This window comes from Streptomyces sp. AC602_WCS936, from assembly GCF_019049125.1.
Taxonomy (GTDB): domain Bacteria; phylum Actinomycetota; class Actinomycetes; order Streptomycetales; family Streptomycetaceae; genus Streptomyces.
In genome coordinates, this window is sequence record NZ_JAGMUF010000031.1 from 1 (window position 1) to 57,671 (window position 57,671).

The 57,671-nt window shown below is 72.3% G+C and carries 48 protein-coding genes and 1 pseudogene (1 of these 49 running past the window's edge); 29 read left to right on the forward strand and 20 right to left on the reverse strand.

What is annotated here, in order from left to right; translation table 11 throughout:
- Window positions 1–33 precede the first annotated feature (33 nt).
- The 6 genes from KUM03_RS12495 to KUM03_RS38280 all read left to right on the forward strand — a co-directional run bounded on the left by KUM03_RS12495 (window position 34) and on the right by KUM03_RS38280 (window position 4,347).
- Window positions 34–831 (forward strand): pyrimidine reductase family protein, encoded by a 798-nt coding sequence (locus KUM03_RS12495; RefSeq protein ID WP_217247110.1) that lies wholly within the window; start codon window positions 34–36, stop codon window positions 829–831.
- Between the two features lie 216 nt (window positions 832–1,047).
- Window positions 1,048–1,521, forward strand: a complete 474-nt coding sequence (locus tag KUM03_RS12500; protein WP_217247111.1) for an indole-3-glycerol phosphate synthase — start codon at window positions 1,048–1,050, stop codon at window positions 1,519–1,521.
- Between the two features lie 103 nt (window positions 1,522–1,624).
- Complete coding sequence (gene murC, locus KUM03_RS12505) at window positions 1,625–3,022, forward strand: UDP-N-acetylmuramate--L-alanine ligase (RefSeq protein ID WP_217247112.1); 1,398 nt, start codon at window positions 1,625–1,627, stop codon at window positions 3,020–3,022.
- A gap of 14 nt (window positions 3,023–3,036) precedes the next feature.
- Window positions 3,037–3,444, forward strand: coding sequence for a peptide-methionine (R)-S-oxide reductase MsrB (gene msrB, locus KUM03_RS12510; protein WP_217247113.1), 408 nt, complete (start codon window positions 3,037–3,039; stop codon window positions 3,442–3,444).
- Window positions 3,445–3,631: 187 nt separating this feature from the next.
- A complete protein-coding gene (locus KUM03_RS12515) occupies window positions 3,632–4,018 on the forward strand; it encodes a type II toxin-antitoxin system RelE/ParE family toxin (RefSeq protein WP_217247114.1) in 387 nt (128 codons plus the stop codon).
- 23 nt (window positions 4,019–4,041) lie between these two features.
- Entirely contained in the window at window positions 4,042–4,347 is a 306-nt protein-coding gene (locus KUM03_RS38280) for a helix-turn-helix transcriptional regulator (RefSeq protein WP_308406309.1), read from the forward strand.
- A gap of 109 nt (window positions 4,348–4,456) precedes the next feature.
- On the opposite strand, the gene KUM03_RS12525 is transcribed toward KUM03_RS38280, so the two are convergent.
- The 4 genes from KUM03_RS12525 to KUM03_RS12540 form a co-directional block, all read right to left on the reverse strand.
- Window positions 4,457–5,359, reverse strand: coding sequence for a hypothetical protein (locus KUM03_RS12525; protein WP_217247116.1), 903 nt, complete (start codon window positions 5,357–5,359; stop codon window positions 4,457–4,459).
- Complete coding sequence (locus KUM03_RS12530) at window positions 5,356–9,687, reverse strand: AAA family ATPase (protein WP_217247117.1); 4,332 nt, start codon at window positions 9,685–9,687, stop codon at window positions 5,356–5,358. The genes KUM03_RS12525 and KUM03_RS12530 overlap by 4 nt, the downstream gene beginning before the upstream one ends.
- Before the next feature lie 385 nt (window positions 9,688–10,072).
- Window positions 10,073–11,524 (reverse strand): cell wall metabolism sensor histidine kinase WalK, encoded by a 1,452-nt coding sequence (locus KUM03_RS12535; protein WP_217247208.1) that lies wholly within the window; start codon window positions 11,522–11,524, stop codon window positions 10,073–10,075.
- 14 nt (window positions 11,525–11,538) lie between these two features.
- Window positions 11,539–12,282 carry a response regulator transcription factor gene (locus KUM03_RS12540; RefSeq protein WP_217247118.1) on the reverse strand — a complete coding sequence of 248 codons (744 nt, stop codon included), beginning with the start codon at window positions 12,280–12,282 and terminating at the stop codon, window positions 11,539–11,541.
- 99 nt (window positions 12,283–12,381) lie between these two features.
- Between KUM03_RS12540 and KUM03_RS12545 the strand changes: the two are divergent.
- The 5 genes and pseudogenes from KUM03_RS12545 to KUM03_RS12565 all read left to right on the forward strand — a co-directional run.
- Window positions 12,382–12,698 (forward strand): annotated as a pseudogene (locus KUM03_RS12545) (FAD:protein FMN transferase); the annotation flags it as partial.
- 117 nt (window positions 12,699–12,815) lie between these two features.
- Complete coding sequence (locus KUM03_RS12550) at window positions 12,816–13,973, forward strand: ABC transporter ATP-binding protein (protein WP_217247119.1); 1,158 nt, start codon at window positions 12,816–12,818, stop codon at window positions 13,971–13,973.
- Window positions 13,970–14,677: an ABC transporter permease gene (locus tag KUM03_RS12555; protein ID WP_217247120.1), complete on the forward strand. Its 708-nt coding sequence runs from the start codon at window positions 13,970–13,972 to the stop codon at window positions 14,675–14,677. The genes KUM03_RS12550 and KUM03_RS12555 overlap by 4 nt, the downstream gene beginning before the upstream one ends.
- Window positions 14,674–15,339, forward strand: a complete 666-nt coding sequence (locus tag KUM03_RS12560) for an ABC transporter permease (protein ID WP_217247121.1) — start codon at window positions 14,674–14,676, stop codon at window positions 15,337–15,339. Before KUM03_RS12555 ends, KUM03_RS12560 begins: the two co-directional genes overlap by 4 nt.
- Window positions 15,340–15,430: 91 nt before the next feature.
- Window positions 15,431–16,390, forward strand: coding sequence for an ABC transporter substrate-binding protein (locus KUM03_RS12565; protein WP_217247122.1), 960 nt, complete (start codon window positions 15,431–15,433; stop codon window positions 16,388–16,390).
- Window positions 16,391–16,405: 15 nt separating this feature from the next.
- Here the strand turns inward: KUM03_RS12565 and KUM03_RS12570 are convergent, their stop codons facing one another.
- The 5 genes from KUM03_RS12570 to KUM03_RS12590 form a co-directional block, all read right to left on the reverse strand.
- A complete protein-coding gene (locus tag KUM03_RS12570) occupies window positions 16,406–17,020 on the reverse strand; it encodes an ATP/GTP-binding protein (RefSeq protein ID WP_217247123.1) in 615 nt (204 codons plus the stop codon).
- Window positions 17,007–17,366, reverse strand: a complete 360-nt coding sequence (locus KUM03_RS12575) for a DUF742 domain-containing protein (RefSeq protein WP_217247124.1) — start codon at window positions 17,364–17,366, stop codon at window positions 17,007–17,009. The genes KUM03_RS12570 and KUM03_RS12575 overlap by 14 nt, the downstream gene beginning before the upstream one ends.
- A 1-nt stretch (window position 17,367) precedes the next feature.
- Complete coding sequence (locus KUM03_RS12580; RefSeq protein ID WP_217247125.1) at window positions 17,368–17,787, reverse strand: roadblock/LC7 domain-containing protein; 420 nt, start codon at window positions 17,785–17,787, stop codon at window positions 17,368–17,370.
- Window positions 17,784–20,192, reverse strand: coding sequence for a nitrate- and nitrite sensing domain-containing protein (locus tag KUM03_RS12585; protein ID WP_217247126.1), 2,409 nt, complete (start codon window positions 20,190–20,192; stop codon window positions 17,784–17,786). Before KUM03_RS12585 ends, KUM03_RS12580 begins: the two co-directional genes overlap by 4 nt.
- 65 nt (window positions 20,193–20,257) lie before the next feature.
- Window positions 20,258–21,271 carry a substrate-binding domain-containing protein gene (locus tag KUM03_RS12590; RefSeq protein ID WP_217247127.1) on the reverse strand — a complete coding sequence of 338 codons (1,014 nt, stop codon included), beginning with the start codon at window positions 21,269–21,271 and terminating at the stop codon, window positions 20,258–20,260.
- Between the two features lie 450 nt (window positions 21,272–21,721).
- Here KUM03_RS12590 and KUM03_RS12595 point away from each other — a divergent pair, with 450 nt between their 5' ends.
- From KUM03_RS12595 to KUM03_RS12610, 4 genes are all read left to right on the forward strand, one after another.
- Entirely contained in the window at window positions 21,722–22,369 is a 648-nt protein-coding gene (locus tag KUM03_RS12595; RefSeq protein WP_217247128.1) for a ScbR family autoregulator-binding transcription factor, read from the forward strand.
- A gap of 94 nt (window positions 22,370–22,463) precedes the next feature.
- On the forward strand, window positions 22,464–23,675 hold the full coding sequence (locus KUM03_RS12600; RefSeq protein WP_217247129.1) for a damage-control phosphatase ARMT1 family protein: 1,212 nt from the start codon (window positions 22,464–22,466) through the stop codon (window positions 23,673–23,675).
- A gap of 101 nt (window positions 23,676–23,776) precedes the next feature.
- Complete coding sequence (gene cyc2, locus KUM03_RS12605; protein WP_217247130.1) at window positions 23,777–25,957, forward strand: germacradienol/geosmin synthase Cyc2; 2,181 nt, start codon at window positions 23,777–23,779, stop codon at window positions 25,955–25,957.
- 75 nt (window positions 25,958–26,032) lie between these two features.
- Window positions 26,033–26,635: a PDZ domain-containing protein gene (locus KUM03_RS12610; RefSeq protein WP_217247131.1), complete on the forward strand. Its 603-nt coding sequence runs from the start codon at window positions 26,033–26,035 to the stop codon at window positions 26,633–26,635.
- Between the two features lie 10 nt (window positions 26,636–26,645).
- Here the strand turns inward: KUM03_RS12610 and KUM03_RS12615 are convergent, their stop codons facing one another.
- The gene (locus tag KUM03_RS12615) at window positions 26,646–27,401 is read right to left on the reverse strand and encodes a metallophosphoesterase (protein ID WP_217247132.1); all 756 of its coding nucleotides are present in this window, start codon (window positions 27,399–27,401) and stop codon (window positions 26,646–26,648) included.
- A 185-nt stretch (window positions 27,402–27,586) separates the two neighbouring features.
- On the opposite strand from KUM03_RS12615, the gene KUM03_RS12620 reads away from it, so the two are divergent.
- Window positions 27,587–28,717 (forward strand): aminopeptidase P family protein, encoded by a 1,131-nt coding sequence (locus KUM03_RS12620; RefSeq protein ID WP_217247133.1) that lies wholly within the window; start codon window positions 27,587–27,589, stop codon window positions 28,715–28,717.
- Between the two features lie 55 nt (window positions 28,718–28,772).
- Window positions 28,773–29,720 carry an aminoglycoside phosphotransferase family protein gene (locus KUM03_RS12625; RefSeq protein WP_217247134.1) on the forward strand — a complete coding sequence of 316 codons (948 nt, stop codon included), beginning with the start codon at window positions 28,773–28,775 and terminating at the stop codon, window positions 29,718–29,720.
- 599 nt (window positions 29,721–30,319) lie between these two features.
- Here the strand turns inward: KUM03_RS12625 and treZ are convergent.
- A complete protein-coding gene (gene treZ, locus KUM03_RS12630; protein WP_217247135.1) occupies window positions 30,320–32,065 on the reverse strand; it encodes a malto-oligosyltrehalose trehalohydrolase in 1,746 nt (581 codons plus the stop codon).
- Window positions 32,066–32,260: 195 nt separating this feature from the next.
- On the opposite strand from treZ, the gene KUM03_RS12635 reads away from it, so the two are divergent.
- From KUM03_RS12635 to KUM03_RS12645, 3 genes are all read left to right on the forward strand, one after another.
- Complete coding sequence (locus tag KUM03_RS12635; protein WP_217247136.1) at window positions 32,261–32,812, forward strand: DUF1707 and FHA domain-containing protein; 552 nt, start codon at window positions 32,261–32,263, stop codon at window positions 32,810–32,812.
- A 213-nt stretch (window positions 32,813–33,025) separates the two neighbouring features.
- Window positions 33,026–34,354 (forward strand): M14 family zinc carboxypeptidase, encoded by a 1,329-nt coding sequence (locus tag KUM03_RS12640; RefSeq protein WP_217247137.1) that lies wholly within the window; start codon window positions 33,026–33,028, stop codon window positions 34,352–34,354.
- Entirely contained in the window at window positions 34,351–34,812 is a 462-nt protein-coding gene (locus KUM03_RS12645) for an SSI family serine proteinase inhibitor (protein ID WP_217247138.1), read from the forward strand. Before KUM03_RS12640 ends, KUM03_RS12645 begins: the two co-directional genes overlap by 4 nt.
- Before the next feature lie 53 nt (window positions 34,813–34,865).
- Here the strand turns inward: KUM03_RS12645 and lpdA are convergent, their stop codons facing one another.
- Complete coding sequence (lpdA, locus tag KUM03_RS12650) at window positions 34,866–36,269, reverse strand: dihydrolipoyl dehydrogenase (protein WP_217247139.1); 1,404 nt, start codon at window positions 36,267–36,269, stop codon at window positions 34,866–34,868.
- A gap of 112 nt (window positions 36,270–36,381) precedes the next feature.
- Between lpdA and KUM03_RS12655 the strand changes: the two genes are divergently transcribed.
- Window positions 36,382–37,329: a LysR family transcriptional regulator gene (locus KUM03_RS12655; protein WP_217247140.1), complete on the forward strand. Its 948-nt coding sequence runs from the start codon at window positions 36,382–36,384 to the stop codon at window positions 37,327–37,329.
- Window positions 37,330–37,750: 421 nt separating this feature from the next.
- Here KUM03_RS12655 and treY read toward each other — a convergent pair whose 3' ends face one another.
- Together treY and glgX are read right to left on the reverse strand one after the other, a co-directional pair.
- Entirely contained in the window at window positions 37,751–40,159 is a 2,409-nt protein-coding gene (gene treY / locus KUM03_RS12660) for a malto-oligosyltrehalose synthase (protein WP_217247141.1), read from the reverse strand.
- A gap of 83 nt (window positions 40,160–40,242) precedes the next feature.
- Entirely contained in the window at window positions 40,243–42,351 is a 2,109-nt protein-coding gene (gene glgX / locus KUM03_RS12665) for a glycogen debranching protein GlgX (protein WP_217247142.1), read from the reverse strand.
- 378 nt (window positions 42,352–42,729) lie between these two features.
- Here glgX and KUM03_RS12670 point away from each other — a divergent pair, with 378 nt between their 5' ends.
- Window positions 42,730–43,980, forward strand: a complete 1,251-nt coding sequence (locus tag KUM03_RS12670) for an SAV2148 family HEPN domain-containing protein (RefSeq protein ID WP_217247143.1) — start codon at window positions 42,730–42,732, stop codon at window positions 43,978–43,980.
- Window positions 43,981–44,096: 116 nt separating this feature from the next.
- Window positions 44,097–44,819: a 3'-5' exonuclease gene (locus tag KUM03_RS12675; protein ID WP_217247144.1), complete on the forward strand. Its 723-nt coding sequence runs from the start codon at window positions 44,097–44,099 to the stop codon at window positions 44,817–44,819.
- 227 nt (window positions 44,820–45,046) lie between these two features.
- Here the strand turns inward: KUM03_RS12675 and KUM03_RS12680 are convergent, their stop codons facing one another.
- On the reverse strand, window positions 45,047–45,910 hold the full coding sequence (locus KUM03_RS12680; protein ID WP_217247145.1) for a phosphotransferase enzyme family protein: 864 nt from the start codon (window positions 45,908–45,910) through the stop codon (window positions 45,047–45,049).
- Window positions 45,911–46,062: 152 nt separating this feature from the next.
- On the opposite strand from KUM03_RS12680, the gene KUM03_RS12685 reads away from it, so the two are divergent.
- From KUM03_RS12685 to KUM03_RS12705, 5 genes are all read left to right on the forward strand, one after another.
- Window positions 46,063–47,022, forward strand: coding sequence for a carbohydrate ABC transporter permease (locus KUM03_RS12685; protein WP_217247146.1), 960 nt, complete (start codon window positions 46,063–46,065; stop codon window positions 47,020–47,022).
- Window positions 47,019–47,852: a carbohydrate ABC transporter permease gene (locus KUM03_RS12690; RefSeq protein ID WP_217247147.1), complete on the forward strand. Its 834-nt coding sequence runs from the start codon at window positions 47,019–47,021 to the stop codon at window positions 47,850–47,852. The genes KUM03_RS12685 and KUM03_RS12690 overlap by 4 nt, the downstream gene beginning before the upstream one ends.
- Window positions 47,852–49,141, forward strand: a complete 1,290-nt coding sequence (locus tag KUM03_RS12695; RefSeq protein WP_217247148.1) for an ABC transporter substrate-binding protein — start codon at window positions 47,852–47,854, stop codon at window positions 49,139–49,141. The genes KUM03_RS12690 and KUM03_RS12695 overlap by 1 nt, the downstream gene beginning before the upstream one ends.
- 287 nt (window positions 49,142–49,428) lie before the next feature.
- Window positions 49,429–50,211, forward strand: a complete 783-nt coding sequence (gene erm(O) / locus KUM03_RS12700; RefSeq protein WP_217247149.1) for a 23S rRNA (adenine(2058)-N(6))-methyltransferase Erm(O) — start codon at window positions 49,429–49,431, stop codon at window positions 50,209–50,211.
- On the forward strand, window positions 50,208–51,461 hold the full coding sequence (locus KUM03_RS12705; RefSeq protein WP_217247150.1) for a glycosyltransferase: 1,254 nt from the start codon (window positions 50,208–50,210) through the stop codon (window positions 51,459–51,461). The genes erm(O) and KUM03_RS12705 overlap by 4 nt, the downstream gene beginning before the upstream one ends.
- An 88-nt stretch (window positions 51,462–51,549) precedes the next feature.
- Here KUM03_RS12705 and KUM03_RS12710 read toward each other — a convergent pair whose 3' ends face one another.
- Window positions 51,550–53,811, reverse strand: a complete 2,262-nt coding sequence (locus tag KUM03_RS12710) for an MMPL family transporter (protein WP_217247151.1) — start codon at window positions 53,809–53,811, stop codon at window positions 51,550–51,552.
- A gap of 318 nt (window positions 53,812–54,129) precedes the next feature.
- Here KUM03_RS12710 and KUM03_RS12715 point away from each other — a divergent pair, with 318 nt between their 5' ends.
- Window positions 54,130–54,678, forward strand: a complete 549-nt coding sequence (locus KUM03_RS12715; protein ID WP_217247152.1) for a DUF1697 domain-containing protein — start codon at window positions 54,130–54,132, stop codon at window positions 54,676–54,678.
- 15 nt (window positions 54,679–54,693) lie between these two features.
- On the opposite strand, the gene KUM03_RS12720 is transcribed toward KUM03_RS12715, so the two are convergent.
- The 4 genes in view from KUM03_RS12720 to KUM03_RS12735 are tightly spaced (at most 36 nt apart) and all read right to left on the reverse strand, a layout consistent with a single transcriptional unit that may run on beyond the window.
- Window positions 54,694–55,437 (reverse strand): sirohydrochlorin chelatase, encoded by a 744-nt coding sequence (locus KUM03_RS12720; protein ID WP_217247153.1) that lies wholly within the window; start codon window positions 55,435–55,437, stop codon window positions 54,694–54,696.
- Between the two features lie 8 nt (window positions 55,438–55,445).
- Window positions 55,446–56,342 (reverse strand): ABC transporter permease, encoded by an 897-nt coding sequence (locus KUM03_RS12725; protein WP_217247154.1) that lies wholly within the window; start codon window positions 56,340–56,342, stop codon window positions 55,446–55,448.
- Window positions 56,329–57,123 (reverse strand): ABC transporter ATP-binding protein, encoded by a 795-nt coding sequence (locus KUM03_RS12730; protein ID WP_217247155.1) that lies wholly within the window; start codon window positions 57,121–57,123, stop codon window positions 56,329–56,331. Before KUM03_RS12730 ends, KUM03_RS12725 begins: the two co-directional genes overlap by 14 nt.
- Window positions 57,124–57,159: 36 nt before the next feature.
- Window positions 57,160–57,671 carry the 3' end of an aliphatic sulfonate ABC transporter substrate-binding protein gene (locus KUM03_RS12735; protein WP_217247156.1) on the reverse strand. It continues 592 nt past the right edge of the window, so the window shows 512 of its 1,104 coding nt (coding positions 593–1,104); the start codon falls outside the window, past its right edge; its stop codon occupies window positions 57,160–57,162.

Genomic DNA, 57,671 nt, shown 5'->3' on the forward strand with positions numbered 1-57,671 from the left:
TTCGGGAACCCCGCGCGTGGAACACTGCACCGCATGCGACGCCTGTTCCCTGCCCCTGTGACCGATCCGACATCCGGCCCCGCGCCCGACGGGACCGAGCGGGAGTGGAGCCTGTCCGAGCTGGCCGCCGCCTACGCCTATCCCGAGCCGGACGGGCGGACGGGTACGGGCGCCTGGCTGCGGGCGAACATGGTCTCCACCCTCGACGGCGCGGCCCAGCACGACGGCCGCTCCCAGCCCATCTCCGGCGCTGCCGACATGCGTATCTTCGGCACCCTGCGCGCACTGGCGGACGTCGTGATCGCCGGCGCCGAGACCGTACGCCAGGAGGGGTACCGTCCCGCTCGCTCGCGCGCCGACTTCGCGGAGCTGCGCCAGGCGGCCGGCCAGGGCCCCGTGCCGGCCGTCGCCGTGGTCAGCGCGAGCCTGGAGCTGGACTTCTCGCTGCCGCTGTACACCTCACCGCTGGTGCCGACCCTGATCCTGACCGGCGCCGCCGCGGCCCCGGACCGGATCGCGGCCGCCGAGAGGGCCGGTGCCCGCGTGGTGATCGCCGGTGACGGCGTCGGCGTGGACCCGGCCCGCGCCGTCGACGCGCTGGTCGCGCTCGGGCACACCCGGCTGCTGACCGAGGGCGGTCCGCGGCTGCTCGGACAGTTCGTCACGGCCGGGGTCCTCGACGAGCTGTGCCTGACCGTCTCGCCGACGCTCACCGCCGGTGACGCGCAGCGGATCGCGGGCGGGCCCTCGGTCGAGGTGCCGCGGCGGTTCGTCCTGGAGTCCCTGTTGGAGGAGGAAGGTTTCCTCTTCAGCCGGTACCGGCGCGACTAGGACGTACCTCCCTCCGGCGGGCGGCGGCGGCCGGACATCGGTTCGGTCGTTACCGCGCTTCCGGGAATCGGCGGAATCTCCCGTTCCGTTTAGTCCGCGACGGGCACACTGAATCCGGCAGTACCCGTGCGATCACGGGGCAGGATGGTTTCCGCAGGGTCTGGTACGGCCTACGGAGGGTGGGCCCGCGGGCCCTCGGAGGAGAAGGGGCGCCTGGTGTTCACAAGCGTTTTGATGATCGAGAAGGCCATGACCTCCGCCGACGTGGAGTTCGTCACCACGCTGCACGGGGACGAGGAGGTCGCCTTCCACGTGCTGCTCCAGCCGCGCGGCGATCAGGCGGACCGGCTGCTGAGAGCCATCGACGACGTCGCGCTCGGCGAACTCGACGACGCCGTCCGGGAGGGCGAGACCCCGGAGGGCGAGGAGGCGCAGAGCGTCGGGCAGCGGGCCCTGGAGGTGTCCCTCACCGCCCTGCGCGCGTCCGGCGCCCGGGCGGAGGGCCGCCTGATCGAGGACCATCCGCTGGACGAGCTCAAGTCCCTGGTCCTGGAGACCGGAGCGGACGAGGTGATCGTCCTGACCGACCCGCACTACGTGGAGGAGTTCTTCCACCGGGACTGGGCCTCGCGGGCCCGCCACAAGGTCGGCGTGCCGGTCCTGAAACTGTTCTCCCACAGCAAGGCATAGGCTTGGGCCGCGCTCCCGCGGAGAAGGAGGGGGCGCGCCCACTAGCAGACCGCCCACGGACACCCGTCACGGACACCCGTCGCACCTCTGGGGAGAACAGCGCATGGCACCCGGCCTTCCTACCGCCATGGACCGACCGCACTTCATCGGCATCGGCGGCGCCGGAATGTCGGGCATCGCCAAGATCCTCGCCCAGCGGGGCGCCGCGGTGGCGGGCAGCGACGCCAAGGAGTCCGCGACCGCCGAGGCGCTGCGCGCGCTGGGCGCGACCGTGCACATCGGGCACGCGGCCGGGCACCTCGCCGACGACGCGACCTGCGTGGTCGTCTCCTCGGCGATCCGCGAGGACAACCCCGAGCTGGCCCGCGCCGCCGAACTGGGCATCCCGGTCGTCCACCGTTCCGACGCCCTCGCCGCCCTGATGAACGGCGCGCGCCCGCTCGCCGTCGCCGGCACCCACGGCAAGACCACCACCACCTCGATGCTGGCGGTCTCCCTGTCCGAGCTGGGCCTGAACCCGTCGTACGCGATCGGCGGCGACCTGGACGCCCCCGGCTCCAACGCCCTGCACGGCGACGGCGAGATCTTCGTCGCGGAGGCGGACGAAAGCGACCGCAGCTTCCACAAGTACGCCCCCGAGGTCGCCATCGTCCTCAACGTGGAACTGGATCACCACGCCAACTACGCCTCGATGGACGAGATCTACGAGTCCTTCGAGACGTTCGCCGGCAGGATCGTCCCCGGCGGCACCCTGGTGATCGCCGCCGACCACGAGGGCTCCCGGGAGCTGACCCGACGCCTGTCCGGCAAGGTGCGGACGGTGACGTACGGCGAGTCCGAGGACGCCGACGTGCGCATCCTGTCGGTCGTCCCGCAGGGCCTCAAGAGCGAGGTCACCGTCGTCCTGGACGGCACCGAGCTGACCTTCACCGTCTCAGTCCCCGGCCGCCACTACGCCCACAACGCCGTCGCCGCCCTCGCGGCGGGCGCGGCCCTCGGCGTCCCCGCCGCCGAGCTGGCCCCCGCGCTGGCCGCCTACACGGGCGTCAAGCGGCGCCTCCAGCTCAAGGGCGAGGCGGCCGGAGTCCAGGTCGTCGACTCCTACGCGCACCACCCCACCGAGATGACGGCCGACCTGGAGGCCATGCGCGCCGCCGTCGGCGACGCCCGCATCCTCGTCCTCTTCCAGCCGCACCTGTTCTCCCGCACCCAGGAGCTGGGCAAGGAGATGGGCCAGGCGCTGGCGCTGGCGGACGCCTCGGTCGTCCTCGACATCTACCCGGCGCGCGAGGACCCGATCCCGGGCGTCACCAGTGAGCTGATCATCGAGGCGGCCCGCGCCGCGGGCGCCGACGTCACGCCGGTGCACGACAAGGCCGAGTCGCCCGCGGTGGTCGCGGGAATGGCGAAGGCCGGTGATCTCGTTCTCACCATGGGCGCGGGCGATGTCACCGACCTCGGACCGCGCATCCTGGACGAGCTGTCGAGCAAGGCGAAGTAAGGGGCTGAGGACTCATGTCGTACGACGTCGAGAAGCCGGACGAGCAGTGGCGCGCGGAGCTGGCACCGGCCGAGTACGCCGTGCTGCGCCAGGCCGGCACCGAACCCGCCTTCACCGGTGAGTACACCGACACCAAGACCGAGGGCGTCTACTCCTGCCGCGCCTGCGGCGCCGACCTGTTCACCTCGCAGACCAAGTTCGAGTCGCACTGCGGCTGGCCGTCCTTCTTCGACCCGAAGGACACCGACGCGGTCGAGCTGATCGAGGACCGTTCGCACGGCATGGTCCGCACGGAGGTGCGGTGCGCCCGGTGCGGTTCGCACCTCGGGCACGTGTTCAAGGGCGAGGGCTACCCGACCCCGACGGACCAGCGGTACTGCATCAACAGCATCTCGCTGCGGCTGGCGCCGGTGGAGGACTGAGTCGTTCTCTCTACCGCCCGGCCTCGGCCGCACGTTGGCTGGGGCCCGGCGTGTCGCAGGTCAGTCCGCAGCGCTCGCGTAGTCGAGGATCCGCCCGTCAACCGTGCCGGCGCTTGGTTTCACTCTTTGAGCTGGCGATATAAGGATTTCCTTTTAGAGTTCGACGGCGTACGCTGAGATGCAGAGCATGAACTGGGAGATCAATCTTCATCCAGAGGTGGAGTTGTGGCTGCTGAAGCTTGCGGATGAAGACCCGGCTAGCGCCGATCTAGTTGAAGCGGCAATCGACATACTGGCCGAGTGCGGCCCGGCACTCGGACGGCCGCTCGTGGACCGTATTCACGCCAGCCGCATCCACAAGCTCAAGGAACTGCGTCCGGCGAGCGCGAGCCGTACGGAGGTGCGCATTCTGTTTGTGTTTGATCCCGAGCGTGAGGCGATCCTTCTCGTGGCGGGAGACAAGGCCGGTCGTTGGAGCCAGTGGTATGTCGATGCGATCCCGCTTGCCGAGGCTCGCTACGACGAGTACCTGGCTGATGTGCGAGGCGCGGGAAAGGACGGGGATGTCCGGTGAGCGGTCACAGTAGCTGGGCTGCGGTGAAGCGGCAGGTGCGCGAGGCCCGTCCCGAGGTCTCAGATGTGGAATGGGAGGATCGAAAGCAGGCGGCGCGGACCGCGACCGAAGCCTACATTCTCGGACATCACCTTCGTGAGATCCGTGAGGAGCAAGGCCTCACCCAGGCGCAGGTCGCTGCGTCGGTCGGTATCTCCCAGGCCCGGGTGTCGCAGATCGAGCGGGGCGAGATCCACAACCTGGAGACGATGCGCACGTATGCCGCGGCGCTGGGCGCTCGTATCACAGTGTCGATCGAGTACGGCGACCGGACCATCGGCGCCGCTTAGCAGTGCGGTACGGGCTCATGATCTGCCGACAGTTCCGTCGGTGCTCCGTCGTCTGCAGTGACTGCGTCGGGGTGTTGCCTGATGGAGTCTTCGCCAGATGGACCAGCGATCAGTTGGCGTCGGATCCGCGAATACCGGTGTCTTGGACGAGGTACGGCGCCAGCGCCGCGGCCACAACAGAGGACCGCAGATAGGGGGTCACTCGGTGGAAGTCGAAGGGGGCGATGCTGGCCGAGAGATCGAGATCGACCATAGGGAAGCGCCGCTTGAAGGGACGGGGGACGGCGACGATGTCCCCGTGATCGGACAGGTTGATCCACCGGTGCACCCCTGGAGGCCGTTCACCGGCGCCGGCAAGCGGAGCTGGTGACAGGCGATCGAAGACTCCGTGGCGGAGTGCGAGGGGGGAGCCGAGTGTCAGGAGCAGGTCGATCTCGAGTTCCGGGTGGGCATGGAGGGCCTCGTAGGCCACGACGCTTCCGAGAGAGTGGGCGATGACCACCCGAGCGCCCGTCGAGGAGATGACGCCTGCGACCTCCTCTCGCGCCGCAACGCGGGCAGCGTCGTCTGGCCCGCCGAGATAGCGCGCGACGTCGCGGAAGAACGTGGCGATGAACGCGCGGGTCAGACGGCCGTCGAGGCTCAGACGCTCGGAGATCGTGGAGGCGAGTTGCCGGAGCGGAACGGCCAGGCGTCCCTGAGCCGTTGCTGGTGGCGGGAGTCTCAGGCTCAAGGAGTCGTCCAGCAATTCTGCCCAGTGAGTGATGTCCTCGACCACGTGGGGATGCTCGCGCTCCAGCTGGTCGAAGTCCTCGGCACCTTGCGCGACGGGCCTGCCGAGGTGCAGGTGGTGGGCGTAGTAGGCGTACGTGACAGGGACGTGCTCGGCGGCTGTGCCCAGACCGATGGCGAGGTCCTTGGCCCAGACGGCTGAGCGAGCGGTGACGACATCGGCAGGTGAGAGGGCGGACCGGTAGTGGCCCACACCGTGTACGGCCACAAAGGCGGTCATCGGATGTTTGTTCCTGGGTCGGGAGTCGGAATCGGGCGTACCTGGACCTGGTCGCGCGGTGAAATGTGGATGATGTCCGGGCCCACTCCGATGTACAGGGCGCCGTCGGGGGCGATGGCGATGGCGAACACGGTGTCGGGGAACCAGAAGACATCGGCCTGCCTCCCGTCTCGCAGGTCCCACAGCCGCAGGGACCGGTCGAGACCGCCGGTGTAGAGGTGCGGGTGTCCGTCGACCAGGACCGGGAGTGCGGCGAAGACGGCACGAGTGTGGCCGGTCAGCGTGAATGTCCGGGCAGTGTCGAGTGCGGTTACGCGAACCTCGCCACGGTCGTCACCGCTGACAGCGTACGGCTGCCCGCCGAGGTCGACGGCGGCGACGGTGTGGACGGCGACAGGGTGTCTGGTGACGAGCTGCGGCAGGGGCGGGCCCAGCACGCGTGCGGACCGGACGTGGCCGGAGTGGTATCCGGCCAGGACGCGGGTGGCGGAGGCTGCCAGACAGGTAGCGGATACGGGAACAGGGACTGTCATTCCTCCCCATTCTTTGATGGTCCTGGTTTCGGACGGCGCGAGCAGGACGCGCTCAGGTTCGCCTCTCCACGCAGGGTCCGTCACGTCGACGTCAGGCCAGCGGGACATCCGGTACAGGTGATCGGCGGTGGCTATCGCGACCTCACCTCTGTTGGAGGCATAGACGATGTGCCGGGCGCCCTCGATGGTGATGGTGACGATCGCGGCGGCACCTGAGCCGTCGCCCAGATCGCGTCGTTCCAGATGCTTCTCAGTCGTGTTCGTGTCCCACAGGGCGACCCCGTCGTGTGCGCACGAGGCGACGATCCGAGGATGTTCGCCGCCCTCCAGGACTGCGATGCCGGTGGCTTGGTCCGGCAGCGGAAAGTCTGCGTGGTGCAGCAGCGTGATCCGCTGCCCGACCGCACCGTCCGCGGTCCACAGTGCCATGCTTCCGTCCTCGCTGCACGAGACCAGACGGCCGTCGGGGAGCACCGTCAGACAACTGATGGAGTGAGTGTGCCCGGGGTGGCGTTGCGGCACCTCCTCTCCAGATGCGTCCGAGACGCGGACGGTACCGCCGTTACTGGCAGTGAGGATTCGAGTCCGATGCGGTTCGGACACGACCGCGACTCGGGTGATCGCAGTGGTGTGGCTGACGATCTGCCGTGCACTGCTGCCGTCCAGCGGATTCAGCTGTGCGACACCGTCCTCGCCGGCACTGAGGAGGTACATGGACCCATCCAGCAAGGCGGTGGCGAGATCGGAGACGGCGTCGGCATGAGGACTCTTCTCGTTGAGGAGTTCCAGGAACTCGTCGCCGATCCAGACGGTTCCGTCTCGATCGCCCGCGACCGGCTCCGGACCGTGCCCCAGATCGAGGTAGCGGTAGCACGACAGCCGCTCCCAGTTGGTGTGCGGCAGTTCGACCTCCTCGCCACGGACGGTCAGGACCTTGACCCAATTGTCGTAGCAGGCCACGACACAGTCGCCCCTGCCGTCGACGGAGACGCGGGACAGGTGCCACACATGGCCATTGACAGCGGACAGGTGTGTGGCGGCGAGCGGAGCCCCGGTGGCGAGTTCCCAGTAGCGGATCACCCGGTCCTCACCCGCGCTGGCCACTGAGGGGACACCCTCGTAGCGCACGCCCACCATCGACCAGATCGGACCCGTATGGGCCGGGGCGGTCCACAGGAGATGTCCTGTGGCCAGGTCCCATCCCCGCAGCTCGCCGCTGTCGCAACCAGTCACTGCCAGATGGCGGCCGTCCGCTGTCCCGGCCACCACGCCTCCCACTGGAGCACCGTGGTCCCCGAGCTCGAGCGTTGTCGTTGCGGAGTCGAGGTCCCACAGCCGCGCCGTTCCGTCCTGACCAGCTGTCAACGCGTGGGGGCGGCCGGACATCTCGAGGGTTGTCAGGTCCCAGATCCTGCCGCGGTGCCCGGTCAGTGTGGTCAAGAGGTTGGTGTGCAGTGGCCGGCCGGCGGTCCAAGCGATGTGACGGCCGGTGTCCTGCGTGAGGTCTGCCGCGAGCTGCCATTTCTGGTGCCGTGCCGCGTCGACAGCCAGGATGTCGCGCCGCTGCCCGGGCGGACCGTCGTGGTGGGCTCCGTACGACGTCAGATAGACCGCTCCGTGAGGGCCGTGTTCACTGTGGTAGAGCTCCTGGGCCAGCGGGGCCGGGTCCGCGTGAACCAGGTATTCGCTGTCCTTGAGGAGTTCGTCGAGCCTGCCGGCGAGCGCGGCGTGGCGCGCCCCGTGCCGCAGCAGATACGGCTCGGCGGTCGCCCACCGGCGGTGGCCGGAGCCGCTCGTTCCCACCGTCGAGAGCAGGCGTTCCCAGACCGTGAGCGCGTCCAGGACAGGATGTTCGCGGAGCCGGTCGGTGAGCCCTTGATGGAAGAGCCGATAGAGCGGAGCGCCTTGACGATCGACGTTGCGCCGTATGTAGAAACGCGCGGTCCGGAGCAGATCAGCGGTTGGTGCCTGGTCCTCCCCGGCCGGAGCCGGACAGGGGTTCGCGACCTGGGCGAGAAGGTCCTCTGGCATTCCCGCGCCCTCTGCCCATGCCAGCGCGGCCAGTAGCTCGTGCAGGCCCGGTCGGGGATCAAGACGGAGATGTAGGTCGAGGACCGCATCAAGCGTACGGGGCACGTCACTGCCCAGGTGCTCGGCCTGCTCGGTCGTCGCCGGCGGTGACATCTGTTCCTGGAGGAGCCTTAGATAGAGCCCGGCGACAAGGAACTCGCCCCACTCGCGTGACCCGCTCAACAAGGCTTCGGCCAGCGCACCGCCCAAGCTTTCGGCTGCCGCGAGTGAGCACCACGGCGATACGCCGGGAAGCAGCGGGCGCAGCACCCGCAGTACGAACTGTGCCAGGTCTTTGCGGAGTCGCTGGGGCGACACCTTGTCCAGGTCGATCAGCCCATCGCACGCCCGGGCCGCCTCGATGAGCGGCCGTGGGGCCGCTTCCGGACGGGTCGCGACGAGCATCCTGCACAGCGGTCCCCCGTCCGACCGCCGAATGGATGCCAATGGCAGCAGCACGGCGCTGACCAGGTCGGCCGGGTGCTCGGCTTCGTCCACCGCGTCCATGACGAGATAGGGGGGTACGGGCTTGGCCCGCAGTGACGTGACCAGTCGGTCCGTTGTCCACGTCGTTGCGTCGCCGGGAGAACCGAGCTCCCACTGGGTGGCGAGCGAGGTGAGGATCTCCGGGACACCGCGCCGTCGCGCGTGCACGATCGCGAGCTCGTCGGTGGTCTCGTGAATGTCGCCGCCCGATGGCCGCCACAACTGCTCGGTGGTCTCATGCAGCGCCGGATGCGCGGCGCACACGAAGGTGCCGATCAGCGCGGATTTGCCGACCCCTGGTACGCCGGTGACCACGCGCAATGAGGGCCCGTGGCCGTCCAACCAGTGCGCCAGTTGGCGGAGTTCGTCGGTTCGTCCAGTGAAGGACGGAGAACCGAGGTCGCCGAAGGCGCTGCCGGCACCATGTGCCCGGATCACGAAGTGGCGGGCGTCGGCCACTTCATCGAGGAGGGTGAACACAGCAGAATCCACACCGGTGAGCCAGTGAGTGTCGGCCGGTTCGTATCGAGGGTTGGCGAAGAACCTCAGATGCGACAGGTCTGCACCGAGCGCGGCCAGTGGCCGCTCGACGGATTGCGGATAGAGGGATGTGCTCCGCGATTCCACATGGAGAGCCACTTCGCGGCAGAACCGGGAGATCGGGATATACGGCACCGATGTGTCGAGCTTCAGGGCACCGGAGGCGAAGCCACGGAGCACCTCGTCGACGGCGGCGCTCAGTCGGCCGTCATAGGCGTCCTGCTCAGAGTGGCAGGCGGCGAGTACCCAGACACGGCGATGCTCCGGCCGGACCAGCGACCGCAGGTGCTCGGTCACCACGGCGCCGGAATGGCACAGATCGAGGATTAGCAGAACGGCCGGATCGGCGTTGCCGTCCGTGTCTTGGTTCTCCGCCATGTTGACCCAACGGGCCAGTTCCTCGGTGAGGTGGCCGTCCCCGCCCACCACCTGGATGCCGTGACCGTTGCGGGTCGGTGCTCCGTGCGTGAGGAGATGAATGACGGTGAAGTCGGCCTCGCTGCTGACGGCCCGAGTCAGGGCGTCGCCCAGCGCGTCGGCAGTGGACGCGGGGTCGTGATCGGGCTCCAGGAGGACATAGGCGTAATCCTTCTCCAGTGTCCTACTCACCCGTCGCGCGTGTGGTGCCGCGTAGGTGAGTTGTTGCCACTGCGGGAGTGAGTCGTCGGCGGGGTCCGCGGCGGGTCCTTCGATGCCCACGACCAACGCCTGACGCCGCATGTCGTATCCCCCCACCCTTGCGAAATCCCCTGGGTTTCCGATGCATTGTGCCAGTCGACGGCCGTTCCGAGCCGGGCTTCAGTAACGGCGGGTCATGTCGGCGAGCGGGTCAGAGCGGATTGAGCCCTGTTGAACGGCCGGCAGACGAGCCGCTCGAAGGGCTGGCTGCCGATGGTTCGCTTGGACTGGTCCGGCCGTCACGTGAACCCTCGTCATGCGCATCACGCGCTACCGATATTGGTGAAGGCGCGGAACCAGTCTTGAGAAGGCGCAGGCTGAGCGAGCAGGTATGAACGTCGTGGCGTACCTGGTGCACGCGGCGACGCGGCAGAGGCGACGAGCGATGCCATAGAGGAGCAGTTCGTTATCCGACCTCGACCGACCAGCCGGCGGCGGCCGGGAGCGTCACGGTGAACACCGTCGTGCCCGGCTCGCCGCCGAGCCCGATGGTGCCGCCGTGCGCCCGCACCAGCGACCCGGCGACGGCGAGCCCGAGCCCGCTGCCGCCCCGGTCGCGGCTGCGGGCCTTGTCGACGCGGTAGAAGCGGTCGAAGATCCGTTCCCGGTCGGCGGCCGGGACGCCCGGCCCCGTGTCCGCGACGGCCACCGTCACGCGGTCGTCCGCCGCCGCGACCGTGACCGCCACCTTCGTGCCCGGCGGGGTGTGCACGGCCGCGTTGGTCAGCAGGTTGTCGAGCACCTGCCGGATGCGTTGCGGGTCCATGCGCAGCTTCACCGCCGCCGGTCCGGCCGTCACCGTCAGCGGATGCTCCGGGTGACCGGCGCGGAAGGCGTCGGCCGCCTGCCGCACCAGCTCCGTCAGGTCCGCGTCCTCCCACCGCAGCGGCGCCTCCACCTCGGCCGCGTCCAGCCGGGCGAGCAGCAGCAGGTCGTCGAGGAGCACGCCCATCCGGGCCGCCTCTGCGCGCAGCCGGGCCAGGTGCCGCTCCCGTTCCCCGGGCTCGTTGGCCGCCGCGTACTGGAACAGGTCGGCGTAGCCCCGCACCGACATCAGCGGGGTGCGCAGCTCGTGCGAGGCGTCCGCGACGAACCGGCGCAGCCGCTGCTCGGCCTCGGCCCGTACCGCGAGCGCGTCGTCGATGTGCTCCAGCATCGTGTTGAACGCCGTCCGCAGCTCCGCCACCTCCTGCCCGCCGTCCCGCCCGTCCACCCTGAGCGGCAGCCGGGCGGCGGACTCGCTCAGGTCGTGCGAGGCGATGCCGTGCGCCGTGCTCGCCATGTCGCTCAGCGGCTTCAGCCCGCGCCGCAGCATCCGCCGCCCGGACACCACCAGCGCCAGCAGCACCAGACCGAAGGCGATCACCTGCACCGTGATCAGCTGCTCCACGGTGTCCTCGACGTCCCCCATGGGAGCGGCGCTCACCAGCACCACCCCGGGCTCCACCTCGCAGGCGCGCAGCAGGTAGGGGCCGTGTCCGTCGATCCGCACGGTGCGGGTGATGTCTTCGTCCGAGCGGGCCATGGTCTGCGCGAGGGCGGTGAGCGCGCGGCTGTCCGCCGGCACCTCGGCGGGCGTGCGCAGGTCCGCCGAGCCGCCGGAGACGTCGTACACGGCGGTGTACCAGCCGTAGTACGGCTTGCGCCGCACCGTGCCGTGCGCCGCCGCGTCCTTGGACTGCACGACCTGCACCAGCTTCATCTGGTCGGCGAGCTGCCGCTCCAGGTAGTCCCGCATGTACGCGGTCAGCACGGTGCCGACCACGGCGAACACCACCAGCGACAGCACGCCCAGGCCCAGCGCCAGCCGGGTCCCGAGCCGCAGCCCCCGGTAGGCCCGCCACCAGCGCCGTATCACCGGGCCGGGACGTATCACCGGGCCGCCTGCCGGATCACGTAGCCGAAGCCCCGCACGGTCCGGATCAGCGGCTCGGTACCGTCGGAACCGGGAGCGGCGTCGTCCAGCTTGCGGCGCAGGCGGCTGACGACCAGCTCCACGACGTTGGACCGGCCGCCGAAGCCGTACTCCCACACGTGGTCGAGGATCTGCGCCTTGGTGAGCACGGTCGGCGACTTGCGCATCAGATAGCGCAGCACCTCGTACTCGGTCGGCGTCAGCGACAGCCGCCGCTCGCCCCGGCGCACCTCACGGGTGTCCTCGTCCATCGTCAGGTCCGCCACCCGCAGCACCGACCGCTGGAAGTCCGGCCCGGCACTGCGCCGCAGCACGGTCCGCAGCCGGGCCATCAGCTCCTCCACCGCGAACGGCTTGACCAGGTAGTCGTCACCGCCCCGGGTCAGCCCCGCCACCCGGTCGGCCACCCCGTCGCGCGCGGTGAGGAACACCACCGGCACCATCGTGCCCGAGCGCCGCAGCCCGTCCAGCACGCCGAAGCCGTCGACGTCCGGCAGCATCAGGTCCAGCACCACGATGTCCGGCCGGAAGTCACCGGCCAGTCGCAGCGCCTGCTCGCCGGAGTTCGCGGTGACCGCCTCCCAGCCCTCGTAACGGGCGACCGTGGCCACGAGATCGGCGATGGGCGGGTCGTCGTCCACCACGAGCAGTCGTACTTTTTCCACCCGCTCATACTGCGCCACCGGCCGCCCGCGACCCATACCGCGAAGACGCCCACCGCCTGATCGACAAGTACTTGAAAGTCGCCCGACAGGAAAACGACAGGTCGGCCGGGTGCAGCAGCTTTCTGCCGTGACCACCGGCTGGACCGCGGGGAAGTGGCACGGGGCAGTGCGGAGTTGCGGGGGGTGCTCGACCTCTGCGAGGAGTACCGGGTCGCCACCGGCGGCGCCTTCGACGTCCGGCTCCCGGACCGGCGCATGGACGGGCGACCGGACTGCTCGGCGTGACCGTCGTGGCGCCGACCCTCACGGAGGCGGACGCGGTCGCGACGGCGGCGTTCGCCATGGGCGCGGAGGGCGTCGGGTGGGCCGCCGCGCGGGACGGCTGCGAGGTGTTCGCGGTGGACGCCGGGCGGCGGGTGCTGCGTACGGCTGGACTGCCTCTCGCGGGGTAGGGGAGGGGCCTCACACGGTCGCCACGGTTCCGTGACACCGGACGTCTAGACTCTCCCGGCAACGAACCGTAGCGACCTGGCCAGAACTTCCCGCCCACCCGAAGGGTATTCGGCGTTTTGATACGGATGGACTCAGTCACCAAGCGGTACCCGGACGGCACCGTGGCGGTCGACCGGTTGTCGCTGGAGATACCCGACCGCTCGATCACGGTCCTCGTCGGACCGTCGGGCTGCGGCAAGACGACGACCCTGCGGATGATCAACAGGATGGTCGAGCCCACCGAGGGCACCATCTCCCTCGACGGCGCCGACCTCCAGCGGCAGCCGGTCACCACGCTGCGCCGGTCGATGGGGTACGTCATCCAGAACGCCGGTCTCTTCCAGCACCGGACGATCCTCGACAACATCGCCACCGTCCCCCGCATGATCGGCTGGGGCAGGCAGAAGTCCCGGGAGCGGGCGGCCGAGCTGATGGAGCGGGTGGGGCTCGACGCGTCCCTCGCCAAGCGGTACCCGTACCAGCTCTCCGGCGGCCAGCAGCAGCGGGTCGGCGTGGCGCGGGCGCTCGCCGCCGACCCGCCCGTGCTCCTCATGGACGAACCGTTCTCCGCCGTCGACCCCGTGGTCCGCAAGGGTCTCCAGGACGAACTCCTGCGCATCCAGGACGAGCTGGGCAAGACCATCGTCTTCGTCACCCACGACATCGACGAGGCCATCAAGCTCGGCACCGTGGTCGCGGTGATGCGCACCGGCGGGCGGCTCGCCCAGTTCGCACCGCCCGCCGAGCTGCTGTCGAATCCGGCGGACGACTTCGTCGAGGACTTCCTCGGCGCCGACCGGGGCATCCGGCGGCTGTCCTTCTTCACCTCCGAGGGCCTGGAACTGACGGCGGGCCCGGTCGTGCGCGTGGACGCGACGGCCGAACAGCTCGCCGTGCCCGACGCCCCGTACCTGCTGGTGACCGACGCGGAGGGCCGCCCGCTGGGCTGGGCCGAGCCGACGGACCTGACCGCCGGCGACATCGCGGCCGAGCGGCTGCTGCCGTACGGGCGGCCCTTCGTGCCCGGCACCGACTCGTTGCGGGCCGCCCTGGACTGCGCGGTGCTCTCGCCCACCGGCTGGGCGGTCGCCGTGGACTCCGACGGGCGGGTGACCGGCGTCGCCTCCCAGCAGACCATCGGCGAGGCGATCCGCACCGCCCACGGCGCGGCGTCGGACGGCGACGCACCGGCCGCGGGCGTGGGGCGTGCCGATGTCACGAAGGCCGCCCCGTGAACGGCTTCTTCGACATCCCGAGCGATCTCGACAACACCTACTTCGGCCTGATCGGCCTGCACCTGCGCGAGGCGCTGCTGCCGGTCCTCGCCGGGCTGCTGGCCGCGCTGCCCATCGCCCAGCTGTGCGTGCGGTTCCGCTGGCTGTACCCGCCCGTGCTCGGCGTGACCACCGTGTTCTACGCCATCCCGTCGCTGGCGGTCTTCGTCGTCCTCATCGACTACACCGGCCAGACCGAGCTGACGGTGATGATCCCGCTGGCCGTCTACAGTCTCGTGGTACTCGTCCCGGCCATCGTCGACGGCGTGCGGTCGGTGCCCGAGGAGACCCTGGCCGCGTCGACCGCCATGGGCTTCGGGCCCGTACGGCGCTACCTCCAGGTGCAGTTGCCGATCGCCGTGCCCGCGATCCTCGCCGGGCTGCGGGTGGCCGTGTCCGCCAGCATCTCCCTGGTCAGCGTCGGTGCCCTCATCGGCAACCAGGGCGCCCTCGGCAACCTGCTCGCGGACGCCCAGAAGTACGGCCGTCCCGAACTGGCGGTCAACTCCGTCCTCACCACCGCCGTACTGGCGATCCTGTGCGACGCGGCCCTCGTCCTGGTCCGCAACCTGCTGACGCCGTGGATGCCGCGCGGCAAGAGCGGTGGGCGCCGCCCGAAGAAGGCCGCCGCGCGGCCCGAGTCCCAGGAGGCGGCCGCCCGGTGAACGTCCTCAACTTCGTCAACGCCTTCTTCAGCGACGGCGCCCACTGGCACGGCTACGACGGCATTCCACAACGCCTGCTGGAGCACGTCCAGTACACGCTGATGGCGCTCGGCATCGCCGCCGCGATCGGGCTGCCCGTCGGGCTGCTGACCGGGCACACCGGACGCGGCGGCAACGCCGTCGCCTTCGTCGCCACCGCCGCCCGCGCGCTGCCCAGCTTCGGCCTGCTGGTGCTCATCGCCGTCTCCGTGGGCATCGGCCTGCTGCCGGTGATGATCCCGCTGGTCGTGCTCGCGATCCCACCGATCCTGGTGACCACCTACGAGGCGGTCCGCTCCGTCGACCCCGCCCCGGTGGACGCCGCACGGGGCATGGGCATGCACGAGTCGGGCATCCTCTTCCGGGTCGAACTGCCCGTCGCCCTGCCGCTGGTGCTCAGCGGGCTGCGCTCGGCCGCCATCCAGGTCGTGTCGACGGCCACCATCGCCGCGTACGTCAGTCTCGGCGGGATCGGCCGGTACATCATCGACGGCCTCTACCAGCGCGACTACGAGAAGGTGGTCGGCGGCGCGACCCTGGTCGCCCTGCTGGCACTGGTCACGCTCGCGGCGTTCTGGGCGGTGGGGCGGCTGGCGGTGTCGCCGGGGGTGCGCAGGCGCTGACCCCCTCGGACACCTGTCGGACACCCATGGGGAACAAACCGTAACCAGGCCGTTCTTGACTGACCTGTGAATGGCTCGTTTGGATCGACGGATGACTTCTACCGCGAAGAGCAGCAGGTCCAGGACGAGGCACACCGGCGCGGCGGCCGTCGCGCTCACCGCCGCTGCGGCGCTGCTCGCGGGCTGTTCCTCCTCCGACGACACCTCCGACAACCCCCTGGCCGGGGAGAAGGCGGAGGCCGGCACCGTCGTCGTCGGCTCGAACAACTTCGCCGAGAGCACCCTGCTCGCCGACATCTACGGCGAGGCGCTCAAGGCCAAGGGCCTCAAGGTCACCTACAAGCACAACATCGGCAGCCGGGAGACGACGTACGGCCTGATGAAGAACGGCTCGGTCACCGTGCTGCCCGAGTACAACGGCGCGCTGCTCGCCTACCTCGACCCGGAGGCCGAGCAGAAGTCCACCGAGGCGGTCAACGAGGCGGTGAAGGCCAAGCTCGACAAGAAGCTGACGCTGCTGGAGTCCTCGCCGGCCCAGAACAAGGACTCGGTCAGCGTCAACGCCGAGACCGCGAAGAAGCACGGCCTCACCGCCGAGTCGACCCTCGCCGACCTCAAGGACATAGCGCCGGACCTGGTCATCGGCGGCTCGCCCGAGTTCCAGACCCGGCAGCAGGGGCTCAAGGGCCTGGAGTCCGTGTACGGACTGAAGTTCAAGTCCTTCAAGGCGCTCGACGCGGGCGGCCCGCTGACCCAGTCGGCGCTGACCAAGAACACCGTGCAGGCGGCGGACATCTTCACCACCGACCCGACCATCATCAAGGAGAAGTTCGTCGTCCTGAAGGACCCGGAGAACCTCTTCGGCTACGCGAACGTCACCCCGCTCGTCCACAAGGAAGGCCTGTCCCAGGAGGGCGTCGACACGCTGAACGCGGTCTCCGCCAAGCTGGACACCGAAACCCTCCTCGACCTGGACGCCCAGGTGCAGCTGGACAAGAAGGACCCGCTGGACGTCGCCAAGGCGTGGCTGGAGTCCGCCGGTCTGAGCTGACCGCCGTACGCCCCGTCACGACGCCGCGGCCTCGGCCGCGGCGTCGATCAGCTGGTCGACCAGGGCGATGAGGACGTCCCGGCTGGAGGCCCGTTCCCGCGCGTCGCACAGCAGCACCTTCACGTGCTCCGGCAGCGCCAGCGCCTCCCGGATCTCCTCGGCCGGATACGGATGCCGCCCGTGGAAGCCGTTCACGCCGACGACGAACGGAATGCCGCGCCGCTCGAAGAAGTCGACGGCGGCGAAGCTCGACTCGGGCCTGCGGACGTCGACCAGCACCACCGCGCCCAGCGCCCCGATCGCCAGGTCGTTCCACATGAACCAGAACCGCTGCTGACCGGGCGTGCCGAACAGGTACAGCACCAGCTCCCGGCCGATGGTGATCCGTCCGAAGTCCAGGGCGACCGTCGTGGCCCGCTTCTCCTCGATTCCGGCGAGGTCGTCGACGTCCAGCCCCGCCGCGGTCAGCGGCTCCTCGGTGCGCAGCGGGGCGATCTCGCTCACCGAGCCGACCATGGTGGTCTTCCCGACGCCGAAGCCGCCGGCGATCAGGATCTTCACCGCCTCGGGCGCGGCCGGGGCGGAGGCGGGTGCCGTGGGCGCCTCGGCGGCGCCGTCAGAGCCGGCCAAGGCCGTCCCTCACTTTCTGCAGCAGGTCCAGGTCCGGGGTGGCGCGGTCGACCGGGTGCGGTGGCCGGGCGGTGATCCGGCCGGCCTCCAGCAGGTCCGAGAGCAGGATGACGACCACGCTCACCGGCAGGTCGAGGCGGGCCGCGATCTCCGCCACGGCGAGCGGCTCGGCGCACAGCCTGAGGATCCGCCGGTGTTCGGGCTGCGGCCGTGCGGCACGGGCGGGCTGCGGGTCGGCGGCGGTCACCGTCGTGATGAGCGTGAAGTCGGCGCGGCTGGGCCGGGTCCGGCCGCCGGTCAGTGTGAACGGCCGTACGAGCCGGCCCCCGGCGTCGCCTCCGGTCACGTCACTCGCCGGGGCCGGCGGTGGCCCGAGGTGCCGCGCTCAGGTGCTCGCCGATCTTTTTCACCAGCATGTTCATCTGGTACGCCACCACGCCCACGTCGGCGCCCGGACCGGTCAGCACGACCAGGTGGGCGCCGGGTCCCGCCGAGGTGAGTATCAGGTAGCTGTTGGCCATCTCGATGAGCGCCTGCCGCACCGGGCCGCCGCGGAAGTCCATGCTGACGCCCTTGCTGAGGCTCATCAGACCCGACGCGGTCGCCGCCAGCCGCTCGGCGTCGTCGCGCAGGAAGCCGGTGGACTTGCTGACGACCAGCCCGTCCTCGGAGAGCACCACGGCCTGGTTCACGTCGGCGACCCGCTCCACGAGTCCGGTGAGCAGCTGGTCCAGCTCGCTGTGCGTGGCGGGGGAGGGTCGGGTCATGGCGTGTCCTTCGTCGGCGGTCGTCGGTCGGCGTTCGGGGTCGAGGTGGAGGGGGTGGAGGAGAGGACCCGTGCGTCGGGGTCGGAGTCGGAGTCGGCGTCGGCGTCGGTGACCGTCCCGGCGTCCGTGTCCTCGGCCTGGGCCCGGAGGGTGCCGCGCTGGAAGCCGGCGAGGGACGAGGCGGCGCGCTCGGCGGTGAAGTCGGCGTACGCGTCGGACTCGGCGTCCGGACCGTCCTGGCCGGTGCCGGGGGCGTCGTCGCGCAGCTCGGCGGCCAGGCTGGTCTGCGGCACCCGGCGGGGCAGCGGCGCCAGTCCGTTCCGATCGGCGGAGGCCGCTTGGGCCTGGGCCGGGGTGGGGGCGCCGGAACGGCTCACGGGTGCGATCCGGGCCGGTCGTGCGGGCTGGACGGACCGTTTCGCCGGGGCGGCGGGCGCCGGGGCAGGCCCGAAGGCGTCGTCCCCGCCGGCTCCGTCGGCCGGGTCACGCACCACGATGTCGTGCGGGACCAGCACGATCGCCGTGGTCCCGCCGTACGGCGAGGGGCGCAGCGTGACGGTGATGCCGTGCCGGTGCGCCAGCCGGGCGACGACGAACATGCCGAGTCTCAGGTCGTCGGCGAGCGCGACGACGTCGAACTGCGGCACCACCGCCAACTGGGCGTTGAACGAGGCGTAGTCCTCCTCCGACAGCCCGAGCCCGCGGTCCTCGATCTCGACGGCCAGCCCCTTGGCGACCAGCGCGGCCCGCACCCCGACCGGGTGGGGAGCGGGGGAGTAGGCGGTCGCGTTGTCGATCAGCTCGGCGAGCAGGTGGATCACGTCGGCCACCGCGGGCGGCGCGAGCGCCACCTCCTCCTCGGTGTGCAGCTCCACCCGCTGGTACTGGGCGACCTCGCCGACGGCGCTGCGCATGACGTCGACCAGCGAGACGGGCTCGCGCCAGGTGCGCCGGGGCTGCTCACCGGCGATGATGACCAGGTTCTCCTCGTAGCGGCGCAACTGGCTCGCCGTCGAGTCCAGTTCGTACAGGCCCTTCAGGATCTCCGGGTCGGTGTGCTCGCGTTCCAGTGCGTCCAGCCTGCCGAGTTGCATGTTGACGAGGTTCTGGCTCTGCCGGGCGATGCCGAGGATCACCTTCTGGAAGCCGCGCCGGGTGTCGGCGAGTTCGACGGCCGTGTGTACGGCGGTGCGCTGCGCGGTGTTGAACGCCTGGGCCACCTGCCCGAGCTCGTCGCGGCCGTAGTCCAGCGGCGGGGTAGCCGACTCCACGTCGACCTTCTCGCCCCGCTCCAGCCGGGCCACCACGTCCGGCAGCCGCTCCTCGGCCAGGCTCAGGGTCGCCAGCCGCAGCCCGCGCAGCCGCCGGGACAGCGAGCGGGTGATGCGCCAGGACATGCCGACGCACAGCAGCAGGGCGACCAGGCCGCCCGCGCTCAGGGCCGCCGCCTTGATCAGCAGCCCTTGCGCGTTCTCGGCACTGCGGTCGAGCAGTCCGCCGGTCTGCTGCCGGATCAGCTCCGCGTACTGGTCGGACACCTTCGCCAGCGCCCCGGTCCACCGCCGCTGCGCGTCCGGCAGGTCGATCCGGTCGCCCTCGCCCGCCGCGCGGGCCGCCAGCACCTGGTCCTCGACGGACTCCAGGGTCTGCCACTCGGGGCTCGTGAGGATGCGCTCGGTCTGCGTCTTGGCATCGCCGCTCAGGGAGGGGACGACCTGGTCCCGCACGAGCCAGCGCCGGGTGTGGACGAGCTGGGCGAACTGCGCCCACTCCTCCTCGTCCATCCGGCCGGACGGCCAGGACAGCGTGAGCCGGGCGTCCTCCTGGGACATCAGCTCGGCCGCGTGCTCCAGGGCGACCAGTGGCCCGGCCTGCGAGGTGAGGTCGCCGTCGTCGACCTGCGACAGTTCCTGGAAGGCGTGGATCTGTTCGTCGATGATCGAGGTGTACTGGCCGAGCGCCTGCTCGGGGGTGATGTCGTCGGGGTGGTCCACCTGGTTGCGGTAGTACTCGAGGCTGCCCACCGAGCCGAGTACCGAGTACATCCGGTCCGAGACCCGGTCGGGCGCGCGCTCGATCGCGTCGGACTGGCCGACGAGCTGGGCGACCGCCGCGTCCGTCCGCTCGCGCTGGGCGTCCAGGGCGGCCCGGGAGCCGCCCGGGCCGGCCAGCCAGGCCGCCGACAGGCTGCGCTCCTGTTGCAGTGCGAGGGTCGCCTCGGTGCCCATGGCGCCGGTGGAGCGGCTCAGCTCCGTCTGCGCGCGCAGCCGCAGGCCCTCCGAGAACATCTGGATCGTGGTCACCCCCCACACGGCGGCGAGGGTGACGCCGGGGACCAGGGCGAGGAGGATCAGGGAGAGACGTATGGAGCCGAGGCGGCGCCGGGCACCCTTCCGTGCAGACATCGTCGTCCTAGGCGATCAGTGGGGGAGGCTGGCGGGGGTACGGGGAGCGTGCCCGCGGGGTGCGGTCACCGGGTGCCGCCCGCGGCGAACCCGGCGACCGCGTCGGCGTTGGTCCGGGTCACGAACGCCGGGCCGGTCAGCACCGGTGCCACTGAGCCGCCGCTGACGTTGCCGTTGGTGCGGTACAGCCAGAGCGCGTCCACCGCGAGGTAGCCCTGAAGGTAGGGCTGCTGGTCCACGGCGAACTGCACGTCCCCGCGCTTGACCGCGGCGACCAGCTCCTCGTCCAGGTCGAAGGTGGCGACGTGCGCGTCGCTGCCCGCCTCGTCGACCGCCTCGACGGCCCTCAGCGCGAACGCCGCGCCGTTCATGACGACTTCGTCGATGCTGGAGTCCTGCCGCAGCCGGGCGGTGACGGCGGCGCCCACCGCCTTCATGTCGGTCCCCTCGACGTAGAGCATCTCGGTCTCGCCCTCGAAGGTCTTCTTCACGCCGGCGCAGCGCGCCTCCAGGGCGACGTTGCCCCGCTCGTGGATGACGCAGAGGGCGTGCTTCGCCTTGAGGTCGTTCAGCTTGTCGCCGACGGCACGGCCCGCGACGCTCTCGTCCTGGCCGAAGTACCCGAGGAGCCCCGTGGAACGCCAGGCGTCCATGCCGGAGTTGAGGCCGACCACCGGGATGCCGGCCTTGCGGGCCTCGGCGACCGGCCCCTTCATCGCCTGCGGCTTGGCCAGGGTGACGGCGATGCCGTCCACCTTGTCGCGGACCGCGTCCCGCACCAGGTCGGCCTGGTCGGCGGCGTCGGCGTCCCCCGCGTACGTCAGGTCGAAGCCGTCCTTGGCGGCCGCGGCCTCGGCGCCCTTGCGCACCCGGTCCCAGAAGGCGTCGCCCTCGCCACCGTGGGTGACCATGACGACCTTCGTCCGGTCGCCGCCGGGTCCGCCCGCCGCGTCCGGGGCCGAGCCGTCCCCGTCCCTGCCGGGTGCGGAGCAGCCGGCCGCGAGCAGGCAGGCCGCCGCGACGAGGGCCGCGGTGCGGACACGTCCGGGGGAGGAGGCGGACGGAGAAGTTGTACTCATGGGGGGTGCGGCACCTCGCTGTACGGCCGAGCAGGAGGAACGGAGCGAGGACGGGACCGGAGCCGCGGGGTCAGTGCGCCAACCGGGTGAATCTCGCCTGGCCGGAGCAAACCGTGAGTGAGCGCCGGTAGTCAAGTGACCGGCGACCAGGTGTGAGTTGTCGGTGCCGCATCGTGATGAACGGGGCCGGTGGGCCCGTGCGCAGGCGTCGCGGTGGTCCGGAGCCCGCGTCGCGGTACCGGCGAGGCCGGGGGCTTCGTAGTCGCGTCGGGCTGCTCCTGGGCCGCGTCGGCAGCTGCCTGGTCCCCGGTCTGCGTCAACTGAACCGCCCCGGCCGGGCCCCCGGACCACGGGGCCGCAGGCCGGCTGATCTGACGGTGAGTTATCGTGTACAGGGGGTTAAGACAGGCGGCACGGCCTGTTGAGTTCCAGCCCAGGAGAGTTCAGCCGATGGCGAGGCAGCTACGCGCCGAGCAGACCCGCGCGACGATTCTCGGGGCCGCCGCCGACCTGTTCGACCGTCAGGGCTACGAATCGACCAGCCTGAGCGAGATCGTCGCCCACGCCGGTGTCACCAAGGGGGCCCTGTACTTCCACTTCGCGGCGAAGGAGGACCTCGCCCACGCGATCATGGAGCTGCAGTCCAGGACCTCGCGCGCGCTGGCGAGGGAGCTGGACGGCCGGGGCTACACCTCGCTGGAGGCGCTGATGCGCCTCACGTTCGGCATGGCCCGGCTGTGCGAGGAGGGCCCGGTCCTGCGCGCCGGGCTGCGGCTCGCCACCGGTGGAGTGCCGGTACGGCCGCCGCTGCCGCACCCCTTCACCGAGTGGCGGGAGATAGCCTCGTCCCGCCTGCTGGACGCCGTCCGGCAGTCCGACGTGCACCCCGACATCGACGTCGACTCCGTCGCCCACACCCTCGTCTGCTCCATCGTCGGCACCCGCCTCGTGAGCGGCACCCTCGAACCGGACGCGCGCCAGCCGCGCCGCCTGGCCGGCATGTGGTACCTCATCATCCGGGGCATGGTCCCGGTCACCCGACGCGCGCGCTACCTCACCCTGGCCGCCCGCCTGGAACGCGAGACCTACGCGGCCTGACCGGCGGGGGCGGAAAGAGGACGCCGGCGGGAACGCCTGCCGGGGGAGCGCCGGTTTCGCCGCTCGCGCGGGGGCGCGCGATACGGTGAGGCGCATGCCCGACACCCCCGCCGAGTCCGCCCCCGTCATCCGTGGTGACGAGCCCGGTTCCTTCCCGCACGGTGTGCTGGCCGAGCGGCACCCGGCCATCATCAGGCAGGTCCGCGAGGCGTTCCCCTACGGCCCCGGACAGCGGCGCGCCCTCGACGCGCTGCTCGCGAGCTGCGCCGACGGCGTCATCGAGCCGCTGCCCGCCGGGGCCGAGGCCCGCGACCACGACCGCTGGGCCGGCTGGGGCATGGGCGAGTACGCCGGCCGCTCCTGGTTCGACGTGCCCTGGCTGTGGGCCGAGAGCCACTTCTACCGCAGGCTCCTCGACGCCGTCGGCTACTTCGACCCCGGTCCCTGGCAGGGCATCGACCCCTTCCGGCCCGCCAAGCTCGCCGAGCTCGACGCCCCCGAGACCGACGAGGAACTGGCCGCGCTCGACGGCCTCGACGCGCTGTCCGCCGACGAGCGGGACCGCGCGCTGCTGCACGGCTCGCTCTGGGGCAACCGCGCGGACCTCGGCTTCCGCCTCTCCGAGAGAGGTACCGGCGCCGAGGACGAGGCGGCGGCACTCGTCGCCGACGACAGCGACGTGCTCTGGTCCCTGCTCCCGGCGACCGGCAGCGGCACCGGCGCCCGCGGCCCGGCCACCCTCTGCCTCGTCGCCGACAACGCCGGCCGGGAACTCGTCCCCGACCTGCTCCTCGTCGCGCACCTCCTGGCCGAGGGCCGCGTCGACCGGGCGGTCCTGCACGTCAAGCCGTACCCGTACTACGTCTCCGACGCCACCCACGCCGACGTGCTCGACGCGCTGCGGCGGCTCGTCGCGGCCGGCGGCGCGGCGGCCGCGTACGGTGACCGGCTGTGGGCCGCGCTGGCCGACGGCCGCGTCACCGTCCGCGCCCACCCCTTCTCCTGCGCGCCCCTGCCGTACTCCGACGCGCCCGCCGACCTGCGCGAGGAGTTCGCCGCGGCCACGGTCACCGTGCTCAAGGGCGACCTGAACTACCGTCGCCTGGTGGGCGACCGCCGGTGGCCGGCGACCACCCCCTTCGCGGACGTCACCTCGTACTTCCCGGGCCCGGTCGCCGCGCTGCGCACCCTGAAGTCGGACGTGATCACGGGCCTGACCGCGCAGACCGAGGAGGCCCTCGACGCGAGCGCCGAGCGGCGCTGGCGGACGAGCGGAACGCACGCGCTGATCCAGGTCAGGCCCTGAGAGCCACGGGCGGAAGTTCCCACTCCGCCCTGATTCACGCGATGGTGTGATCATGTCCCTCCGGGCGGATGCGTCCACCGGGCCCTGGGTAGTGCCGGGCCATGACGCAACAGCCCTTCGAACTCCCGCACTTCTACCTGCCGCATCCCGCGCGGCTGAACCCGCATCTCGACGAGGCCCGAGCCCACTCGACGACGTGGGCGCGCGAGATGGGCATGCTGGAGGGCTCCGGGGTCTGGGACCGGGCCGACCTCGACGCACACGACTACGGCCTGCTCTGCGCCTACACCCACCCCGACTGCGACGGGCCGGCGCTCTCCCTGATCACCGACTGGTACGTGTGGGTCTTCTTCTTCGACGACCACTTCCTGGAGAAGTTCAAACGCAGCCAGGACCGCGTCCGCGGCAAGGCCCACCTGGACCGGCTCCCCCTGTTCATGCCCCTCGACCTGGACACCGCGATGCCCGAGCCGGAGAACCCGGTCGAGGCCGGCCTCGCCGACCTGTGGAGGCGCACGGTGCCGGCCATGTCGGCAAACTGGCGCCGCCGCTTCGCCGTCGCCACCGAACACCTGCTCAACGAGTCCCTGTGGGAGCTGTCCAACATCAACGAGGGGCGGATCGCCAACCCCGTCGAGTACATCGAGATGCGCCGCAAGGTCGGCGGCGCCCCCTGGTCGGCCGGGCTCGTGGAGTACGCCACCGCCGAGGTGCCCGCCGCCGTCGCGGGCACCAGGCCGCTCAGGGTGCTGATGGAGACCTTCTCCGACGCCGTGCACCTGCGCAACGACCTCTTCTCCTACCAGCGGGAGGTCGAGGACGAGGGCGAGCTGAGCAACGGTGTGCTGGTGCTCGAGACCTTCTTCGACTGCACCACCCAGGAGGCCGCCGAGCTGGTCAACGACGTGCTCACCTCCCGGCTGCACCAGTTCGAGCACACCGCGTTCACCGAGGTGCCCGCCGTCGCCCTGGAGAACGGGCTGACCCCCGCCGAGGCCGCCGCCGTCGGGGCGTACGCGAAGGGTCTCCAGGACTGGCAGTCCGGCGGCCACGAATGGCACATGCGCTCCAGCCGGTACATGAACGAGGGCGCCCGGCCCGGCACCCCCTGGGAGGCGCTCACCGGCCCCGGCACCTCCGCCGCGGACGTCGGCGCGCTGCTCGCCCGGGCCGCCTCGGAGCGGGGCCGCGCCTATACGCACGTGCCCTACCAGAAGGTCGGCCCGTCGGTCATCCCCGACATCCGCATGCCGTTCCCGCTGGAGCTGAGCCCCGCCCTGGACGGCGCCCGGCGGCACCTGTCCGAGTGGTCGCAGGCGATGGGCATCCTCAGTGAGGGCGTCTGGGACGAGGACAAGCTCGCGAGTTGCGACCTCCCGCTGTGTGCCGCGGGCCTCGACCCGGACGCCACCCAGGAGCAGCTGGACCTCGCCTCCGACTGGCTCGCCTTCGGCACCTACGGCGACGACTACTACCCGCTGGTCTACGGCCACCGGCGCGACCTGGCCGCCGCCCGGCTGACCACCGCCCGCCTGTCCGCCTGCATGCCGCTCGACGGCGAGCCGGTCCCACCGCCGGCCAACGCCATGGAACGCTCCCTGATCGACCTGTGGGCCCGCACGACGTCCGGCATGACGTCCGAGGAGCGCCGCCCCCTGAAGGCGGCCGTCGACACGATGACCGAGGCCTGGGTGTGGGAGCTCGCCAACCAGATCCACAACCGCGTCCCCGACCCGGTGGACTACCTGGAGATGCGGCGCGCCACCTTCGGCTCCGACCTGACCCTCGGCCTGTGCCGCGCCGGACACGGACCGGCCGTCCCGCCCGACGTCTACCGCAGCGGGCCCGTGCGCTCCCTGGAGAACGCGGCGATCGACTACGCCTGCCTGCTCAACGACGTCTTCTCGTACCAGAAGGAGATCGAGTACGAGGGCGAGATCCACAACGCGGTCCTGGTCGTGCAGAACTTCTTCGGCGTCGACTACCCGGCCGCCCTCCGTGTCGTCCAGGACCTGATGAACCAGCGCATGCGGCAGTTCGAGCACGTGACCGTCCACGAACTGCCGGTCGTCTACGACGACTTCCAACTGACCGACGAGGCACGGGAGATCATGCGGGGCTATGTGACCGACCTGCAGAACTGGATGGCGGGCATCCTCAACTGGCACCGCAACGTCCCGCGCTACAAGGCCGAGTACCTGGCCGGCCGCACCCACGGCTTCCTCCCGGACCGCGTACCCGCCGTGCCCGTCCCCAGGAGCAGCCCCGTCCTGACCCTCTGACCACCGGTCAGTCTCACTCTTTCGTGGCTCGTCACGCGCTGGTGCGCCGGGTAGATCACCTGCCGGAGGCGAACCATGGAACAGACAGCGTTGCGACCCAAGCCGATGCCCGGTCAGGAACAGGGGGCCGGCACCACGCCCGACGGCGACCGGCCTCAGCCCGGCGGACACCGGCGCCGGAGGCGGCTCACCACCCTGCTGCTCGGGGTGCTGGCCGCCGCCGTCCTGCTCCTGGCCGGCGTGGGGCTCGGCACGATGGGCGCCACGGTGATCGGCATGAGCAAACTCGCCGAACTGCAACGGCAGGCGGGCGCGCCGGGACCGGGAGCACAGAAGCCCTCGGGGAGCCGGGCCGCCCCGGTGCATCCGTCGGCCGGCGCGTCCCCGTCCGCCTCCCCGTCCCCGGCCCGGGCCGCCGCGACCCTCGGTGTGGAGGCCGTGGACGACGAGAAGCCGGGCGCGCTGGTCGTCGGCGTCCACGTGCCCGGCCCCGGGTACGCGGCCGGGCTGGTCAGGGGCGACGTGCTCCTCGCGTTCGGTGAGACCCGCGTCGACTCGGCGGCCGACCTCGCCGAGGCCGTGGCCGGTGCCCGGCCGGGCAAGGCGGTCAAGGTCACGGTCCGCCACGAGAGCGGCGGCTACCAGCAGTTGACGGCCGTACCGGGCGTCGTCACCTGACCCCGCGTCGTCACGTGACCGTACGGAAGTGGCTGGTGAGCCGCCCGGTGTCGTCCAGTACGTGGTAGGCCAGCCCGACCGGAGCGTCCCGGTCCGCGATCTGTTCCCCCTCCCAGGGCAACCGCAGGGTCCACGTCACCCCGGGCCCGACCATCAGGGGCCGTCCCGCGAACACCGTGGCGGCGGGCGTGTGGGCGTGACCCGTGATCAGGCCGGCCACCTCGGGGCGGCGTTCCATCAGCGCCGCGAGACGCTCGGGACGGCGCAGGGGGTAGGAGTCGGGCAGGGGGTGGTGCAGGGGCGCGGGCGGGTGGTGGAAGGCGAGGACGACCGGGCGGTCGCCGCCGAGCCCGTCGAGGGCGGACTCGATCCAGCCGTATGTCTCCTCGTCCAGTTCCCCCTCGTCGCTGCCCGGGACACTCGAGTCGCACATCAGCACCGCACCACCGTCGAAGACGTGCGCGCCGTTGACCGGACCGTCGGCGGCGGGCCGGCCCAGCAGGGCCTTGCGGTAGGGCGCGCGGCTGTCGTGGTTGCCGGGGCAGGTGAGCACGGGAAACGGCGCGTCGCCGTCCCGCAGCCCGAGGATGCGGGCGGCCTCCTCGTACTCCGCCTCGGTGCCGTGGTCCGCGATGTCCCCGGTCACGAGCAGGGCGTCCACCCGCCCGGGCAGTTCCCACAGCCGGTCGCGCACCCGCTCGGCGCGCGCGGTGGCCCGGGCGCTCCCGTCCAGGTGCAGGTCGCTGATGTGCGCGAGTACGAGCACGGTTCCGGCCTCCTAGGGGCGCTCGAACGCCGAGCCCCGTAGACGTCACTGACGCATCTAATGCTTAGGTGGAATCTAACCATTAAGCATGACGGCTGATCAATGGCAATCGGCTCGCGCCGCCCCCTCGCGGCGGGCAGGATGCTGCTCGTAGTCCCTTCGCCCACGTTGCCCAGGAGGCCCGGATGACCGGCAGCGCGCCCGCTGCTTCCTTCACCGCCGACGACTACCGGGCCCGCATGGAGCGCGCCGCGCGGGCGGCCGCCGACGCCGGGCTGGCCGGGCTGCTGGTGGCACCGGGGCCGGACCTCGTATGGCTCACCGGCTACGCCCCCACCGCGGCCACCGAACGGCTCACCCTGCTCGTCCTGGCGCCCGGCCGCGATCCCGTCCTCGTCGTGCCGACGCTGGAGGCCCCCGACGCCGAGAAGGCCGTCGGAGCGCCCGCCCTGACCCTGCGTGACTGGACCGACGGCAAGGACCCCTACGCCGCCACCGCGGCCCTCCTCGACGGCTCCGGCCGGTTCGGCATCAGCGACAATGCCTGGGCGATGCACCTGCTGGCCCTCCAGCGGGCGCTGCCCGGCACCTCGTACGCCTCCCTCACCGAGGCGCTGCCCATGCTGCGCGCCGTCAAGGACGCGGCCGAGCTGGAACTCCTGACGGCGGCGGGCGCGGCCGCGGACGCCGCCTTCGAGGAGATCCGGAAGGTGCGCTTCGGCGGGCGCCGCGAGTCCGACGTCGCCGCCGACCTCGCGGACCTGCTGCGGCGGTTCGGCCACTCCCAGGTCGACTTCACCATCGTCGCCTCCGGCCCGAACGGCGCCAACCCGCACCACGAGGTCGGCGACCGCGTCATCGACGACGGTGACATGGTCGTCCTCGACTTCGGCGGCCTGAAGGACGGCTACGGCTCCGACACCTCCCGTACCGTCCACGTGGGCGAGCCCACCGACGAGGAGCGCCGGGTGCACGACCTCGTCCGCGAGGCCCAGGAGGCAGGTTTCCGGGCGGTGCGGCCCGGCGTCGCCTGCCAGGAGGTCGACCGGGCCGCCCGCGCGGTCATCGCCGACGGCGGGTACGGCGAGTACTTCATCCACCGCACCGGGCACGGCATCGGCGTCACCACGCACGAGCCGCCGTACATGATCGAGGGCGAGGAGCAGCCCCTGGTACCCGGCATGTGCTTCTCCGTCGAGCCCGGCGTCTACCTCCCCGGCCGGTTCGGGGTACGCATCGAGGACATCGTCACGGTCACCGGGGACGGCGGCCGGCGCCTCAACGACACCACCCGGGAGCTGGTCGTGGTGGAGTGAACGTAGACGACAGACCCTGAACGCCCCGGCAGACCCGGAAGACGACGGCGCGACCATGACCCAGGCACCGACACCCACCGCGGACACCGTCCGCCGACTGGTCCGTTCCCTGCTGGGCGAGAGCGCGGAGACCGACGTCCGGCCCGCCGCGTCCGGCACCGAGCCCGCCACCTGGTGGGTCGGCACCCGGCACGTGCTGCGCCTGGCGCCCGACCGCGAGGCCGCCCTGCGGCAGCGGCGCGAACTGCGGCTGCGGGAGCTGGTCCGGCCCCACCTCTCCGTCACCGTGCCTACCAGCGTGGCGCACGGCGAGTGGGCGCCGGGGCTGACCTACACGCTGGACGCCAAGGTGCCCGGCGGGTCCGGTGAGGAGCACGAGGTGTCGGCGCCGGGCGAGGCGGACCTCGCCGCGCTGCTCACCGGCCTGCGCGAGGTGCCGGTCCGCCAGGCCGAGACGATCGGTGTGCCCCGGGCCGCCCCGCGCTCGCTGGAGGCCCTGCGGGAGTCCGCCGAGCGGGCCGGCCGGCACCTCGCCGAGGCCGACGAGTTCGACCCCGCGCGGCCGGAGCGGCTCACCCGCGCGGCGACGGTCCAGCTCGGCGTCCAGCCCGGGGCGGCGCCGGTCCTCGTGCACCACGGGCTGGCCGGCGAACACCTCGTCGTCGGCGCCGACGGCCGGGTGCGCGGTGTCCTCGGCTGGGCCGACGCGGCACTCGGCGACCCGGCCGAGGACATCGCCGCCCTCGCGCGCTCGGTCGGCTCGCCCGCCGCCGTCCGTGCCGCCACCCTCGCCGGCTACGGAGCCCGGCCTTGCCTGCGCGGCCTGTGGCTGGCCCGCTGCGACGCCCTCGTCCACCTGGCCGACGCCCTCGCCGGTCGCCCGTCCGCACCGGCGCCCCTGCCCGTGCTGCGGACCCGGCTGCGCCGCGCCTGGGAGCCCATCCTCCTGGAACGGGTGACGGAGCTGCGCGAGGACGGCACGGACGACGGCACGCCGACCTGAGCACGCCCCGTGCCGCCGCCCGGCCCACGAGCCGCCCCCGGCGACCGCCGGGGCCATTCCGTCGCCCCGCGCGCGGCGGCCTGCCACTCCGTACGACTTCCGCGCGTCCGATGAGGGCGCGGTGCCGCCCGGCCCCCGCGCCGCCGCCCCGGCCGCCTGGTGTCCGGCACGGTCATCACTCCGTCACTCCGCCGCCGGCGTCACTCAGGCGCCTCGCGCGGCGGCCTGCCGCTCGGGTAGGCGTTCCGTGCGCGTCCGGTGACGACGCGGCGCCCGGCCCGCGCTCCGGCGTGTGCGGCCCGCCGCCCCGGCCGCCTGGTGTCCGGCACGGTCATCACTCCGTCACTCCGTCGCCGGCGTCACTCAGGCGCCTCGCGCGGCGGCCTGCCGCTCGGGTAGGCGTTCCGTGCGCGTCCGGTGACGGCGCGGCGCCCGGCCCGCGCTCCGGCGTGTGCGGCCCGCCGCCCCAGCGGCCTGGTGCCCGGCACGGTCACCACTCCGTCACTCCCGCACGGGCACTACTCCGCCACTCCCGCACGGACACCACACCGTCACTCCCGCGCGGACATCCCCCGTTCTCCCGCACGTACGGCGTCCCGTCACTCCTGGACGAGCACCACGCTCGACTCCCCCGGCACCCGCAGCACCCCGTCCGCCCCCGGCGGCTGAACCGGCTCCCACGCGGCGAGCACCCGCGCGGGCCGGCCGCCCAGCGGAATCGCCGCCGGCTCGGTGCCGAGGTTGACGACCACCCGGATGTCACCGCGCCGGAAGGCCAGCCAGCGAGCCTGGACGTCGTACGCCACCCTGGTGTCGGCGAGGTCGGGGTCGGTCAGGTCCGGCTGCCCGCCGCGCAGGGCGATCAGCCGCCGGTACCAGTCCAGTACGCGCGCGTGCGGTTCGCGTTCCCGCTCGGACCAGTCGAGGCAGGAGCGCTCGCGCGTCGCCGGGTCCTGCGGGTCGGGCACGTCCTCCGCCTTCCAGCCGTGCGCGGCGAACTCCCGCCGCCTGCCGCCCCGCACCGCCTCGGCGAGCTCCGGGTCGGTGTGGTCGGTGAAGAACTGCCACGGAGTGCCCGCCGCCCACTCCTCGCCCATGAACAGCATCGGCGTGAACGGCGCCGTCAGGGTCAGCGTGGCCGCGCAGGCGGCCAGGCCGGGGGAGACCAGCGAGGCCAGACGGTCGCCCTGGGCGCGGTTCCCCACCTGGTCGTGGGTCTGGCTGTAGCCGGTCAGCCGGTGCGCGGCGACCCTGGCCCGGTCCAGCGGGCGTCCGTGGCCGCGGCCCCGGAAGCTGGAGAAGGTGCCGTCGTGGAAGTAGCCACGGGTCAGCGTCTTGGCGAGCGCCGCGAGCGGATCGCGCGCGAAGTCGGCGTAGTAGCCCTGCGACTCCCCGGTCAGGGCGGTGTGCAGGGCATGGTGGAAGTCGTCGTTCCACTGTGCGTGCACACCGAGACCGCCCTCCGCGCGCGGAGTGATGATCCGCGGGTCGTTGAGGTCGGACTCGGCGATGAGGAACAGCGGGCGCTCCAGGTCGGCGGCGAGGCCGTCCACCGCCGTCGACAGCTCCTCCAGGAAGTGGCACGCGCGCGTGTCGGCCAGGGCGTGCACCGCGTCCAGGCGCAGCCCGTCGATCCGGTAGTCCCGCAGCCAGGCCAGCGCGCTCTCGACGAGATACGCCCGCACCTCGTCCGAACCGGGGGCGTCCAGATTGACGGCGACGCCCCAGGGCGTGTGGTGGGTGTCGGTGAAGTACGGGCCGAAGGCGGGCAGGTAGTTGCCGGAGGGGCCCAGGTGGTTGTGCACCACGTCCAGGACCACGCCCAGGCCCAGTTCGTGAGCCCGGTCGACGAACCGTTTCAGCGCCTCGGGCCCGCCGTACGGCTCGTGCACCGCCCACAGCGAGACACCCTCGTACCCCCAGCCGTGCCGGCCCGGGAACGGGCACAGCGGCATCAACTCCACGTGGGTGACGCCCAGCGCGGCCAGGTGGTCGAGCCGTCCCGCGGCCGCGTCCAGCGTGCCCTCGCGCGTGTACGTGCCCACGTGCAGCTCGTACAGGACGGCGCCGGGCAGCGGGCGCCCGGCCCACTCGGTGCGCCACGCGTACCTCCCGTGGTCGACGACCGCGCTGAGCCCGTCCGGCCCGTCCGGCTGCCTGCGCGAGCGCGGGTCCGGCAGCACCGGGCCCTCGTCGACCGCGAAGCCGTACCGCGAGCCGTCCCGCGCCCCGGCCTCGGCACACCACCACCCCGGCCGCTCCCCGTCGCGCTCCAACGCGCGCGTGACGCCGTCGCACTCCAGCGTCACCCGGCCGGCCTCCGGTGCCCACACCTCGAACTGCACGGACGGTTCCCCTTCGTCTGCTCACCGTGATGTAGCCCGTCCATCGTGCTGCAAAAGCGATCTCCGCGCTGGCGAAAACCCCCGTTCGCGGCCGGTGTCGTGGTGCACGTGACGGTGGCCGGGGCGCACCCGCGCGCGGGGCCGCCGTTCCCCGTTTTCTGGACACTCCGCCCCGGCTGACCGACAATCACCTGCGTGACGTCGTCCTTCGAGTTCAACACGTACCCCGCGCGGTTGTCCGACGCGGAGCGCGACAAGGCGCTGCGGGTGCTCCGGGACGGCGTCGCGATGGGGCGCCTGTCGCACGACACGTTCATCCGCAGGATGGAACTGGCGCTCGCCGCCCGCCGCCCGGACGAGCTGGCCGTGCTCACCGCCGACCTGCACTCCGAGGGCCGGATGGCGCGGCTGGTGTTCGGCACCGTCGAGGCGGTGTCCGGATTCGGTGTACGGCTGCGCAGGGCCTGGCAGGCCGAGCGGCTGCCCAAGCTGCTGCTGCCGCACCCCGGCGCCGGTCATCCGCTGCGCATAGGGCGCGACCCGGCGAACGGGCTGCGGCTGACCCACGAGACGGTCTCCCGGGTGCACGCCGAACTGAGCCGCCAGGGCGGCATGTGGGTGCTGCGCGACCTCGGCTCCACCAACGGCACCACGGTCAACGGGCGGCGGGTCATCGGCGCGGCCGTCGTCCGCGAGGGCGACCAGATCGGTTTCGGGCAGATGGCCTTCCGTCTCGCGGTCGACTGAGCGCGACGGGGACACGAAGCCCAGCTCTGGCCTGGGCTTCACTCGGTGTCGTGCGTGCCGATGGCGTGATCCGCAGGACAAATCCCTTTGCTTTTCACGGTGTTGACGTACCCACCAACTCGTGACTGACTGTGCGTACACCGCGCACGCCAGGTGAACCGACGGCCCGCATCGTGGAGGTGTGCCCTGCCGCCCCTCCTGCGCTATCCGACCGTGGACGAGCTGGGCGCCCGGGCCGCCGCACTCGTCGCCCGCCACCCCCGGCACGCCCGGCTGCGCCGCGTCGGCACCTCCCGCGCGGGCACCCCGCTGCTGCTGCTCTCCGTCGGCCACGGCAGCCGCCAGACCCTCGTGGTCGCCGGACCGCACGCCAACGAACCCGTGGGCGGCGCCACCGTCCTGCGGCTCGCCGAACGGGCCCTGGCCGACCCCCGGCTCACCGAGGGCGCCGACGCCACCTGGAACCTGCTGCTGTGCGCCGACCCGGACGGCCTGCGGCGCAACGAGGGCTGGCTGTCCGGCCCGTACACCCTGGGCCGCTACGCCCGGAACTTCTTCCGCCCCGGCTTCCTGGAACAGCCCGAGTGGCTGCCCGACGGTCCCGACCACTCGACGCTGCCGGAGACCCGCGCGCTGCTCGCCCTCCAGGATGAACTACGGCCCTTCCTCCAGTGCTCCCTGCACGGTGTCGACGTCGGCGGCGGCTTCGTCGAGGTGACCCACGACCTGCCGGGCCTCGCCCAGCGCATCGCCCACACCGCGGCCCGGCTCGGCGTCCCCCGCGAACTGGGCGCCTACGACACCCTGTACTGGCCCGACCTCGGCCCCGCCGTCTACCGCATCCCGCCGCCCCGCCGCGGCGACTTCACCGCGGCCATCACCGAGGCCGCCGTCGAGTCGACGTGGTGCCACCCGCAGCGGTACGGCACCGTCACCGCGGTCGTCGAGGCGCCCATGTGGGGCGTGGCCGCGGTGGCGGACGACGCGCCCCCCGCCGACCGGGACGCCGTGCTCCGCGCGGTGAGCCGCACCCTGCGGCACGACACCCTGCGCCTGCAACGCGTCCTCGCGCGCGTCCGGCCCCACGTCGCCACCGACCCGGACGCGGCCCACCTCCTCGCACCGGTCGACGACTACCTGCTGGTCTGCCCCAGGCTCGCGGACGCCTGGGACCCCGACACGGACGACGGAACGGGCCGCTCCCTGCCTCCCATGAACAACGCCCACCTGGTCGCCCTGCGCCTGGCCGGACGGCGCCTGTCCCTGCGGACGGCGGGCCTGCTGCACCAGCTGGTGACCCGTACGGGCGGCGACCCCGCGGGTGTCCTGCCCGAGGTGAACCGGCTCGTCGACGAGGGCTGCGCCGACTACCGCGACGGCTGCGCGGCCCGCTGGATCCCGGTCGCGCGCCAGGCGGAGTTCCAGACACGGATCGTCCTCGCCGCGTTCGAACTGGCCGGCCGCCGGCGCCCCACCGCGGGCTCCCGTTCGGGTGAGCCGGGCTGGGGTTCCGAGGCGGCCGTGCCGATGCACCAGGAATGACACACACCCTCACGACCGGTGCCGCCCGGGCCGCCCTCCTGACGGCCGCGGGCCTCCTCCTCACCTGCGTGACCCCCGCCCAGGCCGCCGCCCAGCGGGCACCGGCCACCGACTGGCTCCTGCTCACCGTCACCCGGGAAGACGCCCGGCCGGGCATCCGGCCCGCCGCCCCGGCAGGTGCCCGGCCCGGTGCCGCACGCCGCGCCCTGCTGCTGTGCGATCCGCCCCGGGGCCACGTCCGCGCGGAGCGTGCCTGCGCGGAACTCGACGCGGCGCACGGCCGCATCGCGGACATCCCCGCGCGCGAGACCCACTGCCCGATGATCCACGCCCCGGTGACGGCCCAGGCGCGCGGCCAGTGGCGGGGACAGCCGGTGGAGTACGCGCGGACCTTCCCCAACGCGTGCGTGATGGCGGCGCGGACGGGGTCGGTCTTCGCCTGGGACACGCAGGACTGAGCGGCGGCACGGCGGCACGGCGGACCGGTGTGCCGTGGTCGCCGGGCGCCGCGTCACTGCTGGTGCAGCCCCCGGCCCGCCAGGGTCAGGAACGCCTCACCCACCGCCTCCGACAGCGTGGGGTGGGCGTGGACGTGCCGGGCCACGTCGGCGGGCTCGGCCTCCCAGCCGACGATCAGCTGGCTCTCGGCGATCATCTCCGACACGTGCGGGCCGACCAGATGCACGCCGAGCACCCGGCCGCCCCCGGCCTCGGCGACGACCTTCACCATCCCGCCCTGACCGTGCACCATTCCCTTGGCGACGGCCGTGAGCGGCATGACGTTGACGGTCACCTCGTACCCGCGCGCGCGTGCCTCCGCCTCGCCCAGGCCCACGGCGGCGGTCTGCGGCGCCGAGTACGTCACCCGTGGCACGGCCGCGTAGTCGACGGGCGCGGACGGCACGCCCGCCAGCGTCTCGGCCACCAGCAGGCCCTCCGCGAACGACGCGTGGGCCAGCCCGAGCGACGGCGGCGGCAGCAGGTCGCCGACGACGTGGACGCCGGGGACGGCGGTCTCCAGCCGGTCCCAGTCCGCAGGTACGACGAAGCCCCGCTGGTCGGTGTCCAGGCCCGCGGCGGCCAGGTCCAGCCCGTCGGTGACCGGCGCCCGACCCACGGCCACCAGGAGCCGTTCCGCCTCGACGGCGAGGGTCTCGCCCCGGGCCGTGCGGACGTGCGCGCGGACGCCGTCGTCGAGCACCTCGGCGTCGAGCAGGCGGGAACCCACCCGTACGTCCACGCCGCGCTTCTTCAGACCGCGCGTCAGATGGCGGCTGACGTCCGCGTCCTCCAGCGGCACGATCCGGTCGGCGGCCTCGACGAGGGTCACCCGCGCGCCCATCGAGCGGTGGAACGAGGCGTACTCGACGCCGATCGCGCCGCCGCCCAGGACCAGCACGGACGCCGGCAGCCCGGGGGCGAACAGGGCGTCGTCGCTCGTCACCACGCGCCGCCCGTCGGGGGCGAGCCCGGGGAGCGTGCGCGGGCGTGAGCCGGTCGCCAGCACGATGCCCCGGCGCGCGGTGAGGTCCCCCGCGCCGTGGACCCGTACGGTCCGGGCGCCGGTCAGCCGGGCGTCGCCCCGCACCACCCGCACGCCCGCGTGGGCGAGGTGCGCCTCCACGCCCTTGTGGTTCCGGTTCACGATGTCGTCGCGGGTGGCGACCAGGGCAGGCCAGTCGACGCCGTCCAGGCTCGCCTTCACGCCCCAGCGCTCACGCGCCTCGGCGACGCCGTCGACCAGTTCGGCGGCGTGCAGCATGGCCTTGCTCGGGATGCAGCCGCGGTGCAGACAGGTCCCGCCGACCTTGTCGCGTTCGACGAGGGCGACGTCGAGACCCAGGGCCGCGGCACGCAGGGCGGTGCTGTAACCGCCGGTGCCGCCGCCGATGACGATCACGTCGTGTGTGTTCATGCCCTCAGCGTCCGCCCGTCCCTTGCCATGAGTCCAAGGCAATGTTCTTGTGGGTTCGATGCAGGACCTTCATGACAAGGTCCGTCAACGGACTGCGACTTGGGGGGCGGGCATGAGCCTGCGGCAGATGGAGTACTTCCTGACCGTCGTCGACGAGGCCTCCTTCACCCGCGCGGCCGAGGCCCTGCACGTCACGCAGTCCGCGCTCTCCCACCAGATCAAGGCCCTGGAGCGGTCGGTCGGCGGCGACCTGCTGGAACGTCTGCCGCGCGGGGTGCGCCTGACCCCGATGGGCCGTGCCTTCCGCCCGCACGCCGAACTCGCCGTCCGCAGCGCCGTCCAGGCCCGCCGCGCGGCGCGCGCCGCCGCCGGGGCCGAGGGCGGGGAACTGCACGTCGCCGCCGTGCACTCGGTGGCCGTCGGCATCCTGCCCGACGTCTTCGCCCGCTGGCGCGCCGCGCACCCCGGCGTGCTGCTGCACCTCCACGAGTACGCGACGACCGAGGCGCTGGAGGAGGAGGTCGAGCGTGGCACCGCGGATCTCGCCGTCGGTCCGGCACCCCACGACTGGCCCGGCACCGTCGTCACGGTCGGCGAGGAGGAGATCGTCCTCGTCGTGCCCTTCGACGACCGCTTCGCGGGCCGTACGTCGGTCACGCTGCCCGAACTCGCCGACCGGCCCTGGGTGCGGTGCGCCATGGAGCCCGTCATCGAGGGCCAACGCTTCCTCGACTGGGCCTGCGGACGCGCCGGCTTCCGGCCGTACACCGCCGTCTACACCGAGCACACGTCGACGGCCGTACGGATGGCCGCCGCCGGCGTCGGGGTCTGTACGGCACCTTCGCACATCGTGAGCGGGGCGGTCGGCGAGGACTGCGTGGTCCTGACGCCCGACCCGCCCTGGAGGCGCGCCCTCACCGTCTTCTCCCGCGTCCCGCCCACCGGCGCCGCCGAGGCCTTCGTCGACCTGCTCCGCACATCCTGCCCGACCGCCCCGGCCCCCACGACGGCACTCCCGCCCCACGTCTGCGACGGCACCGCCGCCACAGCACTCACCTGACGCCGACTGCCGCGCGGGGTGGCTCGCCGCCCATGCCCCGGCGTTCGGACGCCGGGCCGACCGAGGAGGGGCAGGAGGCGCGCGAAGCGACTCACGCGCCCGCCGACGGGTCTTCGGTTCCCTCCGGGCCGGGGGTGGTTCCGCCCTCCCGGCGTTGGGCGGGGCGGCCCCGAGTGCGTGTGGGGCTCGCCGCTCGGGTTTCGGCGTTCGCGCGCCGCGCGCCGGGCAGACCGAGAAGGAGCAGGGGCGCGGGAGGGAGCCGCTCCCGTGCCACGCCGGGCGGTTCTCGGTTCCCTCCGGGGCCGGGCGCGGGTCGCTGTTCGGGTGGCGGCGAACGGTCCGTGAGAGGGACGTGCGGTGCCGGTCCGGTCTCTCACGCCGGGCGGGGCAGCTCAGGGGAGTCGTGCCGGCGGCCCACCGCTCAGTCCCCGACCCCGTCCGCCGCCCCCACCCGCTCCAGCAGGGCCACCGGCACCTCCGCGAAGAGCTCCGCCACGCGCGCGTGCCCGGTGAACTCCCGTCCGAGGGTCAGCGCGTCGGCCCACCGGCCCGGCGGCAGCGGGAGGGTCGTGTCGCGCCAGCCGCCCGCCTCCGTCAGCCGCAGCGACAACCAGGTCACGGCCGTCAGGACGACACCGGAGCGGACGAAGGCCACGCAGTGCGCCGCCGAGGGGCCCTCGGCGGCCAGCGGATCGTACGTCGCCGCGTCGCCGAAGGCGTCGGGCCGTCGCGCGCGGAGAGCCAGCGCCGCCCGGGTCAACGCGGTCTTGCCGAGCCCGTCGTCCTCGACGGGCCCGGCGGACGGGAAGTCCACGGTCCGTCGGTTGTCCGGGTCGACCAGGGCGAGGTACTCCCGCTCGGTCCCCTGGTAGAGGTCCGGCACCCCCGGCATCGTCAGGTGGGTCAGGGCCGTGCCGAGGACGTTGGCGCGGATGTGCGGTTCCAGGTCGGCGCGCAGGGCGGTCACCCGCTCGCCCGGCGCCCCGCACGGGCCCGCCGCCACGAACCGGGCCACCGCCTCCTCGTACGGCGGCTCCTGCTCCGTCCAGCTGGTGTACATCCCCGCCTCGCGCACATGCTTCAGCAGCGCCTCCCGCACCCGCTCGCCGTCCGCCGGCCCCAGCCCGAACACCGTCTGCCAGGCCGCCCACGCCAGCTGCGCGTCCGGCACGCCGTCACCCGTCCGGGTGACCTCGGTGAGGGCGTCCGCCCACCGCCCCGGGCACTGAGTGAGGACCGTGAGCGCGGCCCGCACGTCGGCGCTGCGTTTCGTGTCGTGGGTCGACACGACCGTGCCCGTCGCGGGCCAGTCGCGCTGCACGCGCGCGCAGTAGGCGTGGAACTCTTCCGGGGACAGGGCGGGACGGCCCGGGTTCCCGCCCACCTCGGTGGCCGACAGCAGCGGCACGTACCGGTAGAACGCCGTGTCCTCCACCGACTTCGCCCGCAGCGCCGACGCCGTCTGCGCGAACCGGGACCGGAACTCCACGTGCTCGGGACCGTCCCCGTACCGCCCGAGCACCAGGCCCCGTACGACGTCCACCGCCCCGGCCTCCTCGGGCACCGCGAAGGCGTGCCGTGCCTCGGCCGCCGCCGCCTCGGTGACGACGGACGCCGCGTCCGCCGACGCGTACGGCCGGTACACCTCCAGCCGCACCAGCAGCTCCCGCAGCGCCGTCCGCAGCGCCCACGGCGCCCGGTCGCGCAGCGCGGGCTCCGGCGAGGCGACGCACAGCCGGTGCGCCACCCGGGTCAGCCGGTCCATCTCGGTGGCCAGCTCGTGCGTGAGCACCTTGTACGCCGCCCGCCGCACCGTCGCCGCCCAGTCCCCGCCCCGGTCCGTCTGCGGGGCCGCGAACCTGCGGTACTGGCCGAGGAGCTCGCCGTACCCCGCCGGGTCCGTGAAGAGCCCGTCCACGTGCCGCAGGGCGTCGTACCCGGTGGTGCCCGCGACGGGCCAGGCGGCCGGCAGCCGCTCCCCGTCCGCCAGGATCTTCTCCACGACCGTCCACCGGCCGCCGCTCGCCCCGTGCAGCCGTGCGAGGTACGTGTCGGGGTCGGCGAGGCCGTCGGGGTGGTCGATCCGCAGCCCGTCGATCACGCCCTCGTGCAGCAGCCGCAGCACCGTGGCGTGCGTGGCCTCGAACACCTCCGGGTCCTCCACGCGGACGCCGATCAGCTCCGAGATGCTGAAGAACCGCCGGTAGTTCAGCTCGGTGCGGGCCAGCCGCCACCACACCGGCCGGTACCACTGCGCGTCCAGGAGCTGCGGCAGCGGCAGGTCCGAGGTGCCCTCCCGCAGCGGGAAGGCGTGCTCGTGGTAGCGCAGGACGTCCCCGTCGACCCGCAGGTCCTTCAGCACCTCGCCGACCGGCGCCCCCAGCACCGGCACCAGCAGTTGTCCGCCCTGCGCCTCCCAGTCGATGTCGAACCACCGCGCGTACGGCGACTTCGGGCCCTCGCGCAGCACCTCCCACAGGGCACGGTTGTGCCGGGGCGACATCGCCATGTGGTTCGGCACGATGTCCACCACCAGGCCGAGACCGTGCTCCCGCGCGGTGCGCGCCAGCGCCCGCAGCCCCTCCTCGCCGCCCAGCTCCTCGCGCACGCGCGCGTGGTCCACGACGTCGTAGCCGTGCTGCGAGCCCGGCACCGCCTCCAGGACGGGGGACAGGTGCAGGTGCGACACCCCGAGGGAGGCGAGGTACGGCACGGCCGCCGCCGCGGCCGCGAAGGGGAACGCGGGCTGCAGCTGCAGCCGGTAGGTGGCGGTCGGGGCGGGGGAGGGGGGACGGGAGGACAGCACCGGGTCGGGTCGCTCAGGCGTCATGGAAACCTACGTACCCGCCCCGCCGCCTTTCGTGTCACCGGCCCCCTGCACGGGTGCCCTGCCCGTACCCGCGCGTACTCCGTCTAGACGGGCCGCCGCAGCACCGTCATGCTCCGGTCCACCAGGGTCAGCCGGTCACCGGCCTGCACCTTCACCCCCGTGTCCGAGGGCACCCCGTCCGTCCGCGAGGTGTCGACGACCACCTCCCACTGCCGGCCGTGGTCGACCGGCACCACGAAGTCCAGTGCCTTCGGCGAGGCGTTGAACATCAGCAGGAACGAGTCGTCGGCGATGCGTTCCCCGCGCGCGCCGGGCTCGGAGATCGCGTTGCCGTTCAGGAACACGGTGAGCGCCGACGCCCGCGCGGAGTTCCAGTCCCGCTGGGCCATCTCGCCCCCCTCGGGCGTGAACCAGGCGATGTCCGACAGCTCGTCGTGGGTGCCCTCCACGGGCCGCCCGTGGAAGAAGCGCCGCCTGCGGAAGACCGGGTGGTCCTTGCGCAGCCACACCATCGCGCGGGTGAACCGCAGCAGGTCGGGCTCGTCCTCGGGCCACCGGACCCACGCCAGCTCGTTGTCCTGGCAGTAGGCGTTGTTGTTGCCCTTCTGGGTGCGGGCGAACTCGTCGCCGTGGCTGATCATCGGCACGCCCTGGGAGAGCAGCAGCGTGGCGATGAAGTTCCGCATCTGCCGGGCCCGCAGCTCCAGCACCGCCGGGTCGTCGGTGTCGCCCTCGGCCCCGCAGTTCCACGACCGGTTGTGGCTCTCGCCGTCGCGGTTGTCCTCCCCGTTGGCGTGGTTGCGCTTCTCGTTGTACGACACCATGTCGTGCAGCGTGAAGCCGTCGTGGCAGGTCACGAAGTTGATCGAGGCCAGCGGGCGGCGGCCGTCGTCCTGGTACAGGTCGGAGGAGCCGGTCAGCCGGGACGCGAACTCGGCGAGCGTGCGCGGCTCGCCGCGCCACAGGTCGCGCACCGTGTCCCGGTACTTGCCGTTCCACTCGGTCCACAGCGGCGGGAAGTTGCCCACCTGATAGCCGCCCTCGCCCACGTCCCAGGGCTCGGCGATCAGCTTCACCTGCGAGACCACGGGGTCCTGCTGCACCAGGTCGAAGAACGACGACAGCCGGTCCACCTCGTGGAACTGCCGGGCCAGGGTCGCCGCCAGGTCGAAGCGGAAGCCGTCGACGTGCATCTCGGTGACCCAGTACCGCAACGAGTCCATGATCATCTGGAGTACGTGCGGGGACCGCATGAGCAGCGAGTTCCCGGTCCCCGTGGTGTCCATGTAGTAGCGCGGGTCGTCGGTCAGCCGGTAGTACGAGGGGTTGTCGAGGCCCTTGAAGGACAGCGTGGGGCCCAGGTGGTTGCCCTCGGCGGTGTGGTTGTAGACCACGTCGAGGATCACCTCGATCCCGGCCTCGTGCAGCGCCTTCACCGCCGACTTGAACTCGAGCACCTGCTGACCGCGGTCGCCCCAGGAGGCGTACGCGTTGTGCGGGGCGAAGAAGCCGATCGTGTTGTAGCCCCAGTAGTTGTTCAGGCCCATGTCGACCAGGCGGTGGTCGTTGACGAACTGGTGCACGGGCATCAGCTCCAGCGCGGTCACCCCCAGCTCCGTCAGGTGCTCGATCAGCGCCGGGTGCGCCAGGGCCGCGTAGGTGCCGCGCAGCTCCTCGGGGAGGCCGGGGTGCCGCATGGTCAGGCCCTTGACGTGGGCCTCGTAGAGCACCGTGTGGTGGTACTCCGTCCGGGGCCGCCGGTCGTCGCCCCAGTCGAAGTAGGGATTGACCACGACCGAGCTCATCGTGTGCGGAGCCGAGTCCAGGTCGTTGCGCCGTTCGGGTTCACCGAAGTGGTAGCCGTACACCTCCTCGCCCCACTGGACCGCACCGCTGATCGCACGCGCGTACGGATCGAGGAGCAGTTTGGCGCTGTTGCAGCGCAGCCCGCGCTCCGGGGCGTACGGGCCGTGCACGCGGTAGCCGTACCGCTGCCCCGGCATCACGCCCGGCACGTACGCGTGCCGTACGAACGCGTCGCTCTCCCGCAGCTCGACCGCGGTCTCCGAACCGTCGTCGTGCAGCAAACACAGCTCTACTCGGTCGGCGGCCTCCGTGAAGACCGCGAAGTTCGTGCCGGCGCCGTCGTACGTGGCACCGAGTGGATATGCCTCTCCAGGCCAGACCTGCATGGACACGACTCTTTCAGGTGTGGGGCGCCGGTGCGGACGCCTTGGCTCCGAGTCCTGTGGAAGTCTCCCCGAAAGTGAGGCGACCACCTAGCACGTACGTGCTTCTACCCACCCCCTGGGCTTTCTCGTCGCGTCCCGCGCGGCGGGCGCCCGGGGAAGGGCGCGAGGCATCCTTCCCCGTACCCGGCCACGTCACCGCTATGAATCCGCTCACTCCGCGGTGTCCGGGCGGGCGGAACGTGCTTGTGGATCAACGATGTTGGGAAAACCGGCCCGTCCATCGGGCTGCACCGCGCACCCCTCGCGGAGTACCCTTCCTTGATCGTTGGGACGGGGTCTGACCCGGAGTGCTCCGAGGGAGCGGAAGGCGGTGCGCGGGTGGGCTCGGGAGGGCTGGAGCTACCCCCTGGTGACGACGGCGGTCGGCAGGGGAGCTCCACGGACGTCCCGCCCGGTGCGGTGTCCCTGGCGCGGCCGATGAACGCGGGCGCGATCGGCCCCGAACTGGACTGGGACGCCGAGGCCTGGCACGAGGTGCGCACGCGGGCGCAGCGCGCCGGCCGGGCCTACATCTGGCTCAACCTCGTCGAGCAGCGGCTGCGCGCGGTCGTGGCCGCCGTCCTGCGTCCGGTCTACGAGCCCGTCCACGGAGACGACTGGGTGGTCGCCGCCGCCGGACCCGCCGGACAGGAGTGGGTGCAGCGCGCCGTCGCCGTCCGCGAGGTCAGCCGCCGCAAGGGCTACCTCCTCGACCCCGCCGACGACAACGTCCTCAGCTTCCTCACCCTGCCGCAGCTGCGCGAGCTGATGGTCCAGCACTGGCCCTGCTTCGAGCCGTACCTCGACGAGCGCCGCGACGTGGAACTCGCCCTGGACGAGCTGGAGGTCACCCGCAACGTCGTCTCCCGCAACCGGGCGCTGTCCGAGGCGGTGCTGAGCCAGGCCGAGCGGGCCTCGGCGCGGCTGCTGGAGGTGCTGGGCGCGGGCAGCGACGTGCCCTCCACGCGGCGGCTGCCGGTGGACGCGGTGGAGGACCTGGTCGGCGACCGGTACGCCGACGTGGTCGCCGTGCACTCGGACCGGGTGCGGCTGCTGCGCCAGTTCCCGGCCGAGGACCTCTTCGGCAGCGCACGGCGCGTGGACGCCCTCGGTATCGGCCTCAACCTGCTCGTGCAGAACTTCTCCGGCCGCCGCCTGCTGCGGCTGGCCGAGTCCGGCGGCCGGGTGCGGCTGCTCTTCCTCAACCCGGCCTCCAGCGCCATCAAGCGCCGCGAGCGCGAACTCGGCATCAAGCGGGGCGAGCTGAGCCGGGCCGTGGAGATGAACATCCTGCACATGCGCCGGGTGCGCGCCCGGCTGCGCGACCCCGGCGCCTTCGAGATCCAGGTCTTCGACGAGACGCCCCGCTTCACCGCCTACCTCGTCGACGGGGACGGCGCGGACGGCATCGCGGTCGTGCAGTCCTACCTGCGCCGTACCCGGGGCATGGAGGCGCCGGTGCTCGTGCTGCGCAACGGGCGCAACGGCGGGAAGGTCGTGAAGTCGGACCAGGTGGACGAAGGCGGACTTTTCCCCACCTACCGTGAGGAGTTCGAACTGATGTGGGCGGATTCGCGGCCGGTCTCCTGAAGGCCCGGGTCGGGGCCTGGCGGCGGCACAAGCGGAAGGCGGTCATCCGATTGTCAGTGGCCCGTGCGAGGGTGGAGGCCACTGGGGGAAAGCACCACCAAGAAGGGGGACCGCCCATGGGCTGGCACCGGGAGCTGCTGATCGGCTTCGACCTGGAGACGACGGGCACCGACCCGCGCGAGGCGCGCATCGTCACGGGGGCCGTGATCGAGGTCAGGGGCGGGGAGCCGCTGGGCCGCCGGGAGTGGCTGGCCGACCCCGGCGTGGAGATCCCGGCGGACGCGGTGGCGGTCCACGGCATCAGCACTGAGCGGGCCGCCGCCGAGGGCCGCCCCGCCGACCAGGTCGCCGACGCCATCGCCGGTGTGCTCGCGGCCTACTGGAAGACGGGCGTCCCGGTCGTCGCCTACAACGCGGCCTTCGACCTGAGCCTGCTCTCCGCCGAACTGCGGCGGTACGGCCTGCCGTCTCTGCGCGACCGCCTGGGCGGCATGGACCCGGCCCCGGTCATAGACCCGTACACCATCGACCGTTCCGTCGACCGCTACCGCCGAGGCAAGCGCAACCTCGAAGCGGTCTGCAAGGAGTACGGCGTCCCGCTCGACGCCGCCCACGACGCCACCGCGGACGCCCTCGCCGCCGCCCGGCTGGCCTGCGCGATAGCCGGCCGCCACCCCAAGGTGGCGTCCCTCGGCCCGGCGGACCTGCACCACCGTCAGATCGAGTGGTACGCCGAGTGGGCGGCGGACTTCCAGAGCTTCCTGCGCCGCAAGGGCGACGCCCAGGCCGTGGTGGACGGCAGATGGCCCCTGCGCGAGCCGGCCGGCGAACGGGTCTGACCCGGCGCTCCGGCCCGACCTCGGGCCAGGGCGTCTGAGTCCCGCGCCTGTGACCCGCCCGGGGCAACGGGAGGTGGCCCGGCGCCGTGGCTGCCCTCGGCATGGCGGGTCCGAGCTGGGCATCGTGGCCGCCCTCGGTGCAGCGGGCCCCCGGCCCGGCATCGTGGCCGCCCTCGGGCCAGGCACCCGGCCCCGACCCCAACCCGGCCCCCGCCCCCTCCCCCGAGTCAGAACGGATACCACCGCACCGTCGGATCCCCGTCCCGCAGCGACGCCACCCGGCGTTCGAACTCCGCCAGCGCCTTGGGGTTGCTCGGCGCGTGCTGTGCCACCCACGCGCAGCTGGCCGTCTCGCGGGCGCCGCGCAGCACCGCGCAGCCGTCCCACTCGCGCACGTCCCAGCCGTACGTCGCGGTGAAGGCGTCGTACGCCTCGGCGGGCAGCCCGTAGCGGTCCCGGCTGAGCGCGAGCACCACCAGGTCGTGCTCGCGCAGGTCGGTGGAGAAGGTCTCCAGGTCGACCAGGACGGGCCCGTCGGGACCGACGTGCACGTTGCGGGGCAGCGCGTCGCCGTGGATCGGGCCCGGCGTCAGGTGCGGGGTGAGCGCGGCGGCGGCCGACGCGAAGCCGTCCCGCCGCTCGCGCAGATACGCGGCGTCCGCCGGGTCGATCACGTCGCCCGCGAGCCGCAGCCAGCGCTCCACACCGCCCAGCAGTTCGCGGGGCGGCAGCCCGAAGGAGGGGGAGGGCAGTTCGTGCACCAGCCTGAGCAGCACGGCCACGTCCCGCGGCTCGGCGGGCCGCACCGGGTCGGGCAGCCGCCGCCACACGGTCACCGGGTGCCCGTCGACGACCAGCGCCGTCGGGTCGGCCGCGCGCACCGCCGGCACACCGGCCTCTTCCAGCCATACCGCGACGGCCAGTTCCCGGCGCGCCCGGTCGAGGAGCTCCGCGTCCCGGCCCACCTTGACCGCCAGGTCACCGGCGGCGAACACCGCGTTCTCGCCCAGGGCGAGCAGCCGCGCCTCCCGCGCCGCGCCGGGCAGCACCCCCGCCTCGGCCAGCACCTCCCGCGCCCGTGCCTCGTCCATCGTCGCCTGCCTCCGTGTCCGCCGGGTTCCCGCCATCCGTCCGCCAGTGTCGCATTCGCACAGGTCGGAGCGTGTGCGCGGGCCCTTGACGGGGCACGGCGCCTTCACGACCATGACCAGGCCCGTCCGAGCCGCGCAAAGGGGCTGATTACGTGACATTGGTGACCGAGTCGAGGAGACCGGCGCGCCGCGCGCCAGGCGGGGAGGGGCCGCGGCGCGGCCCGGACCACGGTGCCTGGTTCCTGGTGCTGCCCGCGCTGATCCCCATCCTGGTGCTCAGCGTCGGACCGCTGCTCTACGGCATCCTGCTCGCGTTCACCGACGCCCAGTCCGGCCGGACCGAGCCCACGCAGTGGATCGGCACGCTGAACTTCCAGGACCTGCTGCACGACACCCTGTTCTGGGAGTCGTTCCGCATCGGGCTGCTGTGGGCCGTGGGCGTGACGGTCCCGCAGTTCCTGCTCGCGCTCGGCCTCGCCCTGCTGCTCAACCAGAACCTGCGCATGCGTTGGCTGGCCCGCGCCCTGGCGATCATCCCCTGGGCGATGCCCGAGGTCGTCGTCGGCATCATGTGGCGGCTGGTCTACAACCCGGACGCGGGCATCCTCAACGAGACGCTGCGCGACCTCGGCCTCGGCGACGGCCGGGACTGGCTCAGCGGCCTCGCCACCGCCCTGCCCGCCGTCATCGTCGTCGGGGTCTGGGCCGGCATGCCCCAGACGACGGTCGCCCTGCTCGCCGGACTCCAGAACACCCCCCGCGAACTCCACGAGGCCGCCGCGGTCGACGGCGCCGGGGCCTGGCGCCGCTTCCGCACCGTCACCTGGCCCGCCCTCAGACCGGTCGCCCTCGCCATCACCGCGCTCAACCTCATCTGGAACTTCAACTCCTTCGCCCTGGTCTACGTGCTGACCAACGGCGGCCCCGGCGGCCGGACCCGGCTGCCCATGCTCTTCGCCTACGAGGAGGCGTTCCGCTACGGGCAGTTCGGCTACGCGGCGGCGATGGGCTGCGTCATGGTGGCCGTGATCTCGATCGTCCTGGCCGTCTTCCTCGCCGGCCGGCTCAAGGGCGGACTCAAGGGAGGACCTATGGGAGGTGACGAGGCGTGAGGACCTCGACCCCGGCCCGCGTGGGCCAGTACGCCGCGCTGCTCGCCTACCTCGTCTTCCTGGCCTTCCCCTTCCTCTGGCTGATCTCCACGGCGTTCAAGCCGCCCCAGGAGCTGGGCAGCCTCCACCCCACCTGGATCCCCGAGAACCCCACCCTCGACAACTTCCGGCAGGCCTTCGACGAACAGCCCCTGCTGCGCGCCGCCCTCAACTCCCTGCTCGCCGCGCTGGGCGCCGCCGTGATCGCCGTACTGATCGCGACACCGATGGCGTACGTCATGGCCCGCCACCGCGGCCGGCTCGCGCGGGCGGCCACCGGGTGGGTCGTGGTCAGCCAGGCCTTCCCCTTCGTACTGCTGATCATCCCGCTCTTCCTCGTCCTGAAGAACCTGCGGCTGATCAACAGCGTCCCCGGGCTGGTGATGGTGTACGTCGTGTGGTCGCTGCCGTTCGCGCTGTGGATGCTCGCCGGGTACGTCCGCGCGGTGCCTGCCGAGCTGGAGGAGGCGGCCGCCGTGGACGGCGCCGGGCGGCTGCGCACCCTGGTCTCCGTCACCGCGCCCCTGCTCGCGCCGGGGATCGTGGCGACGGCCCTGTTCGCCTTCATCACCGCGTGGAACGAGTTCTTCTTCGCCCTCGTCCTGCTCAAGACACCGGAGAAACAGACCCTGCCCGTGATCCTCACCCACTTCATCGGCGCCGAGGGCGTCGCCGACCTCGGCCCGCTCGCGGCGGCGGCGTTCCTCGCCACCCTGCCCTCGCTGGTCGTCTTCGCCCTCATCCAGCGGCGGATCACGGGCGGCATGCTCGCCGGGGCGGTGAAGAGCTGATGGCGGCACGCACGAGGATCGCGACCCTGCTGGCCTCCCTCACCCTGCTGCTCGCGGGCTGCTCGGGCGGCGGCGACGGAGCGGACGACGGCCGGATCACCCTGCGCTTCCAGTCCCTGGCCTGGCAGGAGGAGTCCGTCGAGGCCAACAAGGAACTGGTGCGGGAGTGGAACGCCACCCACCCCGACGTACGCGTCGAATACGTCCAGGGCAGCTGGGACAGCGTCCACGACCAGCTCCTCACCTCCTTCGAGGGCGGCGAGGCCCCCGACATCATCCACGACGCCTCCGACGACCTCGCCGACTTCGCCTACGGCGGCTACCTCGCCGACCTGACCGACCTGCTGCCCGAGCGGCTGAAGTCCGGCATCCCGGAGCGCAGCTGGGAGACGGTCACCTTCGGCGACGGGATCTACGGCGTGCCGTTCCTCCAGGAACCGCGCGTACTGATCGCCAACGCGGACCTGCTCGAGGAGTCCGGCGTCCGCGTCCCGACGCCCGAGGACCCCTGGACCTGGGCGGAGTTCCGCCGGGTGACGAAGCGGCTGAGCGGCGACGGGCGGTACGGGGTGGCCTGGCCGCTGAAGGAGCCCGTGTCCGCCACGCTCAACCTGTCCCTGTCCACCGGCGGGCAGCTGTTCCACCGGGGCGCGGACGGCAAGGTCACCGTCCGTTTCGAGAAGGGCGACCAGGTGGTCCCGCGCACCATCCACGACCAGGTCAACACCGACCACAGCGCCTCCCCGACCACCCTCGGCAGCGGCGGCTCCGACACCCTGCCCGGCTTCTTCGCGGGCAAGTACGCGATGGTGCCGCTCGGCTTCTCCTACCGCCAGCAGATCGAACAGCAGGCCCCCGACGGCTTCGACTGGCAGGTGCTGCCCGCCCCGGCGGGAGCCGACGGCCTCACCCAGGGCGTCAGCCCCCAGACCCTGTCCATCGCCGAGGACAGCCCGCACAAGAAGGAGGCCGCCGCCTTCGTCGACTTCCTCCTCCAGCCGGCCAACATGGTGCGCCTGGCCCTCGGCGACTGGATGCTGCCCACCGGCACCCAGGCCCTGAAGGACCCCGCCCTGCACACCCCCGAGCACGGCTGGGCGACCGGCACCGCCCTCGCCCGCCACCTGAGCCCGGCGCCCGCGCAGTCCGTCCGCGGCTATCCCGAGTGGAAGGACAAGGTGGCCACCCCCGCGCTCCAGGAGTACTACAGCGGAGCGATCGGCATGGACGAGCTGCGCGAGCGACTGGAGGAGGACGGCAACCTCGTACTCGCCCGCTACCAGCGCTGACGGCCGCCCCGCGCGAAAATCCGTTGCCCGCCGGGCGCACGCCCGCCTAACGTCGCCTCCGTGGCAGCTTGCAACGCGATCATCAACTCCGGTCTCGGCCGGGGCTGCACGCACTCCATCAGGATGCGTCGTGGCCCCGGAGCCCTGACCGGCCCGGGGTCCCCCCGCCGCTGACGCGCCCGACGCGCGCGGTGGGGCCGTACCTCCGCATCTTCTTCTGCCTTCGTCTTCCGGTCAGGGCCTTCGGCTGCCCTTTCCCCCTTCACGGAAGACAAGGACCGCAGGCCATGGCCCGCCCCACCCAGCATGCCCGCACGCTTTCGCAGCACTTCCTCGCCGACCGCGCGGCGGCCGAGCGCGTCGCCCGACTCGTTTCTCCCGACTGCCGTCCCCCGTCCCTCGTCCTCGAGGTGGGCGCGGGCAAGGGCGCGCTCACCGTGCCGCTCGCCCGCCGCAGCCGGGAGTTGTACGCCTACGAGATCGACACCCGGCTCGTCCCCGGGCTCCGCGCCCGCTTCACGGACACCCCCCACGTCCGCGTCGTCGCCGGTGACTTCCTCGCCGCGCGACCCCCGCGCCCGCCGTTCTCCGTCGCCGGGAACGTGCCGTTCTCCCGCACGGCGGACATCGTCGACTGGTGCCTCACCGCACCCGGCCTCACCGACGCCACACTGATCACGCAGCTGGAGTACGCCCGCAAACGCACCGGCGACTACGGCCGCTGGACCCTGCTGACGGTCCGCACCTGGCCCCGGCACGAATGGCGGCTGGCCGGGAGGGTGAGCCGGTACGGCTTCCGGCCCGCACCCCGCGTCGATGCCGGAATCCTCCGCATCGAACGCCGCCCCACCCCGCTGCTCGCCGGCGGCGCCGCTCACCGGAGCTGGCGGGACCTCGTCGAACTGGGCTTCTCCGGAGTCGGCGGATCGCTGCACGCCTCCTTGTGCCGGGCCCATTCCCGGCGCCGGGTGAACGGGGCGTTCCGGGCCGCATGCCTGGATCCGGGCGCGCTCGTGGGCGAGGTGTCACCTCAGCGGTGGCTGCGGCTGCACGCGGAGCTGACGGGATGAACGCAAAAGAGTTGTACGAGACGTCTCGTCTCGCATACGCTGCTCGCATGACCAGTCCCGCTCACATCGCCATGTTCTCCATCGCCGCCCACGGCCACGTGAACCCCAGCCTGGAGGTGATCCGCGAGCTCGTCGCGCGAGGACACCGGGTGACCTACGCGATCCCGCCCGCCTTCGCGGACAAGGTCGCCGAGGCGGGCGCCGAACCGAGGCTGTGGAACAGCACGCTGCCCGGCCCCGACGCCGACCCGGAGGCGTGGGGGACCACGCTGCTGGACAACGTCGAACCGTTCCTGAACGACGCGATCCACGCGCTCCCGCAGCTCGTCGAGGCGTACGAGGGTGACGAGCCGGACCTGATCCTGCACGACATCGCCTCGTACCCGGCCCGCGTCCTCGGCCACCGCTGGGACGTGCCCGTGGTCTCCCTCTCGCCGTGCATGGTCGCCTGGGAGGGGTACGAGAAGGAGGTCGGCGAGCCGATGTGGGAGGAGCCGCTGAAGACCGAACGCGGCCAGGCGTACTACGCCCGCTTCCACGCCTGGCTGGAGGAGAACGGGATCACCATGCACCCGGACCCGTTCGTCGGCCGCCCGGCCCGCTCCCTGGTGCTGATCCCGAAGGCGCTCCAGCCCAACGCCGACCGGGTGGACGAGAAGGCGTACACCTTCGTCGGCGCCTGCCAGGGCGACCGCACCGCCGAGGGGGAGTGGCGGCGTCCCGAGAACGCCGAGAAGGTCGTCCTCGTGTCCCTCGGGTCGGCGTTCACCAAGCAGCCGGCCTTCTACCGGGAGTGCGTCCAGGCCTTCGCCGGGCTGCCCGGCTGGCACGTCGTGCTCCAGATCGGCAGGCACGTCGACCCCGCCGAGCTGGGCGACGTACCGGAGAACGTGGAAGTGTGTTCGTGGGTGCCGCAGTTGGCGGTCCTCCAGCAAGCCGACCTGTTCGTCACCCACGCGGGCGCCGGTGGCAGTCAGGAGGGCCTGGCCACCGCCACGCCGATGATCGCCGTGCCCCAGGCCGCGGACCAGTTCGTCAACGCGGACATGCTCCAGGGGCTCGGCGTGGCCCGGCAGTTCGCCACCGAGGAGGCCACCGAGGAGGCGCTGCGCACCGCCGCCCTCGCCCTGGTCGACGACCCGGAGGTGGCCGGGCGTCTGACGGAGATCCAGACGCAGATGGCACAGGAAGGCGGCACCCGGCGGGCCGCCGACCTGATCGAGGCCGAGCTGGCGGCGGCGAAAGCCTGACCGCACCGGGAGAAGAACACGCCGCGGGCCCGTCGGTTCCCCCGAACCGACGGGCCCGCGGCGTCCTTCCGGACCGCCGGGACTCCGCTCAGACCCCGACCCGCTCGCCCCGCCCACCGCGCTCGTCCGGGGCGTTCACCTCGGCGATCGCCTCGGGCGCCTCGTCGTGGGTGAGGTCCGGGAGGCGGTGCAGCCACTTCGGCAGGTACCAGTTGCGCTCCCCGAGCAGGGACATCACGGCCGGCAGCAGCACACCCCGGATGACCGTCGCGTCGATCAGCACGGCCGCCGCCAGGCCCACGCCCATCTGCTTCATGGACTGCATCGACAGCGTGCCGAAGATGGCGAACACCGCGACCATGATGACGGCGGCACTGGTGACGACCCCGGCCGTGGTGACCACGCCGTGCCGGATCGCGTCCTTGGTGTCGCGCCCCCGCAGCCGCGCCTCGCGGATCCGCGACACCACGAACACGTGGTAGTCCATCGACAGGCCGAACAGGATCACGAAGAGGAACAGCGGCAGCCAGGTGATGATGGCCCCCACACCCTCCGCGCCCACCAGCGACGCGCCCCAGCCGTGCTGAAACACGGCGACCAGGATGCCGTACGCCGCGCCGACCGACAGCAGGTTCAGCACGATCGACGTGAGCGCGATGGTCAGCGACCGGAACGACAGCAGCATCAGCACGAAGGCGAAGATCACCACGAACACGAAGACGGGGAGGACCGATCCCACGAGCTGGTCGTTGAAGTCCTTCGACCCGGCGACCTGACCGGTGATCGGCGCCTCCACCCCCTCGACCTTGCCGAGGGTGGCCGGCCGTACGTCGTCGCGCAGCGTCTCCAGGCTCTCGCCCGCCTCGTCCAGGTCGGAGCCGCCCACCAGCGGGACGTACACCAGTGCGACGTTCCGCTCGTCGTGCACCGTGATGTCGACCGGACCGCGCGAGGCGCCCGAAGCGACGGCCCGCTCACGGAAGCCGTCCAGCGCGGCCCGAACCTCGGGCGCGTTGATGTCGTCGGCCTTCACGACCACCTCGGCCGGGTCCGACCCGCCGGGGAAGGCCTCGTTGACCCGGTCGTACGTCTGCACGATCGGCAGGGAGTCGCCGAACTCCTGGTCCAGCGTGAGGTTCTGCGTCTTCATGCCGAGGGCGGGCGCGGCGACGGCCAGCAGCGCGCCGGCCGCCACGGCGGCGGCGAGCAGCGGCTTGGCGAGCACGCGGTCCAGGACGGCCGTCCAGAACCGGCTGCCCTCCGAAGCACCGTCGCGCCGGCGTCGGCGCAGGAACGGCACGCGGCCCTTCTCCACTCGCTCGCCCAGCAGGGACAGCAGCGCGGGCAGCACCGTCACCGAGCCGACCATGGCGACCGCGACCACCATCAGCGAGGCCAGGCCCATCGCCTCGAACTCGGCGATGCCGGTGAACAGCATGCCCGCCATCGCCACGCACACCGTGACACCGGAGACGACGATCGCCCGGCCGCTGGTGGCGGCGGCGATCCGCAGCGCCGTCCGCGCGTCCCGTCCGGCGGCGCGCTCCTCGCGCTCGCGGCGCAGGTAGAACAGGCAGTAGTCGACGCCGACGGCCAGACCGACCAGCAGCATCACGGAGTTGGCGGTCTCGCTCATCGGCTGGAAGTGGCTCACCAGGGCCATCAGTCCCATGGTCGCGACGATCGCGGTGATCGCCAGGGCCACCGGGACCAGCGCCGCCACCAGCGCCCCGAAGGCGACGAGCAGGATGCCGAGGGCCACCGGCACCGCCGAGTACTCGGCCTTCTTGAAGTCGTCGCCGAACGCGTCGTCGAACGTCTTCATCATGCTGGCGCCGCCGATCTCCTCGATCCGCAGCGACTCGTGCTCATTCTGGACGTCCGCGACGGCCTTCAGCACCGGCTCGACCCGGTCGCCCGCGGTGTCCGACTCGCCCCGCATGTCGAACCGCACCAGCGCGCTGCGGCCGTCCTCGGAGATCGTCTTCGTGTCGTACGGGGAGGTGACGCCCGTGACCTCCCCGGTCTCCTCCACCGCCGCCATCACCGCGGTGACCGCGGCGCGGAACTCGGCGTCCGTCGCCGTGACCGAGCCGTCCTTCGCCTGGACCAGGACGGTCTCACCGGCCGGCTCCTCGATCCCGGCGTCCTCGACGATCCGGGCGGCGGTGTGCGTCTCACCCCCGAGCTGGTCGCTGTCCTTGACGTCGACCCGGCCGGCCGCCGAGCCGAGTCCCATCGCCAGCACGACGAACAGCACCCAGATGCCGACGGCAGCCCATCGGTGCCGGGCGCTCCAGCCGCCGGCCCGGGCGGCCAGCCCCCGCACCCGTATGTCCCCATTCCCCATGACGGGCCTGCCCCCTCCAGAGCGGTGACAGCCCCCTGCCGCCACCTTCCGCTTCGAAGGTAGGGGCCGGATAAAGCCATCTCGTCGTGCTCACCGGTGACCTCCGGCGGCGCCGGCTCATCCCTCCGTATCGCCGTCCTCACCGCTGAGGAGGACACAGGCCCCTTACAACAATGTTGTTGAATAAGTCACAGGCGCGTGTAGTGGTTGAACCACGGACACCTCATCGGCGAGAGTGGCGCGCACGTCCGCCCGGCGCGCGGACTCGGCCGTCGTGCCCACCCCCACGGGGCGCGACGGCCGTTCTATGGTGTGCGCATGACGACGATGTACGCGGCGCTGCTGCGCGGGATCAACGTGGGCGGCGCGAAGAAGCTCCCGATGGCCGGCCTGCGCGCACTCCTGGAGGAGCTCGGCCACGACGCCGTACGCACCCATCTCCAGAGCGGACAGGCGGTGTTCGCGTCCGGGCACGGCGACGAGGAGTCGCTGGCCGCCGAGTTGACGCGGGCGATCGAGAAGCGCTTCGGCTTCCCCGTGGACGTCATCGTCCGCGACCACGCCTACCTCAGGGCGGTCGCCGAGGCCTGCCCGTTCCCGGCCGCCGACCTGGAGCCCAAACAGCTCCACGTCACCTACTTCTCCGCGCCGGTCGACGAGGAACGCTTCTCGCCCGTCGACCGGCCCGCCTTCCAGCCGGAGGACTTCCGCCTCGGCGACCGCGCCCTGTACCTGTACGCGCCCAGCGGCCTCGGCCGCTCCAAGCTCGCCGAGGCCCTGGCCAAGCCGCGGATGACCAAGGGCCTGATCGCCACCACCCGCAACTGGAACACCGTCACCAAGCTGGTTGAGCTGACCGGGGCCTGAGCACGGCGGGTGGCCTCAGGCCCCCACCGCCGCCAGCACCGGCACCGGAACCCGCGCCGCCTCGTACCGCTCCACCAGCACCCGCGCCACCTCCGGCGAGGGACCGAGGACGTCCGCCAGGACGTCCGCCCCGGCCGCGCCCCGCGCGATGCGGTCCGGCAGGAAGCCCGGGGCCAGGACGTACGGGGCGACGGCCACCCGGGCGCAGCCCAGCTCGCGCAGCTCCCGCACCGCGTCCTCGGTGCGGGGAAGGGATGCGGAGGCGAACGCAGGCCGCACGGCGCACCAACCGGTGTGCCGCCACTCCCGCGCGATTTCAGCGATCACTGCGATCGCCTCCGGGTCGGAGGACCCCGCCGAGGCCAGCACGACCCCGGTCGAGGACTTGTCGGCGGGCGTCAGGCCCGCCTCGTACAGGCGCCGTTCCAGCGCCGACAGGAGCAGGGGGGAGGGGCCGAGCACCTCCGCCTGGCGGATGCGCAGCCGTGGTGGCGCGTCCGCGAGGACCGCCGGGATGTCCGCCTTCGCGTGGAAGGCGCGGGTCAGGAGGAGGGGCAGGGCCACGACGTCCCGCACACCCTCCGTCTCCAGGGACTCCAGCACGCCCTGCACCGAGGGCACGTTGAAGTCCAGGAAGCCCGTCTCCACCCGTACGTCCGGGCGCAGCGACCTGACCCGGCGCACCAGGGCGTGCACGGCCCGGGCGTGCCGCGGGTCGCGGCTGCCGTGGGCGATGACCAGGAGGACCGGAGCGGACATGACGCCTCTCAGCTCCTCACCAGCAGGCCGCGGCTGCGAAGTACCCACCGCTCCAGCGGGCTGAAGATCAGCAGGTCGATGGCGATGCCGACGACGAGGATCAGGAGGATGGCCTCGAAGACCATGGCCATGTCGCTGGCGTTGCGGCCGTTCTCCAGGAGCTGGCCGAGGCCGATCCCCAGGTCGGGGAAGGAGGCGATGATCTCGGCGGCCATCAGGGAGCGCCAGGAGAACGCCCAGCCCTGCTTCAGGCCGGCGACGTAGCCGGGCAGCGCGGCCGGCAGCACGATGTGCCAGGTGCCCTTCAGGCCGGTGGCGCCGAGGGTGCGGCCCGCGCGCAGGAAGATCGGGGAGACCTGGTCGACGCCGGAGACGAGGCCGTTGGCGATGGAGGGGACCGCGCCGAGCAGGATGACGGCGTACATCATCGAGTTGTTCAGGCCCAGCCAGATCACAGCCGGCGGCACCCAGGCGACGGAGGGCAGCGACTGGAGGCCGGACAGGATCGGGCCGATCGCCGCGCGCACGAACTTCACCCGCGCCACCAGCAGCCCCAGCGGCGTGCCGATCAGCAGTGCCAGCAGGAAGCCGGACAGGCCGCGCGAGACGCTGGTCCAGATGTAGCCGAGCAGCTCGCCCTGGAGCCATGCCTGGTGGACCACGTCCCAGACGTCGGACGGGGCGGGCAGCTTGGTGGGGTCGTCGACGATCTCGAAGGAGACCAGGCCCTGCCAGACCGCCAGGACCAGGAGCACGGCGACGGCCGGGGGCAGGATCTTCTCCACGAAGGTCCGCCGGAAGGGCGTGCGGCCCCGCTGCACCGTCTCCAGTGCGTCCAGGCCCGCCTCCAGACCGGCGAGATCGCCGCCCTCCTTCGCGGGGCGCGTCGTGTCAGTGCTGGCCATGGCGGCGGATCTCCCCACGCAGTTCTTCGGTGATCTCGACGGACAGTTCCGCGACCTCGGCGTCCTCGATGCGGCGCGGCTGCGGGATGCCGACCGTCCACTCGCGGGCGATGCGCCCCGGGCGCGAGGACAGCAGCACCACGCGCTCGGCGAGGCGGACGGCCTCGCGGACGTTGTGCGTGACGAACAGGACGGACAGCCGCGTCTCGCGCCAGATCCGGGTCAGTTCGTCGTGCAGGACATCGCGGGTGATGGCGTCGAGCGCGGCGAACGGCTCGTCCATCAGCAGGAGCTTGCTCTCCTGGGCCAGTGCCCGGGCCATCGCGACCCGCTGGCGCATGCCGCCGGACAACTCGTGCACCCGCTTGCCGTGGGCGCCCTTGAGGCGGACGAGTTCGAGCAGTTCCTCCGCCTTGTCGCGGCGCTCGGACTTGGGCACGCCTCGCAGCTTCAGGGCGAGTTCGATGTTCTTGCCCGCGGTCAGCCACGGGAACAGGGCGTGCTCCTGGAACATCAGGGCGGGCCGGCCGTCCGTGGTGATCGCGCCGGCGCTGGGCTTGTCCAGGCCCGCCACCAGGTTCAGCAGCGTGGACTTGCCGCAGCCGGAGGCTCCCAGGAGGGTGACGAACTCGCCGGGCGCGACATCGAGGGAGATGTCGTCCAGCACGAGCTGCTGCCCGGCGGGGCCCCCGAACGACTTGGAGACGTGCTCGATCCGGGCGGCGTGCGTGGCCGCCGCGGTGCCCTCGTCGGCCTTGGCGAGGGTCGTGGTCGTGGCCATGGTCGTCACCTCCTGGGGACGGGTCGGGTTCCGGGCTTACTGGACGCCGAGACCGGCGTCGTCGACCGCGGGCTCGCCCTTGGCCCTGAGGACCTTGTTGAGCAGCGTGAGGTCGTAGATGCCGCTCAGGTCGGGCTGCTCCAGCAGACCCGCCTTGACGGCGTGGCCGGCCTGCGCGTCGAGGGTGGCGGCCAGCGGGTCGTCGGTGAGCCGGATCGACTTCCACGCCGGGTCCAGGACGTCGGCGGGCAGGGCCTTGCCGGTGTCCTTCTCCAGCTGCTCGTTCGCGGCGGCCTTGGCGTCGTCGGGGTTGGCCTCGATCCACTCGTTGGTGTCGACCGAGGCCTTCAGCACGGCCTCGACGGCCTTCGGGTGCTCCTCCAGGAACTCCTGCCGCACGATGATGTTCGTGATCACGAACTTCTCGTCCGGCCACAGCGTCGACTCGTCCAGCAGCACCTTGCCGCCCTGGGCGACCAGCCGGGAGGCGGTCGGCTCCGGAACCCACGCGCCGTCGACGGAACCGGACTGGAAGGCGTCCGGGGTCA

Coding starts and splice junctions, on each gene's coding strand:
- KUM03_RS12495 (WP_217247110.1), top strand. CDS start 34: ATGCGACGCCTGTTCCCTGCCCCTGTGACCGATCCGACATCCGGCCCC.
- murC (WP_217247112.1), top strand. CDS start 1,625: ATGGCACCCGGCCTTCCTACCGCCATGGACCGACCGCACTTCATCGGC.
- msrB (WP_217247113.1), top strand. CDS start 3,037: ATGTCGTACGACGTCGAGAAGCCGGACGAGCAGTGGCGCGCGGAGCTG.
- KUM03_RS12515 (WP_217247114.1), top strand. CDS start 3,632: ATGAACTGGGAGATCAATCTTCATCCAGAGGTGGAGTTGTGGCTGCTG.
- KUM03_RS12525 (WP_217247116.1), bottom strand. CDS start 5,359: ATGACCGCCTTTGTGGCCGTACACGGTGTGGGCCACTACCGGTCCGCC.
- KUM03_RS12540 (WP_217247118.1), bottom strand. CDS start 12,282: ATGGGTCGCGGGCGGCCGGTGGCGCAGTATGAGCGGGTGGAAAAAGTA.
- KUM03_RS12565 (WP_217247122.1), top strand. CDS start 15,431: ATGACTTCTACCGCGAAGAGCAGCAGGTCCAGGACGAGGCACACCGGC.
- KUM03_RS12580 (WP_217247125.1), bottom strand. CDS start 17,787: ATGACCCGACCCTCCCCCGCCACGCACAGCGAGCTGGACCAGCTGCTC.
- KUM03_RS12585 (WP_217247126.1), bottom strand. CDS start 20,192: ATGTCTGCACGGAAGGGTGCCCGGCGCCGCCTCGGCTCCATACGTCTC.
- KUM03_RS12590 (WP_217247127.1), bottom strand. CDS start 21,271: ATGAGTACAACTTCTCCGTCCGCCTCCTCCCCCGGACGTGTCCGCACC.
- KUM03_RS12595 (WP_217247128.1), top strand. CDS start 21,722: ATGGCGAGGCAGCTACGCGCCGAGCAGACCCGCGCGACGATTCTCGGG.
- KUM03_RS12600 (WP_217247129.1), top strand. CDS start 22,464: ATGCCCGACACCCCCGCCGAGTCCGCCCCCGTCATCCGTGGTGACGAG.
- cyc2 (WP_217247130.1), top strand. CDS start 23,777: ATGACGCAACAGCCCTTCGAACTCCCGCACTTCTACCTGCCGCATCCC.
- KUM03_RS12610 (WP_217247131.1), top strand. CDS start 26,033: ATGGAACAGACAGCGTTGCGACCCAAGCCGATGCCCGGTCAGGAACAG.
- KUM03_RS12620 (WP_217247133.1), top strand. CDS start 27,587: ATGACCGGCAGCGCGCCCGCTGCTTCCTTCACCGCCGACGACTACCGG.
- KUM03_RS12625 (WP_217247134.1), top strand. CDS start 28,773: ATGACCCAGGCACCGACACCCACCGCGGACACCGTCCGCCGACTGGTC.
- KUM03_RS12645 (WP_217247138.1), top strand. CDS start 34,351: ATGACACACACCCTCACGACCGGTGCCGCCCGGGCCGCCCTCCTGACG.
- lpdA (WP_217247139.1), bottom strand. CDS start 36,269: ATGAACACACACGACGTGATCGTCATCGGCGGCGGCACCGGCGGTTAC.
- KUM03_RS12655 (WP_217247140.1), top strand. CDS start 36,382: ATGAGCCTGCGGCAGATGGAGTACTTCCTGACCGTCGTCGACGAGGCC.
- treY (WP_217247141.1), bottom strand. CDS start 40,159: ATGACGCCTGAGCGACCCGACCCGGTGCTGTCCTCCCGTCCCCCCTCC.
- glgX (WP_217247142.1), bottom strand. CDS start 42,351: ATGCAGGTCTGGCCTGGAGAGGCATATCCACTCGGTGCCACGTACGAC.
- KUM03_RS12675 (WP_217247144.1), top strand. CDS start 44,097: ATGGGCTGGCACCGGGAGCTGCTGATCGGCTTCGACCTGGAGACGACG.
- KUM03_RS12680 (WP_217247145.1), bottom strand. CDS start 45,910: ATGGACGAGGCACGGGCGCGGGAGGTGCTGGCCGAGGCGGGGGTGCTG.
- KUM03_RS12695 (WP_217247148.1), top strand. CDS start 47,852: ATGGCGGCACGCACGAGGATCGCGACCCTGCTGGCCTCCCTCACCCTG.
- KUM03_RS12705 (WP_217247150.1), top strand. CDS start 50,208: ATGAACGCAAAAGAGTTGTACGAGACGTCTCGTCTCGCATACGCTGCT.
- KUM03_RS12710 (WP_217247151.1), bottom strand. CDS start 53,811: ATGGGGAATGGGGACATACGGGTGCGGGGGCTGGCCGCCCGGGCCGGC.
- KUM03_RS12715 (WP_217247152.1), top strand. CDS start 54,130: ATGACGACGATGTACGCGGCGCTGCTGCGCGGGATCAACGTGGGCGGC.
- KUM03_RS12720 (WP_217247153.1), bottom strand. CDS start 55,437: ATGTCCGCTCCGGTCCTCCTGGTCATCGCCCACGGCAGCCGCGACCCG.
- KUM03_RS12725 (WP_217247154.1), bottom strand. CDS start 56,342: ATGGCCAGCACTGACACGACGCGCCCCGCGAAGGAGGGCGGCGATCTC.
- KUM03_RS12730 (WP_217247155.1), bottom strand. CDS start 57,123: ATGGCCACGACCACGACCCTCGCCAAGGCCGACGAGGGCACCGCGGCG.